Source organism: Streptococcus vicugnae (assembly GCF_016461705.1).
In the GTDB taxonomy this organism is placed as follows: Bacteria; Bacillota; Bacilli; order Lactobacillales; family Streptococcaceae; genus Streptococcus; species Streptococcus vicugnae.
In genome coordinates, this window is sequence record NZ_JAEMHW010000001.1 from 461,372 (window position 1) to 519,042 (window position 57,671).

The following is a 57,671-nucleotide window of genomic DNA, read 5'->3' on the forward strand; positions in this document are numbered from 1 at the left end:
TTCTTGCGATTTCAAGCATATCCTCGCTCAAATCAAGCCCTGTCACGTCGAAGCCAGCTTTAGAAAAGCGTACTGACTGAATCCCAGTTCCACAGGCTAATTCCAAGAGCTTTTTCTTATCTTTTGGAAAATGGCGGAGCGAAAAGTCTGTCCATTTATCATAAAGGCTGTCGTCCATGATGGCATCATAAACCGCTGCAAATTTTTCGTAGTTTTTGTTCATTGTTTTGTCCTATCAAACTTCTATCATTCTTAGAATGAAATAATCTGAGACAAGTGCCCCAGATTATAAGAATAATGCTGCAAAATTAAGCAAGGTATTCTGACACGTCAACCATTGGTGCTTCATGCCACAATTTTTCGATGTTGTAGTGTTCACGTTCGTCTTCTGAGAAGATGTGAACAACAACGTCGTTAAGGTCAAGAAGTACCCAACCTGTACGACTATCACCTTCAGCATGACTGGCATCACCACCAGCTTCTTTAACTTTTTCACGAATATTTTCTGCAATAGCGTCCAGTTGACGTGTGTTCATAGCGCTAACCACTACAAAATAATCTGTCACACTAGTCAAACCATAAAGGTCCAAAACAACCATGTCTTCTGCACGTTTTTCATCAGCTGCTTTAACAACCAATTCTAGTAATTCTTTTTTATCCATTTAATCCTCTTTTAAAATTTCTTCTAAATCAGCCACTTGGGCAAAACGTCCATTCCAAGTGCTTTCATAATGCTGTATTAATTGTTCTGCTGTAATTTCTCTTTCAGCAAAGGTAGTCGTGCCATTTTTAATAACTGCCAAATCATAGCCAAACTCAAACGCCACCTTAACAGTCGTATCAATGCAATAATTCGTTGCCATGCCAATGATAATCAGCCGCTCAATAGATTGGCTATCCAGATAAGTCTGTAAATGAGTTTCTTTAAAAGCACTATTATATTGCTTATCAAAGATTTTTTCTCCTGCTTTCGGAGCAACACCGTCGTAAATTTTCCAGCCATGACTTCCTGTTAGTAGTTCATCGTCATTGTGGCGGACGTAAATCACCTCAATGTTTTTCTCACGACAAGTGGCGATTGCTTTTTGCCAGACAGACAAGCAGTTATCAACTACATACGGTTTAGCCTCTATCAAGGCTGTTTGAATATCAATCACTAACAGAGCTGTTTTCATTTGTCATCTTTCATAAACCCAACATACGCATTATAAGTTTCAATGGTTTGTGGGAAGATTGGAAAAGCTTGGTGTGCAAGGTGCTCAACGGTATGAACCGTTTCATAAGCCACTGCCTTATCAAGCGATTCTTTAGCAATCACACGCGCTTTTTCCACCAAAGGAAAGCGACGCCCTGGCTCGATGTAATCAGCTACATAGATAATTTTATCAAGCAGTGACATGTCACCTGAACCAACGGTATGTGTTTCAATACTACGCAAGATTTCCTTATCAGTGACACCCAAATCTTCTTGAATCTTATAAATGCCGACCATGCCATGCCAGACATTATTTCCCCATTTTTTGAGTTCTGGATCAAGCTGATGCTTATCAATCAAATCCAAAAATTCTTGATCAGAGAGTTCTTTGGCGTAATCATGAATCAAGCCAGCAAGTCCAGCTTTTTCAGTATCACAACCAAAACGCTCAGCTAGTTCAATAGCAGCTTTTTCAACACCAAGAACATGTTTGAAACGCTTCTCGCTCATAACAGCTGATACTTTATCTAAAAGCTCAGCACGTTCAATTCCCGCAGTGTATGTCTCATAGGTCACGGTAAAGCCCTTCTTTCTCAATGTAGTCGATAACAGCAGGTGGCGTCAAGAAGTTTGGACGACAACCCATTTCAAAATGATGACGAACTAAACTTGATGAGATGTCCATCATTGGCACATCTACCCAGATGACAGGATATGATGTTCCAGCCTTATATTTAGGACGTTGAACACCAACAAACTGCACCATTTTAATCAATTCATCAATTTTGTACCATTTTGGAAGGTAATCAACCATATCAGCACCAATAATGAAATAGTAATCCACGTCCGGATTTTTTTCAATCAAAAGCTTCATGGTATCGTAAGTGTAACTGACACCTTTACGTTCTAGCTCAATAGTTTCAATGTCCAAGCCTTCAACACCCTCAATAGCTAATTCAAGCATTTTCAAGCGGTGTTTTTCATCAATCGTTTCTTTTTTATCAAGATGTGGTGGCTCATATTCGGGCATAAGAAGAACTTTGTCCAAACTTAATTGTTGGCGGACTTGGTCAGCAACCACGAGATGAGCATTGTGGACAGGGTTAAAATTTCCGCCCAAAATACCAATTTGCTTACGATTTTTATCTTTTTCTTTTTTCTCCAGTTCCACTTTGGTAAATGGAGTAACTAATTCTAATGCCATACGACTACCTCCGAGATAGGCATTACGCCCAGCTCTTTTAACTACACTGTCTATATTAGAAACAGACTATTTATTAAGTTCTTTTACTTTTGGTGAGATTTTACGGTTTTGTTTTTTAGATGATTCTTTGTAAAGAATAATGATACGACCGATTTTTAGTACTGTATCACAACCAATCTCATCTTCTAAGATTTCAGCAACTTCATGAATATCTTCATCAGTATTTTGAAGAAGTGTTACTTTAATCAATTCTCGTGCATCTAATGCATTACGAATACTTGTTTTAATTTGGTCGTTAAGACCATTTTTACCAATTTGAACAATTGGTTTCATTGAATGTGCTTGTGATTTCAAAAAAGCACGTTGTTTTGATGTTAACATATCTATAACTCTAAGGGCATTCTCAAAAGCAGATGTCACTTAAGCGCCCTCTGCTTGCCCACGCTCAAACCAAGCAAGCTTGATTTGAACTTCCTTTCTTTTTATTTTCCTTAAATCAACGCTTTACGAAGAATAACAGCCACACCTTCTGGCGCCCAAGCTGCAATCTTCACAGGTTTATCTTGTGAGGCTTTAATACGAATCCAACCAAGACCAGAATATACAACATCCATTTTATCTTTGATGGTAAATTCGTGACGGACTAGTTTTGGAAACTCAGCTAATTCTTTATCACTTGGTGGTGTCAAAAGACTACCAACGTGTTTATCATAGAAAGCATCAGCACCAGCTAATTTTGTTCGATGTAATTTCAAATTATTATCAAAATAAGCTGTGAAACCTTGTTTGTCACCAGCCACAAAATCAAAGCGACCCAAACCAGCTAAGAACAAAGTTTGTTCAGGATTGAGTTGGTAAGTTTTTGGTTTGATTTCTTTCTTAGGACTAATGTATTTTAAGTTTTTATCGCTAAGGTAATGCGCCATTTGGTGACGGTGAATGATACCTGGTGTATCGAAAATATGGCTACCGTCATCCAATGGGATTTCAATCTTATCAAGAGTTGTTCCTGGGAATCGAGAAGTTGTAATAATATCTTTTTCACCAGTAATTTCTTTGATGATAGCATTGATAAGTGTTGATTTACCAACGTTAGTCACACCTACCACATAAACATCACGTCCACGACGTAATTTTTCAATCTTATCAATCAAGTCCTTGATAGCTTGGTGATTTTGTGCACTTGTCAAGATAACGTCAACTGGTCGAAGTCCTTCTTCGTGAGCACGCTCAGTCAACCATTGTGTCACTTTACCTGTTTTTACAGATTTTGGCAAAATATCTTTTTTGTTTCCGACAAGAAGAACATCATTGCCAGAGACAAAGCGTGACAATCCTGGGATAACTGATCCATTAAAATCAAAGATATCCACAACATTAACCACAAGTGCATCACTATCCCCAACTTCGTGAAGAAGTTTCAAGAATTCGTCATCAGTAATGTGCACGTCAGTGATTTCATTGTAGTGACGTAATCTAAAACATCTTTGACAATACAATTCACCTGTTTCTAAGCCTTTTTCAAGAGCTGCTTTCGGTGTGTATCCTGCTTGTTCTTTATCTTCTGTTTGAATTTTGGCTCCGCAGCCAATACATAATAATTCTTCCATTAAATTCCTTTTTGATATTGGATTTTTCCGTATTTTTCTTCAAGTTTAGCCCAAACACGACGTTCACGCCAACGATTAATTCTAGTATTCCAAGCATCAGATTTAACCAAAGGTTTAACCAAAACAGATTGAATATCTGCACGGTGTGCCGCACGAATATCTGTCATCAACTGGTCACCAACCATGATAACTTCGTCACGGTCAAATCCATAACGCTTAATGGCTTTATTAATACCACGTGTGAAAGGCTTCATGGCACGGCTAACAAAATCCACACCAAAGCGTGATACCGCACGATCAACACGTGAATGACTATTATTTGATACAACAACAACTGAAATGTCAGCCATGGTCATTTCATCCAACCACGCGCGTACTTCAGGTGTCCCATCTGGGTTATTCCATGCAATTAAGGTATTATCTAAATCTACTAAAACGGCATGAATTCCATGTCGCAACAAATCGTCTGCTTTTAAATCATAAACTGCCTCAACCACGAAGGTCGGCCTATAATCGTCTATACTCAAATTACTCTCCAAAAAAATATATTTTACTATTTATTTTAACATATTTAGACCAATATGGCGAATTGGATAATACCTTAATTTAATAAAAAAGAGTGGAAAACCACTCTTTAATGAAATTGTTATTGCAATTGTTTTTTGACGACTACTAAATCTCGTAAAGAAATTAATAGAACCGCACCGATAATAAAAATCATTCCTAGAAAATCCATCGGATAAAAGACTTCGTGCATAATAGTCAAAGAAAAGAAAACTGAAGAAATTGGTTCAACACAGGCAAGCAAACTTCCCTTAACCGCGCCAACAATAGCTGTTCCCTTTAAAAATAAGCTATAGGCAAAAACCGTTCCAACAATGATGATTCCAAACAAACCAATCCAATTGCCAACATTTAGCACTAGAGTGTATTGCCATGGATGTACCAAAATCGGAAAAACAATTCCACCCATAATCATGCCAAGACCAATCACTGTGAAGCTACCATACTCACGAATTAATTTCGCCGGTAAAATAATATAAAACGAATAAGTTACCGCTGAAAATAGTCCCCAAGCAAAGCCACATGGTGTGATTGCTAGACCATCTAGACGTCCATGCGTTGCGATGATAAAAGTCCCTAAAATCGCTAAGATAATCGCCAAAATTTCACTTCCTCTTGGCAGTTGTTTCTTTCTCAAAGAGACATAGGCCAAAACAAGAATTGGCGCCATATACTGTATAACCGTTGCTGTCCCTGCATTTGTGCTTTCAATTGCTCTTAGATAAGCATACTGATTCATCACAAGCCCAATCAGTGAAAAAATGGCAATACCACCAAGCGCTTTTAATGACGTCACAGCCTTCAAAAACGTCTCACGCTGATTGAGTGCTGCAATAGTCGTCATTATCACACCAGCTGTAATTAAACGCACGCAAGACAATAAATCGACATTAATTCCATGGGCCATCAAATATTGCCCAGAAACCCCAGAAATCCCCCAGAATATCCCTGCAACAAGAACCATAATAGTTCCCTTAAACATCTTATTCATCTTAACTCCATCTACCTTACCAAATAAAATTCAGCTCCAAGTATAACACATTTAGCAGCTAGAAAACACACCATTTATGACACTTTTTGTAAAGTAATCTTTCTAAAAATTCTATTATTTTTGGAGATTATAAAAGCAAGTAAAATAGATTAAAAATAAGTCTAATACTTCTCCGACTAGCCCACTCAATCCACACTGTTTGGAATAAAAAAATCACCCCTTAGGGTGATTTTCACTAATATTAGTCTTCTTTTAGTTTTGCCAATTCTTGTGCCAACAATTTAAGAGCAACTTGTGGGTTAGCTTTACCTTTTGTGGCTTTCATCAAGAATCCAGTGAAGGCTTTATCAGCATTACGTTTACCAGATTTGAAGTCAGCAACGGCAGCTTCATTATCTTCAAAGACTTGGTGGATAATTGGAATAAGCACAGCAGGGTCAGAAATTTGAACCAAACCAGCTTTTTCAACGTATTCACGCGCAGAACCACCGTTTTTAGCCAAGTGAACAAAGACTTTCTTGGCAATTTTTGATGAAATTGTACCATCAGCGATGATTGCAAGCATTTCAACAAGGTTTTCTGGTGTCAACAAAATTTCTGAAAGTGTTTTGTTTTCGCTGTTAAGGAATTGAGCCACTTCACCTTGCAACCAGTTAGAAACGTGTTTAGCATCACCACCAAGAGCTACTGCACTTTCAAAGAAATCAGAAGTTTCTTTTGTTGCTGTCAATTGCGCAGCATCGTAAGCTGTCAAGCCAAATTCATTAATGTATTTAGCACGACGTTCTTTTGGAAACTCTGGAAGAGTTTGACGCATTTCTTCAATCCATTCGTCAGACACTTCGTAAAGTGGTAGATCTGGTTCTGGGAAGTAACGGTAATCTGATGAACCTTCTTTGACACGCATCAAGATTGTTTCACCAGTTGATTCATCATAACGACGAGTTTCTTGTTGAATTTGACCACCTGAACGAAGTACTTGTGCTTGACGTTTTTGTTCATAGATAAGACCTTTACGCACGTTGTTAAATGAGTTCAAGTTTTTCAACTCAGCTTTTGTACCAAATTCTTCTTGACCATAAGGGCGAAGAGAAATATTGGCATCCACACGCATAGAACCTTCTTCCATCTTAACATCAGAAATACCAGTGTATTGGATAACTTCTTTAAGAGCAGTTAGATAAGCGTAAGCTTCTTCTGGTGAACGCATATCAGCTTCAGATACGATTTCGATAAGTGGCACACCTTGACGATTAAGGTCAACATATGAGTAACCATCAGTACCGTGAGTGTTTTTACCAGCATCTTCTTCCAAATGAGCACGTTCGATACGAATTTTCTTAGTTGAACCATCTTCAAGTTCAATTTCAATCCAACCATTGTATCCAATTGGTTCATCAAATTGTGAAATTTGATAAGCTTTTGGATTATCTGGGTAGAAATAGTTTTTACGGTCAAAGTGCATGTTTTGGTGAATGTCCATGTTAAGGGCTAAAGCTGCTTTAATACCAGCGTCGATAACACCTTTGTTCATTACAGGAAGAACACCTGGGAATGACCAGTCGATAACGTTTGTATTTGTATTTTGGTCGTTACCAAAATGTGTTGATGTCGGTGAAAAAATCTTTGAATTAGTGTTTAACTCAACGTGGACTTCAAGCCCGATGACTGTTTCAAAGTTCATTATTTGTCACCTCCAAAAATAACGGGTTGTTGTTTATGATAATCAGTTGTTGCTTCAAAAGCTGCTGCTGCTTGATAGATTGTTTCTTCGCTGTATTTAGGACCAATCAATTGCATACCAACTGGAAGACCTTGAGCAAATCCTGCAGGAATTGAAATACCTGGAAGACCAGCCAAGTTAACAGGAATTGTCAAAATATCAGCCAAGTACATCGCAACTGGATCGTGGTTAAGTGTATCCAAACCAAATGCTACACTTGGTGCTGTTGGACCTAAGATAAGGTCATAGTCAGCAAAGATTTTTTCGAAGTCACGAATAATCAATGTACGAACTTGACCAGCTTTTTTGAAGTAAGCATCGTAGTAACCTGATGACAAGCTAAATGTACCAAGCATGATACGACGTTTCACTTCATCACCAAATCCTTCACTACGAGTGTTCACGTAGATGTCTTCAAGGTTGTTGTAGTTTTCAGTGCGGTAACCATAACGAATACCATCGAAACGTTGCAAGTTTGAAGAAGCTTCTGATGATGCGATGATATAGTAAACTGCTACACCGTATTTACTGTGTGGAAGGCTAACTTCTTCAACAGTAGCACCAAGTTTTTCAAAGTGTTTTGCAGCATTAAGAATTGTTTCTTTAACTTCTGGGTCAATACCTTCACCAAGATATTCTTTTGGAAGGGCAATCTTCATCCCTTTAATATCTTGACCGATTTTACCAGTAAAGTCAGGAACTTTGCGGTCAGATGATGTTGCATCTTTTGCATCATGACCAGCAATAACGTTCAACAATTGCGCATTTTCTTTAACCGTTTGAGCAAATGGACCGATTTGGTCAAGTGAGCTACCAAAGGCAATCAAACCAAAACGAGACACACGTCCGTATGTTGGTTTCAAACCAACAACACCATTGAAGGCTGCTGGTTGGCGGATAGAACCACCAGTATCTGAACCAAGTGACAAACGAACTTGACCTGATGCTACTGCAGTTGCAGAACCACCAGATGATCCACCAGGAACTTTAGTTTGGTCCCAAGCATTTTTAGTTTTCTTGAAGTATGATGTTTCAGTTGAACCACCCATGGCAAATTCGTCCATGTTTGTTTTACCGATAACCACCATATCTTTGCCGTAAACTTTTTCAACAGCAGTCGCATCAAAAATTGGTTCGTAGTTATAAAGCATTTTAGATGCTGCAGTTGTCAAGATACCACGTGTTGAAATGTTATCTTTAACAGCCAAAGGAATACCAGACATCACATTATCAGCATCGATACCTTTTTCATCGATAGCTTTTGCTTGTGCAAGCGCAGCTTCTTCAGAAACAGTGATGAATGAATCTACGGCTGCTTCGCGTTCTTTAATATCTTCAAGTGTTGCTTTTGTTAATTCAACTGCTGAGATTTCTTTATTGACAAGAAGATTGTGCAACTCATCAATTGATTTTGTATTAAATGACATTATGCATCTCCTCCGTCTTCTAGGATAGCAGGAACTTTAATATAGTAATTTTCAGATTGAGGCACGTTTTTAAAGAGCTCATCGCGATCGTCACCAGCTACTGCAACGTCTTCGCGCATAACAGTCTTACGATCTGCCATTGTCGTTGTTACAGGGACACCCTCTGTATCAACTTCGTTCAAGAGTTCTACCATATCGACAATCTTAGACAAAGTTGTCGCAAATTCTGTTGTTTCTTCTTCAGAAAATGACAATTTTGACAGATTTGCTACATGACGAACTTCTTCTTCAGAAATTTTCATCTCTATCTCTCCTTGATTAAATTAAATCGTAAACCAAATTTACAACATAGTCCCTAAAATTATACCATATTTTACTTTTCTTTAACATGTAAAAGAAATGGAGAAAGCTCTTTCCAGAGAATTTTTCACACTTTTCTTCTAAAGTAAAAAAAGAAGTGGTCACCCACTTCTTTCAACTTAAATAATCTTTGCTCCTAAAACATTTTTGAAATGATTTAAAGCAAACTGATGATTTTCTTGTGTTAAGCTCGCTACTGCCGCGGCAGGAATCTCAATATCATACCCAAGATTATAGGCATCGATAGCTGTGTGTAAAACACAAATATCCGTTAGAACACCTGTCAAAACAACTGTTGTGACACGACGTTCACGTAGTCGAATATCTAAATCAGTCCCTGAAAAAGCTGAATAATGACGCTTATCCATCCAAAAGACACGTTGATCTGACTGGATTGTTTCATACAAGTCGGCTAGTTTACCATACAAATCACGTCCACTTGTCCCCTTGATATTATGTGGCGGGAACAATTTTGCTTCTGGATGAAAATCATCACCTTCATCATGAGCATCAATGGCAAAGAAGATATAGTCTCCAGCTTCATACGCTTCTTTAGTTACTCGGACAATATCATCTTCAATAGCTTGCGCTGGTTTTCCAGCAGTCAATTTACCATCGTCAGCTACAAAATCGTAGGTATAATCAATTGAAATAAGAGCTTTTGTCATTAATTATATTCCTTTAATTTATCAAAGATACCTTCATTGATGACTTTAAGGTAAGTACCTTTCATACCCAATGAACGGCTTTCGATAATTCCTGCTGATTCCAATTTACGTAGGGCATTAACAATAACTGAACGTGTGATACCAATGCGGTCAGCAATAACTGATGCAGTTAAGCGACCTTCTGTACCGTCTAATTCACCCAAAATAGCTGATACAGCTTTCATTTCTGAGTAAGAAAGAGTGTTGATGGCCATGTTAACAGCTGTTTGTTTACGAATAGTTTCTTCAAGATTTTCAGTTTGAAGGTTAAGTAATTGGATACCAACTACTGTAGAGGCAATTTCAACAAGAATCAAATCATCTTCTAAAAACTCTTTATCATTACGCCAAATGATAAGAGAACCTAGACGCATACCACCACCATAAATTGGTGCAATAGTTGTCAAGCCATCAGGGTAGATATCTTTTGATTCTACTGGGAAAATAGTCAATTCATTATCCACAGACAAGTTTGCCTCTGTGTCGTAAACACGACTAGCCGCTTTAACATAGCTTTCTGGGAATTGTTTAGCGTCAAAGAATTCCTCTACGCGGTCAGTATTTGTTTTATACTTCATTGCATAACCAAGAAGGTTACCTCCTCCGTTGATGATGCAAGCGTTACAATCAATGATATCAGCTAATTGAGCAGCCATTGTATTATATGGCAATTCAGTGTCTAAGCTGTCAACAGAGCGTTGCAAAATTGATGTAATCTTTCGTGTTTTTTCTAATAAATTCGGCATTTTCTACTTCCTTTGCGTTATTTGCGTTACAATTATATCAAAGGAACCCTTATTTTGCAAACAATTATCAGAAAATTTCTGTATCTTCTGATAACTTTGTAAGCGGATACTTTTCAACCTGAATTTAATCAAAAAAATCATTAGAACGTTCGTTTTTTTAAGCCTTACCAAGCTAAAAAAGCGATAACATTCTAATGATTAGTTCCTATCGTCTATATTGACTTAGAACACGTGTTAATTTCTCTTGGACCTCTGCCAATTCTTCAACACGTGGCAAATATACAATTCGGAAGTGATCTGGTTCTTTCCAGTTAAATCCTTTACCAGGAACCAACATCACTTTTTCTTGTTTCAATAACTCTAAACAGAATTGTTCATCGTCATCGATTTGATACATATCACGATCAATTTTAGGGAAAATGTAAAGCCCTGCTTCTGGTTTCACTGCTGACAAACCTGGAACTTCATTAACTGCTTTATAAATGAAGTTACGTTGTTCGTAGATACGACCTCCAGGAATCAAAAGTTCATCAACTGATTGGTAACCACCTAGAGAAGTTTGCACAACATTTTGCCCCAGTACATTGGCACAAAGTCGCATATTAGCTAGCATATTAAGCCCTTCAATATAGCCCTTAACGTTATGCTTAGGACCTGATAGAACCATCCAACCAACACGGAAACCACAAATGCGATGTGATTTTGATAAACCATTCATTGACACGCAGAAAACATCTGGTGCTAAGCTAGCAATTGCTGTATGTTTTTTACCGTCCATTACCAAGCGATCGTAGATTTCATCTGCGAAAATGATTAAGTCATTTTGACGAGCAATTTCTACAATCTCTTTTAACAAATCATCTGGGTACAAAGCACCCGTTGGGTTATTAGGATTTATGATAACAATCGCTTTAGTATTTGATGTAATTTTTGACTTGATGTCATCAATATCAGGATACCAATTAGCTTGTTCATCACAGAGATAATGCACCGCATTTCCTCCTGCTAGGCTAACGCAAGCTGTCCACAATGGATAGTCTGGCATAGGAACCAAAACTTCATCACCGTCATCAAGAAGAGCTTGCAACGACATTGAAATCAACTCAGAAACACCGTTTCCTAGGTAAATATCATCAATATCCACATGTGGGAAACCTTTTAATTGACAGTATTGCATAATAGCCTTACGGGCAGAAAAAATTCCTTTACTATCAGAATACCCTTCACTGTTTCGTGCATGAGCAATCAAGTCACGAATAACTTCGTCTGGTGCTTGAAAACCAAAAGCTGCTGGGTTCCCAGTATTGAGGCGAAGAATTTTTTCACCATTAGCAATCATGCGGTTTGCTTCATCAAGAATTGGGCCACGAATATCATATGCAACGTGTTCTAGCTTTGAAGATTTATCAAATATTTTCATAGATTTTACCTCGTTTCAAATATTATAAACTTTCCTTTATAATTTTTCAATCCAAGAAAGGTCCGTTAATCGTAAAAAATAATCAAGATAGTTATCATCAGAGGATAGTTCTTTTTCAATTTTCCGAACGGTAACTGTGTAGTCTGTGATAATCCCATCGGTACTAGTTTCTAGGTACCTTTGAATATCATCTCTAGAATTAACTGTCCAAACATAGATTTTCTTACCATTTTGATGCGCCCTACGAGCTAAAAATTCATTATAAGAAAAGTCCTCAATTGCATAAAAATCCACTTTTTGACTTGTGAAATCACCAAGTTGAAATGAAATCGTATAACCAGACTGAATAGTAGGATCAAGCTGTTTGACTTTCTCAATAGTCTTTAAATCAGCGGACATAACCAGATAAGAAGAATCGATATTTAGCTCTTTCATTTTATCCACAAAAAGTTGTTCATAATTATCAGGCTCATTTCCAGCTGGTTTTAGTTCAACTAACAACTTAACTCCTAACTGTTTAGCCTTAGCGACGTACTCTTCAAATGAAACTATTTTTGATTGGTGTCCAGATTGTTTTATTTTTAAACCAAGGACATCTTTAGCCTGAGATTTGGAAATACTAATATTTTTTCCAGTTAGACGTTTAAGGTTATCATCATGGCTAACAATAAAGTGACCATCCTTTGATAAAATAATATCCATTTCTGAATAAGTCGCTCCTGCATTAGCAGCCGCTTCTAAAGACTCTAAAGAATTTTCAACACCTTGAGAAACCATACCTCTGTGAGCGATAATCGATAAATTTTTCGACGGTTCCCCAGAAGCTTTCAAAGCGTTGTATGTAAAATTAATACCACCAACAACTATCAAAAGTCCAGTCAAAGCTAACAAGCGATGTTGCTTTTTCCTTTCATCAGTAAACTGATTTTGAATTTTCTCATGTTCAAATCCCTTTAACAGATATGAGAGGGAGGTTAGCTTAAATGCCAAACGTCCTGCAAAAAGGACACCCCAGACATATGATAAAAATAAGGTTTCAACCCAAAAAGTTTTATCACTGCCATCGACAAGAGCAGCTAAAGTAATTCCAAATCCACTTAACAGCCCAACAATTGCTATAACCGCTAGAGCTATGATACCAATTCCAAATAATCTAAAGAATTTCTTTCCCTGAGTCAACTGCCAAGATTTCTTCATATAATGAGTGAAGCGTTGTTTATTTTGAGTGACTGCCAGAGGAAGAGCATAGATAAAGCGCAAATTAAGATAAGCCAAAATAATATATAAGCCATAATAAATCACTTTGCCATTTGTGGATTTCACCAGCTCTCCTGAAATAAAATTAGGAATATAAAGATTTTCTAGCAAAGCTGATGACACCAAAAATTCAACAAAGGGAATAGTCAGAATCAAATATAATAAGTAGGCAAGGAAATGCCAACCAGAAATCAATTTAAAGAAATTACGGCTTCTCTCCTTGAAATAAGAGAATCCCACTCCAAGCTTAGATTCCTTGAACTCAATAATTCCTACTAATAGAGAAAACTCTAGGTAAACTAAAAAGGCTAGCAGTAAAAGATATAAAAAAAGTACAAGCAAAGTCAAAGGATTGGTTAAAAAACTCAATAAATTATCTGTAGTAATTCCTGGGATATTTGAATTAACCAAAATAACTCTTAAAAGTAAAGACAACATATAAGCTCCAACTGTCGTCATCAACAACTGGAGAATACTTGTCCTTAAGATATAAGTATACTTGTGTCTGTTTAAGTCCTTTAAAACATTTTTGATATCTTTAATCATACTTTTCCTCACTTTTACCATTATAGCAAAAATATTCAGAAAAATTCCTTAAACGCTTTCATTTTTTACCCAAATAGAGTATAATAATTTTAGGGATATTTCTCATGATAATTGTAAGCGGTTAACGTTTGATTATCTTATCCCGACTAGCTTATTAAAATTATTGATATGGGCAGGAAGTTTGGAATGCGGAATGCTGTTATCTTATTAACAGCTGACAGATAACTAACCTTAGTTCTCGATAAACCAAGATTTCTTACCAGTCCTACATTTTCGCTCACTTTTACGCTCTTGCTAGCATAATTAAGGAGGCAGCTTATGTCACATCATTATGAAAAAATCCTAATTGCTATTGATGGTTCTTATGAATCAGAATTGGCTTTTGAAAAAGGGGTAAATGTTGCACTACGCAACAACGCAGAGTTACTACTTACACACGTCATTGATACACGCGCTTTGCAAAGCGTAGCTACTTTCGATACTTACGTCTATGAAAAACTCGAACAAGAAGCTAAAGAAGTATTGGATGACTACGAAAAACAAGCTCGCGATAAAGGATTGACAAAAATCAAACAAATCATTGAATTTGGCAATCCAAAAACACTCCTAGCTCGTGATATTCCTGATAAAGAAAAAGCTGATTTGATTATGGTTGGGGCTACTGGTCTTAACACATTTGAACGACTTCTTATTGGTTCTTCATCAGAATACATTATGCGCCATGCAAAAGTCGATTTGCTAGTTGTTCGTGATAGCGAAAAGACATTCTAAGTCTTGAGTAATATCAATTCTCTTTAATAATAATTTTTAATCAACTATTCTATAATTACGAAAAAAGCCAAGTTAGTCTAATGACTAGCTTGGTTTCTTTTTTTACGATTTAACGATTTTTGAATTTGTCGGTCCAGCTCACGTTTAATTGCAGGTTCTGGTGCAAATTTTTCTTCCCAATCATCTGGTTTTAAAATCTTATGTGTAACTGGATCAAAGTGCGCTTGACCATCAGGGAATATTTTACCCATATTTGACTCATGAACAATATCAAAAAATGGTTTTGGGTCAACCCCCATCAAAACAAAGGAACCATAAGTCAAATACAACAAATCCGTCAAAGCATCCACCTGACCAACAAGTGGTGTCTCAGGATGTTCTTTACTTTTAATTTTATGAACAGCTTTATCCACAGCTTCATGCAAATTAGCTACAGATTGTTGGAAAGCTTCTGGATTTCCTTTACTTGTCGCATACAAGAATTCGACAATCTCTTCAACTTTGAAATCAGAGCGATGGTCAGCTTCCTCAACCCCATATAATCTAGGAGTCTCATAAGTTTCACCGTCCATTTGATGGTGGAAATCTTTGACTTTATTGAAGTTGTCATCTTGACTATCAAAGCGTTCACCAACTTCAACGTGAATCAAACCATAGTGAGCTAAGGCTTTTGAAATACCATCATTGTTGTTAGTATCTGTTGTATAAGTTGCTACGGACTTGACAGACTCGATAGCATTTCCCATAGCAACACTAATACCGACACCAGATAACATTTCAATATCATTATCAGAATCACCAAAGGCCATGACCTCATCTAGGCTAAAGCCAAACATCTCACCGACTCGCTCAATTCCTTTGACTTTGGATTGTCCCTTTGAAATCAAGTCAGCTGAATAAGGGCTACTACGTGTGACTTTAATATAAGGAAAAGCATTTTGAATATTAGCTGTTTCACCTTCAGTTGCCACAAACACCACTTGATAAATCGGTTGACGCATAATCGCCAATAACCCATTTAAATTTTGTGGTTTGAAACGTCGGATAAAGTGTTTAAAACTGCGCTCCACCGCTTTTGCCCAACGTTTCGGAACAAGGGTGCTGACAACTTGACCAAAGCGACTTGTCCCCATGTTGATAATACGAGAGCCTAGCAAACCTGAAGCTGTTCCCAGAGAGATTTCACGGCGATGATCATTGGCATAACGAATCAAACGATAAACCGTCGACACAGCCATTTGATTATGATAAAGCACCTGATCTCGTGTAAAAATATATTGACCATTATAAGAAATAGCAAAATCCAAACCAAGATTTTCTAGATATGGTTGCACAAAACCTGGACCACGTCCCGTTGCCACTCCCACAAAAATTCCTTGTTTTTTCAAACTATTTATAGCTTTCAAGGTCGATTGTTGCACATTCTTACGATCATTCAAAAGTGTCCCATCAATATCAAAAAATACTGCTTTTATTGCCAAACCGTTTCTCGCCCTCCCTCTTTATGTTAAAATAGATTATATCACATTTTTAAAAGGAAGTTTTATTGTCATGAAAAAAATCCTTGTCTTGCACACGGGTGGCACCATTTCAATGCAGGCTGATGAAGCTGGTCATGTCCGCCCAGAAAATGATAATCCGATGAACCATGTCGGTGTCAATCTTGAGAACATTCAAGTGACAGCACTTGATTTTTTTAATGTTCCAAGTCCCCATATTACACCAAGACACATGTTAAAGCTTTATCAAAAAATAAAAGAAGAAGCTGAAAACTATGATGGTGTTGTCATCACTCATGGTACTGATACCCTTGAAGAAACAGCCTATTTTCTCGATACAATGGAAGTTCCTAACATTCCAATCGTCCTTACTGGTGCCATGCGCTCATCAAATGAGTTAGGTAGTGATGGTGTTTATAACTATCTTAGCGCCCTTCGCGTTGCTAGCCATGAAAAAGCCATCGGCAAAGGTGTCTTGGTCGTTATGAATGATGAAATTCATGCTGCAAAATACGTCACAAAAACACACACTACTAACGTTTCAACCTTCAGAACACCCATTCATGGGCCACTTGGCATCATCATGAAACACGATATTCTCTTTTTCCGTACCGCAGAACCTCGTGTTCGCTTTGATTTGCAAGATATCTCAGGTACAGTTCCTATCATCAAAGCTTACGCTGGTATGGGAGGCGATGGTATCATTAGTTTCCTTAATCCAAGCAACGTTCAAGGTGTGGTCATCGAAGCACTTGGTGCTGGAAACATGCCACCACGCGCTGCTGAAGAAATCTATGACCTCATCAAGCAAGGAGTTCCTGTTGTCCTTGTCTCACGTTGCTTTAACGGTATTACTGAACCTGTTTATGCCTACGAAGGAGGCGGCGTTCAACTCGCTAATGCTGGGGTTATGTTCGTCAAAGAACTCAATGCCCAAAAAGCCCGCTTAAAACTCCTTATCGCCTTAAACGCAGGCTTAAAAGGACAAGAACTAAAAGAATATATCGAAGGATAAAAAATCCACACAAAAAAGCTGAAATCCGAATCTGGACTTCAGCTTTTTTACTCTTCATCAGGAATGTATTCTAAAATATCACCAGGTTGGCAGCCTAACTCACGACAAATCGCATCTAGTGTCGTTAAACGAACCGCTTTTGCTTTACCTGTTTTTAGGATAGAGAGATTAGCATTTGTAATACCGATACGTTCAGCTAATTCACCTGATTTCATTTTTCGTTTTGCTAATTCAACATCAAGATTAATTTGAATCATATGACTACCTCTAAATTGTAAATTCATTTTCTTCAGCAATGATATTAGCTTCTTTTAAAATCATTGAAAATACCCAAACAACAAATGCAGCTACCAGATAAGCCCAGTTAACAAAAGTCAAAACTCCTGAACCAGAACACAAACTTTGGAACCAACTATCTAAAAATGCAAGGGCAATAAAATTGTACTCAACATAACGAGCTAGTTTTACATTTTCTGGTGTAAAAATATTATTATCGATGATATTTTTGAAAAATAATTTCACAAAAATAAGGAGCGCAATCCAAAGGCATGAATTAACAGCAAACAAACTAAGAAATGATGGCGAATGCAAGAGCTTTTCCGGAATATCAACGTTAAGTGAAAAACCATTTCCAGCTTGATTAGTCAAATCTATATGAGGTTGTGTTAAAGAAAGAGTAATTCCGACTATTGTAGATAAGATGATTAAAGCAATCGTAACATTAATAATAACATTAGCAACTTTCAAAGCTTTATAGTTTGTTTTTTTCATGATTGTCTCCTTAAAAATATTTTCCCATTAAGCTAAGTGACGAGCACGAAGCCATTTACTAATCACAACAGCAAGGACCAAAAAGCCGCAAACTGAAAAGTCAACTGTCATATTACTTGTATTAGAAGCATTTGTCAAGATGTTTTGGAAAACTGATACCACAAATGTGTAAAGAGTTGCTTTTTTCAAAAAGCTATAAGTACGGTCTGAAAGAATATCAGCAACTGTCAAATCAGAAAGGAAAGCTTTTAATTTAGTAAGTCCGTAAATAATGGCACCATTTACCAGACAAGTCAAAAATGTAATGCCCCAAGTATGTTGGCTCTTACTAATTGCCCACTCAATCATACCGTATTGACCTAGAGCCATTTTATCGTAACCGTAAAAATGTGAAGCAAAGTCAGCAAGAATGATTAAAACAAGACTCACAACAGTGATGTTGATAGCAATTTTAGCAACAGTTTTGACAGCAGTTTCGATAGTTTTTGTATTCATAATAAATCTCCTTTTTATATTAATAAATGGTGGGTATAACGAAAATGATCTTTGGTTTAAGCCGTGCGACGTGCACGTAGGTATTTAACAAGTAGATAAACAAGAACGAAATAAGCGCAAATTGAAAAATCAAAAATAAGATGTGCTTGATGCATTGATGTTGATAGCATATTTTGAAGAAATGATACAAAGAATGTATAAAGGCTAGCTTGTTTTAAGAAACGGTAGGTTTTATCAGCCAAAATATCTTTTACTGTAAAGTTGGCAATAAAGTGTTTGAGTTGTGTCAATCCATAAATCATAGCGCTATTTGTTACAATTGTCAGAGCTGTTACTAACCATGTATTCGTTTCTTTTCCAATTGTCCAATCAATCACTCCGTAATGACCAACATTGACTGTATCATAGCCATAAATATGTGAAATTAAATCTGCCAAAATAGTTAAGACTAAAACAACACTAGTAAGATTAATAGCAAGTTTAGCGGCTGTTTTGACGATGTTTTCGATAGTTTTTGTGTTCATGATAAATCTCCTAAAAATGTTTGTTATGGATTTGGAATTGAGCTCATTTTAAAATCCGTTTCACGATATTAAATTATTCTTTTTCGAAAATCTTTTATCGTTTTTCGATATATTTAGTATACCACAAGTTTTTCGTTTTGCAACACTTTTTTATCGAAAATCGATATTTTTTTATTTTTTCGTGAATTTTTCACTGTTTTTACCAGAATTTAAACATAAAAAAGCCCAGTCATTTCGACTGAGCCAGTTTTTTACTATGGTCTTACGTCTTTATCATGGGTGTTATTTATTACTGCCATAGAATACTATCAAAAAAGAGTACTCTTATCAGCCTACTTGCCGTAAGCTGGTTTTTCATCAATCTTTTTAGTAAAGGTCAATTTATAAGTCACGTGTATTGTCATAAGAGTTACCTCATCTTTCATTTTGTAACTTCATTATAAAAAGGAAAGCTTAAGCTTTCCTTGTAGAAGACTTACAAAAACCTTAATCAAAATTTCCTTTATCTTTGAGATTTTGACTGATAATCTGCCACTGTGGTTTATTCTTCCAATTTTTATCCGATACAATCTGACTGGCTACGCGTCTAGCTTCTTCAAGAATATTATAATCCTCAACAATATCAGCCACTTGAAATTCTGGAATTCCTGACTGACGTGTTCCAAAGATTTCTCCAGACCCACGCATCTTAAGATCAGCTTCTGCCAATACAAAACCATCTGTTGTCTCTGTCATGATTTTCATGCGTTCTTTCCCAGTTTGCATCTTAGGATTAGCTACTAAGATAGCATAAGATTGTTTTTCGCCACGTCCAACACGACCGCGAAGCTGATGCAATTGACTAAGTCCAAAACGATCAGCATCCATGATAATCATGATTGTGGCGTTTGGCACATTGACACCAACTTCAATAACTGTTGTTGAAACCAAGACCTGACTTTTTTGAGCTTTAAAATCTTGCATGATGGCTTCTTTTTCATCATTTTTCATGCGTCCATGCATTAAAGCTACCTGAGCCGTGTCTGCAAAGTAATCCGATAGCTCTTCATGCAAAGCAATGGCATTCTTCAAATCAAGCGACTCTGATTCTTCAATCAGCGGTGAAATGACATAAGCTTGCGCACCTTTTTGCAATTCTTTTTTGACCCAATCAAGCACCACATCTAATTGCTCGTGCTTCACCCAGCGAGTAATGATAGGCTTTCTTCCTGCAGGTAACTCATCAATAATAGAAACATCCATTTCACCAAAAGCGGTAATGGCAAGTGTTCGTGGAATAGGTGTAGCCGTCATCATGAGGACATCTGGATTTTCCCCTTTTTCACGGAAAATACGACGTTGATTAACCCCAAAACGATGCTGCTCATCAGTAATGACAAGACCTAAGCGGTGATAAGTCACTGCATCTTGAATAAGAGCATGAGTCCCCACAATCATATCTACTGAACCATCAGCAATCGCCGATAACGCTGCTTTTTTTGCCGCTGTTTTCATTCCTGATGTCAAAATGGCAATCGATAAATCTGGGAAAAGTTGCGTCAAACTGTCGAAATGTTGCTCAGCCAAGATTTCAGTCGGCACCATCAAAGCTGACTGAAAGCCTGCTGTATAGGCAGCGTACATAGCAAGACTAGCTACAACCGTCTTACCTGAACCAACATCTCCTTGTAAAAGGCGATTCATATGACCACCTGAGCGCATATCAGCTAAAATGTCACTCAAGCTTCGCTTTTGCCCACCTGTCAGTTTAAAAGGCAATCCTGCTATTTTATCAGCAAGTTTTTCTTCGTCATAAGCAATCGATAAACCGTTTGATTCTGATTTGTTATCTGCTTTTAAGGCTTGTAAATTCATTTGAAAATAGAAAAGTTCTTCAAATTTGATACGACGAAGGGCTTGTTTGTATTCTGCTAAATCCTTTGGAAAATGCATGGCTTCTGTTGCTCTTGCTCGACCTAATAATCGGTACTTATCCAAGAAAACTTGGGGTAGATTCTCAGGCAACCAATTTTGAGCACCTAGTTCAAAAGCTGCTTTTATGGCTTTGATAAGAGCATTTTGTGAAATGCCCTGCGCTACACGGTAAACAGGCTGCATATCATCTTCAACCTGAGCTAAAATTTTCATCCCTGTCACAGCAGATTTGATGGCATCCCATTTCCCAAAAATCGCCACATCACTACCTAGCTCGACTTTATCCGCTAAATAGGGTTGATTGAAAAATGACACCGCAATAACAGCTTCACCTTGTTTGATTTTAAAAGAAAGGCGATTTCGCTTATAACCATAGTACTGAACGTTTGCCGGTGTTACCACTGTTCCAACGATAACAGCTTTTTCCCCGTCAACTAGATCTAAGACGCTTTTACTCTTAAAATCTTCATAACGAAAAGGATAGTACAACAATAAATCCTCAATCGTATAAATGTCTAATTTATGGAATTTCTCTGCGGATTTAGCACCAATTCCTTTTAATACCTCAATTGATGATTGTAAATTCATAAAACCTCACTTTTCTATTATTATAACAAAAATAGATTCTAAATCGTCGTAAGTCTCCTCACAACGATTATAGAATCTGCTTTTTAATCACTTATTTTGAATAGAAACGTGGGATACGGTCACTCAAAAGACAAAGAACTTCATAATTAATTGTACCGCGTTTTTGAGCTAAATCAGTTGCTGAAATAACATTATCGCCTTCTTGACCAATCAAGGTTACTTTTGTTCCAATTGGGAATTTTTTAGGCAAACGAATTGTAATTTGGTCCATTGAGACACGACCAACAATTTCACAAAACTGACCATTAACAAGGACTGAGAAGCCTTGCAAATCACGTGTCCAACCATCAGCATAACCGATTGGCACTGTCGCAATGTATTCTTCTTTTTGTGCTGTATAAGTTGCACCATAACCAACTGTTGCACCAGCAGGAATTGTTTTCACGTGAACTAGTGCTGATTCCAAACCAAGAGCTGGTTTAATAGGATAAGGCAATTCAATATCTGTTCCACTTGGATTCAAACCATACATAACAATACCAAGACGAACAATATTAAAGATGGTTTCACTGTGCCAAATACTTGTTGCTGAGTTACTAGCATGAACAAGAGCTGGTTTATCACTCAAGTTATTCACCAAATTCGTAAAGAATTCCAATTGCTCATTAAATTTAGTATCGTCAGCTTCATCAGCCGTCGCAAAGTGAGTAAAGATTCCTTCAACATTAGCACCGGCTTTTTTCAAGTTAGCAATCAAGCTATCAGCTTCTTCAAGACTACGTACACCGATACGTCCCATACCTGAATCAACTTTCAAATGAACATTTACCCCTTTAAGGCTAATATCTTGCTCATTTGCCAAATCAAGCCATTCTTGACTAGCTACAGTCAATGTAATGTCATAATCACGCGCCAAAGCAACCTCATTAGGCATGATAACACCTAAAATCAAGATTGTTTCTTCAATACCCGCTTCACGAAGTTCAAGAGCTTCGTCAACATTTGATACACAAAATCCATCAACTAAATGATGTACAGCTTGCGCTACCTTTTTAGCACCATGTCCATAGGCATTAGCTTTAACAACCGCAAAAGCTTTTTTCCCTTCTGGAATATTAGCTTTAACCGCCTCGATATTTTGACAAATAGCACCCAAATCAATTAAGGCTCTTGTTGGTCGGTGTAAACTTGAAATCATTTTTTCTCCTCCAAAGCTAGTAAAAAATTTCTCGATTAATCCTACTTTTCATTTTTCAAAAAAACTTATTACTTATCATCTTCTAAGATAACACTGGCTTGCACAAGATTTCCCGTATGAGAAAGTGAGATAAAAGCTCTCCCAGAAAATGGGGACTGAGTAATCTCAGGAGCACCAAGTTGGTTATTCAGAATTTCAATATCTTTAAAACCAACAGGACCAATACCTGTTCCCATTGCCTTAGCAAAAGCTTCCTTTGCTGCCCAACGTCCTGCTAAAAATTCCATTTGTCTTTTTTCAGCTTTAAAGCTTGAAAAAACTTGAAATTCTTTTTCTGTCAGTACGCGCTTTGCAAATCTATTATTCTTCTCATACGCTCGCTTGATTGCATCTATTTCTTGCAAGTCAATGCCGTGACCAATAATCATACGTCTCCTTTGTGAAAAACGATTTTAAACCAAATCAAAATTCTTATTAGCCAAATCGCCAATGATTTCCAAAACTAAGGAGCTGAGAAAAATCCCCAGCCCCATAGGTTATTCAATTAATTAGAATAGCAATTCTTCATAAGAATCATGACTTAAGGTTGCATGGATTTCACGAATCAATTTTTCAGTTTTATCCCATCCTAGACATGGGTCTGTGATCGATTTTCCAAATACCTCTGGTGTATCTTGGCGACCATCTTCCAAGTAAGATTCAATCATGAATCCACGTACATACTTGTTAATTTTATCACTCCAGTCGCGATTAATCAATGTTTGACGTACAATACGGATTTGTTCAAGATATTTTTTACCAGAATTATCATGATTTGTATCAACAACGATAAATGGATTCTTAAGCCCCATCTTTTCGTAATGAGCAATTGCTTTCAACAAGTCATCATAATAGTAATTTGGCACATTTTCACCGTGCTCATTAAGTGAGCCACGAAGAATGGCATGCGCCAATGGATTACCATCTGTTTCAACTTCTGCACTATGATAAATAAAGTTTTGTTTGTTTTGTGCGGCATAAATACCGTTAAACATAACATTCAAATTACCAGACGTTGGATTTTTCATCCCTGTTGGGGCATCAATTCCTGAAGCAACAAAGCGATGCTCTTGGTCTTCGACTGAACGAGCTCCAATAGCGTGATATGACACCAAATCATCTACCAATGGAAGATTGTCTGGATATAGCATTTCATCAGCTGTTGTCAAGCCTGTTTCAGTAATGACGCGATAATGCAAATGACGAACAGCAGCAACACCATTAATCAAATCTGGAAGTTTTGAGGTATCAGGCTGATGCATTAAGCCTTTATAACCATCACCGTTTGTGCGTGGTTTTGCTGTGTAGACACGCATAACAATAAAGATTTTATCTTTAACTTCTTCTTGAAGTTTTGCTAAACGGCGAGCATATTCCAGAACAGCTTCTTCGTTATCAGATGAACAAGGTCCGATGACCAAAAGAATACGATCATCTTCACCTTTGATGATTTTTGCTAGCTCAGCATCACGTGCTTTCTTCTTAGCAAGAAAATCACCTTCTAATTTTGATAGTTCTTTGACTTGTGCAATATCAATTGTTGCACTTTTTTGATGTATTCCCATAAATTATTTACCTAGTGTATCGTAAATTTCGTGAACAAGTTTTGCTGTATTGTCCCATCCAAGACATGGGTCTGTGATTGATTTACCAAATACCTCAGGTTTGTCTTGACGACCATCTTCTAAGTAAGATTCAATCATAAATCCACGAACGTATTTGTTAATTTTTTCATTCCAATCACGGTTAATCAATGTTTGACGGACAATACGAACTTGTTCTAAATATTGTTTTCCTGAGTTGTCATGGTTAGTATCGATAACGATAAATGGATTTTCAAGTCCCATTTTTTCGTATTGTTCAATAGTATCGATGACATTATCATAGTAATAGTTTGGCACATTCTTACCATATTCGTTAAGTGCACCACGAAGGATGGCATGTGCAAATGGGTTACCAGATGTTTCCACTTCTTCACCGTTAAACAAGAATGATTGTTTGTTTTGTGCGGCATAAATACCGTTAAACATAACATTCAAGTTACCTGAAGTAGGATTTTTCATACCTGTCGGAACACTGATACCTGAAGCAACAAAGCGGTGTTGTTGGTCTTCGACTGAACGAGCACCAACAGCGATATAAGATACCAAGTCATCTACCAATGGAAGATTTTCTGGGTAAAGCATTTCGTCCGCCGTTGTCAATCCTGTTTCTGAAATCACACGATAATGAAGGTGACGAACGGCTTTAATACCGTTAATCAAGCTTGGTGCCTCTGACGTATCAGGTTGGTGCATCAAACCTTTATAACCATCACCATTCGTACGTGGTTTTGCTGTATAGACACGCATCACCATAAAGACTCGATCTTTAACTTCTTCTTGAAGTTTTGCCAAACGATGAGCGTATTCAAGTACAGCATCTTCATTATCAGATGAGCAAGGACCGATAACCAAAAGAACTCGATCATCTTCACCTTTAATAATAGCTTCCAGTTCGCGATCACGAGCTTCTTTTTTAGCTAGAGCGTCACCAGTTAATTTTGATTCTTCTTTGAGAGCATCGAAATTAATCTTTTTACTTGTTGCTTTAAATGACATATATTTTCCCTCTCCTGAAATTAGTTAAGATTTTATATATTATACCATTTTCAAGAGGTTTTTCAATAAATTGTCAGAATTTTCTGTTGTCTTTTTTAAAAATGTTTGCGACCGTGGCAATTTTTGAATTTTTTGCCTGATCCACATGGGCACAAATCATTACGTTTAACATTAGAATAATCAATGTCAGATTGTGCTTGAACATTTTGGGCTGAGATATTCTTTTCAGCCATTGTTGTTGCACGTTCAGTTGAGCGTTCACGTTCTTGTTGGTGAATTTGTGCTTTCATCATTGTACGTGTTACGTCAAATTCAATTGCTCCAATCATTGCTTGGAACATACGGAAACCTTCTGATTGATATTCAACAACTGGGTTATTTTGAGCATAACCACGCAAACCAACTGATTGACGTAATTGATCAAGAGCATCAATATGATCTGTCCACTTATTATCAACAACCATCAAAATCAAAACTTTTTGGAATTCTTTAACAGCTTCTTCATTTTGAAGTTTGGCAATTTGAGCATCATAAACTTTCAATGCACGGTTGTAAAGATCTTCTTTGATTTCTTCAAAGTCTAATTCTTCAAGATCAGCTAATTTAATTGAATCTTCAGGAACTAAGTTTGATTTGGCAAAGTTAAGAATTGCTTTGACTCCTTCTTCACGGTCAGCACGACTGTGAGCATCAACAGCGCGATTAATCGTACGTTTAATCATAGCTTTGATTTCAGGTGCCAAATCACGGTCAGCTGTAATAACGTCGTGACGTTCAGCATAAATGATTTCACGTTGTTCACGCATAACATCATCATATTGAAGGACTTGTTTACGAGTATCGTAGTTGTTACCTTCAACACGTTTTTGTGCTGATTCCACTTGACGAGTCAACATCTTAGATTTGATGACAGCTTCTTCTTCATCAAGATTCATACGATCAAGGAATGCCTTGATACGATCTGAACCAAAACGACGCATCAAATCATCTTCAAGTGAAAGGTAAAACTGTGATTCACCTGGATCACCTTGACGACCAGCACGACCACGAAGCTGATTATCAATACGACGGCTTTCGTGACGTTCTGTACCGATGACGCAAAGTCCACCAAGTTCACGAACTCCTTCACCAAGTTTGATATCTGTACCACGACCAGCCATGTTAGTTGCAATTGTAACAGCACCACGTTGACCGGCGTTCATAATGATTTGTGCTTCTTTGAAGTGGTTTTTAGCATTCAAAACTTCGTGTGGAATACCAGCTTCAACCAATTTCTTAGAAATAAGGTCAGAAGTTTCAACAGCTACAGTACCGACCAAAACTGGTTGACCTTTCGCATGACGACGTTTAACATCTTCGACCACTGCTCTAAATTTAGAAGCAAGTGTTGGGTATAACAAATCTGGATGGTCAATACGTGCGACCGGTCTATTCGTTGGAATTGGAATAATGCGCATATTGTAAACTTCGCGGAATTCCTCTTCTTCAGTTTTAGCTGTACCAGTCATACCTGCCAATTTTTTATACATACGGAACATGTTTTGGTAAGTAATTGAGGCACTTGTCTTAGATTCTTCCTGAATGCGCACGCCTTCTTTAGCTTCAATAGCTTGGTGTAAACCGTCAGAAAAGCGACGACCTTCCATTGTACGTCCTGTAAATTGATCGACAATTAGGATTTCGCCATTTTCACTAACCACATAGTCAATATCCAAAATCATGATGTAGTTGGCACGAAGAGCATTGTCAATGTAGTGTGTTAAGGCAACGTTTTCCAAATCGTAAAGATTTTCCAAATGGAAGTATTCTTCTGCTTTATCGATACCACTGTCAGTCAAGCCAATTGTTTTAGTTGGTACATCAATGACATAATCAACACTTTCAAGAGTCTTAACAAATCTATCAGCGCGAATGTAAAGTTGGCTTGTTTCAGAAGTCACTTGTCCAGAAACAATCAAAGGTGTTCTAGCTTCATCAATCAATACAGAGTCAACTTCATCGACCAAAGCAAAGTTCAATGGACGTTGTACCATATCTTCTTGTCGAACAACCATGTTATCACGAAGGTAGTCAAAACCAATTTCTGAGTTAGTTGAGTAAGTGATATCACAGTTATAAGCTTCACGTTTTTCAAAAGCTGATTTAGCAGACAAGTTGATACCGACAGAAAGTCCCAACCAGCTATATACTTCACCCATCTCAGTAGCATCACGTGTTGCAAGGTATTCATTAACAGTGATAACGTGGACACCTTCACCAGCAAGGGCATTAAGGTATACAGGCATTGTCGCAGTCAATGTTTTACCTTCACCAGTACGCATTTCGGGCACGTCACCATTGTGCATTACAATACCACCCATGATTTGAACACGATATGGGTAAAGTCCAAGAACACGTTTTGCAGCTTCACGAACAACCGCAAAAGCTTCTGGCAATAACTGATCCAGAGTTTCACCATTTTGATATCGTTGTTGAAATTCTGGTGTTTTTGCTTTTAATTCTTCGTCAGACAAAGCAGCCATCGCATCTGCGTATGACTCAACTTTCTTCGCAATTTTTTCTAATTTTCTTAATTCGCCTTTATCGTTTTCGATAACAGTTCGTAGAATATTTGCCATCCCAATTCCTTTCGATAAACTTATCATCACATTTTATCATAAAAAGCGCTCTATTACAAGAATCCGCTAACATTGTAGCTCTGTTCGACAAGCGCTAGAAATGCCTTGATATTTTAGTTTTTTATTAATATCATTCTTAGTATTTTCTGAGTATTTCACCTGCTACGATTATACTCTTTTTTCACCTTAACAACAAGAAAGCACTGTAATTCACAAGGAATCGTCAGCGTAAAAAAAGATTGAAGAATTATCCAATTGGACTTTTCCTCAATCTCGCTAACATTTTTAATCAAGTAATTAACGTTCTGAAACTTTCTTAGCCAAAGCAAAGTTACCAAGAGTTGCAGAACCATTTTCAGCAACACCTGGTGTCACGATATATTCTGTAACATCTGGAACTGGTACATAATCGTTCATCAAAGCTTTAAATTTATCACGAACACGTTTTAGCATGTGTTCTTGAGCCATTACACCACCACCAAAGACAATCACTTCTGGACGGTAAAGTAATGTTGCTTGAACAGCAGCTTGCGCAATGTAATAAGCTTGAACATCCCAAACATCAGAATTAAGCTCAATCAATTCCCCACGAATACCTGTACGAGCTTCAAGCGATGGACCAGCTGCCATACCTTCCAAACAGCCTTTGTGGAATGGACAAACACCGTTAAAGTTTTTAGCTACATCTTGTGGGTGTGGAGCTACATAAACGTGACCTGCTTCTGTGTGACCAAGTCCACCAATGAACTCACCATTTTGAATAGCACCGGCACCAATACCAGTACCAATTGTGTAGTAAACAAGACTTTTAACACCTTTGCGAACGATTGTTTCCCCGTAAGCAGAGCTGTTAACATCAGTTGTAAAGTAGAATGGTACTTTAAAATGTTTTGAAATCAAGCCAACTAGGTCAACATTAGCCCAGTGGGGTTTTGGAGTTGTTGTGATATAGCCATATGTTTCTGAATTTTCATCAATATCAATTGGCCCAAAAGAACCGATAGCAATACCTGCTAAGTCTTCTTCAAAACGTTTGAAGAAAGCTACTGTTTTATCAATTGTTTCGTAAGGTGTAGTTGTAGGAAATTGAACTTTTTCAACAATTTGAAAATTCTCATCACCAACAGCACAAACAAACTTTGTTCCACCTGCTTCGACACTACCATATAATTTAGTCATGTTATCTCCCTTTTAATTGCTAGTTTTCTATCAAATATTATACAAAAAAGCAAAAGATATATCAAGTGCAAAAAGAGTAAAAACCCTATTATATCAATATTTATCTCCATATAAAAAGAGGTTCTTTCGAACCTCTTGAATTATAGATATATACTTATTTAAGATCTAGCAATGCAGCACCTTCAGCAAGTTCACCTTGAGCAACTGGTGTTACTTCTTGGTAGTCAGCTGTGTTTGTCACGATAATCATTGTTGTATCATCAAGACCTGCTTCTGCAATAGCTGCGCGGTCAAATGTTCCAAGAACATCACCTTTTTTAACTTTTTGGTTAGCAGCAACTTTTTGGTTAAATCCTTTACCAGCCATTGAGACAGTATCAATACCGATGTGGATAAGGATTTCAGCACCATTGTCAGATTTCAAACCATAAGCATGACCTGTTTCAAAAGCAAGTTGAACAGTACCATCAACTGGTGAATAAACTGTGTCACCGTTTGGTTTAATAGCGATACCTTTACCCATAGCACCTGATGAGAAGACTGGGTCATTAACTGCAGAAAGTTCAACAGCTTGGCCTGAAAGTGGGCTTACAACTGTTTCTTCAGAAACACCAGCTTGAGAAAGTGCAGTAACTTCTTCAGCTACTTCTTTTGCTTCTTTAGCAGCGTGTTCATCTAATTCCACTTGAACTTTAGCAGCGTCTGTTGCCTCTGCCACAAAAACTCCTGCTGCTTTTGTTTTTCCGTAGAAGTATGTAAGAGCAAACGCAATAGCAAAGCTGATTAATTCACAGACGAAGTAAAATGGGATTGAAGATGCATTGATTGAAAGGAATCCTAAGAAACCTGCTGAACCAAGTGAAACAGCAACCACTTTAACCAAACCAGCTACAGCAGCAGCAACACCTGAACCAACCAAAGCACAGAAGAATGGGAAACGATATTTCAAGTTAACCCCAAACAAAGCAGGTTCTGTAATACCAAGAAGTGCTGAAACACCCGCAGATGAAGCAAGACCCTTTGTCTTAGAATTTTTAGTCAAGAACCAAATCGCAAATGTTGCCGCACCTTGTGCAACGTTAGCCATTGAAGCAACCACAAAGATGAAGTCACCATAACCCACACCTTTTGTCCATGCTGAAAGCAATTGAGTTTCAATAGCCGGGAATGATTGGTGAAGACCAGTCATAACGATTAATGAATATGTACCACCAAAGATACCCATTCCTATAAAGCCTGTTGTGTTATACAACCAAACAATTACATCAGTGATGGCATTAGAAACAACCATCATTACTGGACCAATGACAGTGAACGTCAAGAATCCTGTAATCATAACTGACAATAATGGAGTAAATGTGAAGTCAACTGATGATGGAAGTTTTTTGTGGAAGAATTTTTCTAAAACTGATAGCAACCAAACAGCAGCTAAAACTGGGATAACTTGGTAAGCATAGTTTGTTTGTGTTACATGATAACCAAAGATATTCCAAAATTCAGAAGCACCACCAAGATCTGGCGTTGTCATAATCATACCAATTGCAGCCCCCAAGAATTGGTTAGCGCCGAAACGTTTAGCAGCAGAGATACCTACTAAAATTGGTAAGAACATAAATGGTGCAGCTGACATCAATTGAATCATTGCAGAAATACCATCAATAGCCGGATACATTTCCTCAATTGATTTTGGACCGAATAATCCTTCAGCTGTCAAGAAGTTACGCAATGCCATCAAAAGACCACCTGCGACAAGTGCAGGAATAATCGGTACAAAGATGTCTGATAGCAATTTAATCAATGCCATGATTGGATTGAATTTCTTACCACTACTTGCAATTTGTTTCAAATCATCTGTTGAAACTTCCGAAAGGCCAGTTTCTTTAATTAATTCGTCATAAACAAAATTAACATCACCTGCACCAATGATAACTTGATATTGACCATCAATTTTGAATGTTCCTTTAACATCAGGATTTTCATCCAAAGCTTTTTGATCAACTTTCGTATCATCTTTAAGAACAAGACGAAGACGTGTCGCACAATGTGCAGCTGCAACTAGATTGTCTTTTCCGACTGCTTTAATGACGTCGGAAGCTACCTTACCATAATCCATTACAGTACTCCTTTTTTATATAAAATTTTCTTTTTTGTGAACATTTTTTGTAAGCGTTTCACTTGATTACATTTACATTCTATCATAATCAGAATATATGTCAAGCGTTTATCATATTTTTTTCTTTTTGCGGGAAAATAATTGATTTTTAAGGAGTAAACGTTTACTATATTATTATAGATAGTTTTTTTACAAAGGAGAAAAAATATGGATTTACCAAAAGAAGTGCGTTACCGTCCTTATGAAGATTGGAGCACCGAAGAATTGGCAAAAATTAACAACAATGTCAAACAATCGCCTTGGCGCACCAGCTATCACATTGAGCCTAAAACTGGATTACTAAATGACCCTAACGGTTTTTCATACTTTAATGGCAAATATACATTGTTCTATCAAAATTGGCCTTTTGGCGCTGCTCACGGCCTAAAACAATGGGTTCACACTGAATCTGAAGACTTGGTTCATTTCCATGAAACTAATGTAGAACTTCGCCCTGACACTAAAAACGATAGCCACGGTGCTTATTCTGGTTCTGCCTATGAAATCGACGATAAACTTTTCCTATTCTATACAGGAAATGTACGTGACGAAAACTGGGTACGTGACCCACTTCAAATCGGTGCTTGGATGGATAAAGACCACAAGATCACTAAAATGGATGACGTTCTTATCCGCCAACCTGAAGATGCCACAGAGCACTTCCGTGACCCTCAAATTTTCAATTACAAAGGGCAATTCTACGCTATCGTAGGTGCTCAAAGCCCTGAAAAATCAGGCTTTATTAAACTTTATAAAGCAGTTGATAACAATGTTGAAAACTGGGAAGAAGTTGGCAACCTCGACTTCGGCGGTACTGGTTCAGAGTACATGATTGAATGTCCAAACCTTGTTTTTGTTGATGATAAACCAGTTCTTCTTTACTGCCCACAAGGACTTGATAAAGCTGAACTTGATTACCGTAATATTTATCCAAATACCTACAAAGTATGTCAAGCGTTTGACACAGATGGTGCAAAACTTATTGGAGCTTCAGAAATCCAAAACCTTGATTATGGTTTTGAAGCTTATGCTACTCAAGGATTCAACGCACCTGACGGGCGTACTTTAGCAGTAAGCTGGATTGGACTCCCAGATGTTGATTACCCAACTGATAAATACGATTACCAAGGCGCTCTTAGTCTTGTAAAAGAACTTTCTATTAAAGATGGTAAACTTTACCAATACCCAGTTGAAGCAATCACTTCACTTCGTGCTGACTCTGAAGCATTTGCTAATAAATCTGAGACAACTAATACTTATGAATTAGAATTAAATTTCCCTGCAAATCAAAAATCCGAAGTTCTTCTCTTTGCTGATGACAAAGGCAATGGACTCAGCTTGACGGTCGATACCAAAGACGGTAAAATTATTCTTGACCGCAGTAAAGCAGGTGTTCAATATGCTACAGAATTTGGCACAAGCCGTGAATGCTCAATTGATACTAAAGAAACAAGTGCTAATATTTTTGTAGACAATTCAATCGTTGAAATCTTTATCAATAAAGGAGAAAAAGTATTTACTAGCCGTGTCTTCCCTGAAGCTGGCCAAAATGGCATTGTAATTAAATCTGGAGACGTTACTGGTACATACTTTGATTTGAAGTACTAATATGGTAGCAAAATTAACTGACGTCGCTGAACTTGCTGGTGTAAGCCCGACAACCGTTTCACGCGTTATCAACAATAAAGGTTATTTGTCTGAAAAGACAAAACAAAAAGTCCAGGAAGCCATGAGAACTTTAGGCTATAAACCTAATAATCTCGCCCGTGGACTTCAGGGAAAATCTGCCCAACTTATTGGACTCATCTTTCCTAATATTAGCAATATCTTTTATTCTGAACTGATTGAATATCTTGAAATCGAGCTATTCAAACATGGGTATAAAACGATTATCTGCAACAGTCAAAATGACCCTGCCAAGGAACGTGAATATATTGAAATGCTTGAAGCTAACCAAGTAGACGGCATTATTTCATCAAGTCACAACCTTGGTATCGATGATTACGAACGCGTCAGTGCCCCCATTATTGCCTTTGATAGAAATCTGGCGCCAAATGTTCCTATCATTGCTTCAGATAACTTTGAAGGTGGAAAACTAGCTGCTCGTACCCTTCAGAAAAATGGTTGTGAAAACATCATTATGATTACCGGACACGATAACACCGATTCTCCAACCGAATTACGTGCTCTTGGTTTCTCATTCCAAATTCCACACGGTGAAGTTTTCAAAGTTCCTAACAACTTATCCACAATTCGCCGCGAGATGGAAATCAAATCAATTATCGCAAGAAACAGACCTGACGGAATCTTTGTTTCTGATGACTTAACAGCCATTTTAACAATGAAAATTGCTAAACAATTAGATTTAAAAATCCCAGAAGATCTGAAAATCATTGGTTACGATGGAACATCATTTATCGAAAACTTCTTCCCTCAATTGACAACTATCCGTCAACCAATCGATGAAATCGCAAGTCTACTTGTTGACATCCTCCTAAAACGTATCAAAGGAGAAAAAACAAGCAAAGATTACATCTTGCCGATTTCTCTACTTCCTGGTGGTAGTATTTAATAACAAAAAGCACAGAGATGCATAAGGTCTGTGCTTTTTGTTGTATTCTTACCTTTTTAATCAGAAAAAGAGAGATGCTACTGCATCTCTCTTTATGTATTATTCAGTAACAAACTGACTCAATAATCCATTAACGAATTTTGCTGATGTTTCGTCAGAATATTTTTTAGCAATTTCAATGATTTCATTGACCGCAACACGTCCAGGTGTTTCCTCGAAGTATTTAACTTCGTAAAGACCTAAACGAAGCAAAGCTTTGTCAGTCAGTGTTAAACGTTCTAGTGACCAGCCTGATTTTAGGTGTGCTTCGATTTGTTGATCAATTTCTGATTGCAAATCACATGCACCTTTGACAAGGTTTAAAAGAAATACTGGAACTTGAACTTCTTCGTCTTCTTCAATTTTCTTGTCGTAAGTGTAGGCAAATTCAGCAGCTGCCAAATAGTCTCCACCAAATTCGAGGCTAAACAGTGCCTGGAAGGCACGTTCACGAAGGTCACGTCTTGAATTTGTAAAGTTATTAGTCATCCAAGAAATCCTCGTCGAACAATGCTTTCAAATCAGGTTTTGGTGTTTTTTCAGGAACGATTCCTTCAACGTGAATATTTACAGATGAAATAGTCACTTCTGCCATTTCGTAAACCGCAGCTTTAACAGCTTGTTGAATAGCCATTGAAACAGCAGGAACATTGACACCATATTGAAGATATACGTAGATATCAGCATTAACTGTGCCATCTTCTTCTGTTTGAAGGTAAACACCTTTACCTAAAACTGTTTTGCTGAAACTATCAGTCATGGCTTTGTTACGAAGTGAGTGAACGCCATCAACTTTTGTTGCAGCAATACCTGTGATAACTTCTAGAACTCGTGGTGAAATAACAATATCACCGATATTTTCAGTTGTCATAAGCATTTCCTTTCTAATTAAGTTTAAGGATTAAAAAGTAAAGAGAGCGGTGCCCTCTCTACCCGCTCTACTGGCAAGCTTAGGCACGTGATACGTAAGTACCTTCTTGCGTATTGATTACCAATTTTTGACCGATTTCGATGAAGTCTGGTACGTTAACAACAAGACCTGTTTCAAGAGTTGCAGGTTTACCAGAACCAGTAACTGTAGCACCTTTGATTGATGGTTGAGTGTCAGTAACTGTCAATTCAACTGTTGTAGGAACAGTAACACCGATAACTTCAGTACCGAAGAATTGGATTTTAACTTCTGAGTTTTCAAGGATGTAAAGCAATTCTTGTTCTACGTTTACAACTGGAATTTCGTATTGTTCGTAGCTTTCAGTATCCATGAAGTATGCTGTATCATCCATTTTGTAAAGGTATTGTGCAGCACGTGTTTCGATGATTGCTTGTTCGAATTTTTCTTCTGGACGGTAAGTTGTATCGAATGTTGAACCAGTACGTACGTCACGAAGTTTCATACGCATAACTGTGTTACCTTTACCTGGTTTGTGATGGCTTGCTTCGAGAACTTTGATGAGTTTTCCATCAGATGTTACGAAAGTCATACCTGCTCTAAGCTTACTTGCTTCAATCATTTATTAATTACCTCTTATAAATTATTTATCACTTCATTTTACCATAAAATACGTTATGGCTCAAATCTTTTTAGTCTCTTCGACTAATATCCCTCTTAACTATTTTAAGCTTCATTGTTAAAAAAATCCAATTTTAATACAATAAATATCTAAAAGTTTATTCAATGGAGATTTATTGGATATGAAGGTGAAACTTGAAAATCTTGGCGGAGAAATTAAGGAAGTTAAAGTTAGCTTTAGTTGGACAATCTTTTTTTGTGCCACTTTTTCGTAAAGATTGGAAATGGTTTAGGATTATGATTGGCTCAATCATTGCAGGCATTTTATTAACGCTCTTCTAAAAAATGGTTGGAGAGCAACCTCAGAAGTCGACGAAAAAATTTTAAAAGATAAATTGAATTAATACTAAAAGCACTCTATCGAGTGCTTTTTAATACTTAATCATCAAAATCATCCATGCCAAGTCTCACTTCTGGGACATCGTGCTGAACGCATTCGACACCTTTTTGTTTCATCAATTCGATAGCAAATGGATGCATGCGGTAAGCTGTTTTGTAAGTAATCTTCTTAATCCCTGCCTGAAGAAGCGCTTTGGTACAGTTGATACACGGAAAATGTGTCACGTAAATTTCTGTGCCTTTGGTTGAGATACCTTCCTTAGCACACTGGATAAGGGCATTCATTTCTGCGTGAACGGTACGGATACAATGACCGTCTTCCATTTTATGTCCTGCTTCGCTACAGTTATCAGTTTCAGAAACACCACCATTGTAACCAGTGGCGATGATACGATTATCTTTAACCAAAACAGCTCCGACAAAGGCACGATCACAAGTTGAGCGTTTTGAAATCAACTCCGCATTTGCCATAAAATAATCTTCCCAAGAAAGTCTTTCAGTCATTGTTTTCCTCCTTTTCTACACGATTTTTAAGATAAATTATAATCAGCCCAAGCACAGCAATTGCCATGCAGAAATACGAAGCAATTTTGTATATGCCACCTGTTGCTTCAATAAAAAATGTTAACCCAACAAGTCCAAGCGCAACATAATGAACAATGCCATTAATGCCAAACTGACGTGATTGACTTAAGGCTGACAAGAAAAGAACAAGAATGAATTCCAAAATGAAATAATTCTTACTGCTTCCCTGCATTAAATCAATAACAAGCGTAAAAGAGAGCATCGCAGATAAAATCATCGCAAGGATAACTTGTAATTTATCTTTAATAGTCAGTGGTTTCATAACATTTCTCCTACAAAACAATCAATTCTTTGGGTGCTAAGGTTAAGACTTCACAACCATTTTCAGTGACGACAAGATCGTCTTCAATACGAACACCGTATTTGTTATCAAGGTAAATTCCTGGTTCATCCGTAATAGTCATGCCAACTTCAACCAACTCATCTGAATTGCCAAAGAATGGAATTTCATGAATATCAAGCCCAATGCCGTGTCCAATACCATGTGTAAAGTGCTCGCCATAACCAGCTTTTTCAATGACATCACGCGCCAACTTATCATAATCACGGCGTGTCATTCCTGCTTCAACCGAATCAATCACCGCTTGATTAGCACGCAAAACCACGTCATAAATTTCACGCTCTTCGTCAGTTGTTTCACCGATATGGATTGTACGCGTCATATCGCTAACATAGTGGTTGTAGTAACAACCAAAATCAAGCGTCAAGGTTTCGCCAGATTGGATAACTTTCTCACTGGCTACGCCGTGAGGCATAGCAGAGCGGTAGCCTGATGCCGCAATGGTTTCAAAAGACACACCAGAAGCTCCATACTCACGCATACGAAAATCAAGAAAATTCGCCACTTGTAGCTCAGTAGTCTGACCTGGCTTGATAAAATCAAGCATGTCTGTAAAGGCACGATCAGAAATCGAACAAGCCTTACGAATGGTCTCAATTTCAGAAGCATCTTTGATCATGCGCAATTCTTCCATGAAATTCGTCATAGGCACCAAATCATAAGCTGCAAAAAATCCCTGCAAAACTTGATAATAAGCAAAGGATACTTGACTATCAAAACCAATTTTCTTCAAATTATCTGCTTGAATGACCTTGGCAATTTCAGAAAGAGCATCTCGGCTTTCAATGATATCAAAACCTTGAACAGATTGCTTAGCAATCAAGGTGTAACGAGCATCCGTCACAAACAAGCGACGCGTTTTTGAAATAAAAACAGTCGCTGACGTCCCCCAGAATCCTGTTAAATAATAAATATTATTTTGACCAGTCACCAAAAACGCATCAACATCTGATTGTTTTAACTTAGCATCAAATCTTTCAAGTCTTGCTAGCATGTCTCTCTCCTTTGACAGTATTTTACAGCTATTATACCAAAAAATTCCCGAAACCATAGCCTTTTCAGCAAAATACTTAGCTGGTAAATTAATTTCATAACTAAAAAGGATTTTGTGTCTTTTTTTTGATACTTTTCTTAGGTGGTGCCGTCGGCAGGTTCGACAATCCAGTGGACTGTTGAAGGAATCCAAGGAATTCCTAAAGGTCGCAGTGGTTGACTGGCAGTTCTCATTTTGCTTCGCAAAAATTGCGACCAACCTAGTCAACTGTGCGGGGGTGGTACAACGAACTACAAATTTTGGAGTTCTGTACCACTCCCTCAAAACTCCCGGGTGGCTGATGTAATTAGTCTTCAGCCACTTTCACCACGACAAAAAATGTCGCTTTCTTGCTCGCAAATGAATCCTAAAATTGAAGTATTGCAATGATAAGTTAGAATTCATTTTAGGTTAAAAACAGGTTTGTCTACATTCTGAAAAGACACAAGGTCCTTTCAATTTATTACTCTTGCTTTCTTGATAAATAAAACACTTAGAATAACAAGGCTTAATCCATAAACAAAGTAAAGTGATTGATAGGTTTGAACTCCCAGAACTTGAAGCACAAGCAAAATGGCAATACAAACTATATTAACCAAGCTGGTCATACTGACCACCCATTTTTCAGCATGACTGCTTTGTAAAAGCATTTTTGAACTTTCATAAAGTGGCGTTGCAATCATGACAAGCATCGTGAAGGCAGTCATCGGGATGATATTAGTATTGATTTGACTTGATAAGAAACCAGCAAAGATATTGGCACAAAGTGTCACAAGCACAGCAAAAATTATACTTACCAAATAACTATTACGATAAATTACCCATATGAATCGCTTGCTTTCGTGCTTTTGATTAGCCTGTGGCAAGAAGATAGAAACTGCTCCTGCATACATAAAAGCTGGCAAACGAACTATTGAAAACAACTGACTAATCACCGCATAGATAGAGAGGATTTTCAAGCCTTGTCGTCCCATCAAAGCATCAAATACCATGATAAAAAGGACACTTTCTAAAATTTCTTGAATGGTTAAAGGAATCCCAAAAAGAATTAACTCTTTTTTACAAGTTGACTGAGATTTCAAAGCCTCAAAAATCACACCAGAAACCAAGCTAAAACCACTAAAAGCAATGACGTTATAGCAGAAATAGCTGCACCCTTCACACCCAAAATCGGAACTAGATAATAATTCATTACCACATCAAGCAGTGAACTAACAAGTCCAATCCAAAAAATCGGTTTAGTTTTCTTTTCAACTTTTAATACATTTGTCAATAAAAACGTCAACAAGGTCAAAAGAATATAAGACGACATGATAGTCAGATAAGCTGTTGATAAGTCAAGCAAATCACCTGTGAAGCCATAGAATAATTGGAGAAAAAGCTTTCCAAAAACTAGACACAAGATCATAAATAAAAGACCAATTAGCATATCCAAAAGCAATGATGATTTCAGTAAGTCTTTAAATCGGCTCTTGTTACTTTCTGCAAAAGCACGCGCCCCTTTAATATTAAAGGATAGACTAAAGGCGCCTAAAATCCCACCAAAGGCAAACAAGAAATTTTGAATCACAGATATTCCAGAAAGTGCCACACTTGAATCATTAACCGCAAAATGCAGTGACAATTGATTAATCAAAAGCTGTGCAATATTAGTCGCAATCAACGGAAAAACATAGCGATTAACTTCTCTCGAATAAGACATAAATCCTCCAATAAATCTCGATAGCAACAAAGTACTATTTCCCATAAATTGGCTTCATTATAACACAAATCCCAGGTAAGATAACTCACCTGGGAATATTTTATTTCAATTTATCCTTCAAATACTGTCCTGTGTAAGACTCTTTAACTTTAGCGACTTCTTCTGGTATGCCTGTGGCAACGATTTGTCCACCACCGACACCGCCTTCTGGTCCAAGGTCAATAATGTGGTCAGCTGTTTTAATCACATCAAGATTGTGTTCAATGACAAGCACAGTATTTCCGTCATCTACAAAACGTTGAAGAACTTTAAGCAGACGAGCAATGTCATCTGTGTGAAGCCCTGTCGTTGGTTCATCAAGGATATAAAGGCTCTTACCAGTTGAGCGTTTGTGAAGTTCACTTGCCAATTTCATACGCTGTGCTTCACCACCAGACAGTGTTGTGGCTGGTTGTCCAAGAGTAACATAACCAAGTCCAACGTCTTTGATAGTTTGCAATTTGCGTGCGATTTTAGGGATTGGTGCAAAGAATTCAACCGCATCATTAACTGTCATATTGAGAATTTCAGCGATATTTTTATCTTTATAATGAACCTCAAGCGTTTCACTGTTATAGCGTGTGCCATGACAAACTTCACAAGGCACATACACATCTGGCAAGAAGTGCATTTCAATCTTGATAATACCATCACCAGAACAAGCCTCACAACGTCCGCCTTTGACGTTAAATGAGAAACGTCCTTTTTTGTAACCACGAATCTTAGCTTCATTGGTCTTAGCAAATAATTCACGAATATCATCAAAGACACCTGTGTAAGTTGCTGGGTTTGAACGCGGAGTACGACCGATTGGACTTTGGTCAATATCAATCAAGCGTTCAATGTTTTCAATGCCTTCAAGTGCTTTGTGCTTACCAGGTTTAGCAGAATTGCGATTTAATTTTTGAGCAACAGCTTTTTTCAAAATACTGTTAACCAAAGTTGATTTACCAGAACCAGAAACACCTGTGACTGCAATGAATTTACCAAGCGGGAAAGTCGCGTCGATATTTTGCAGGTTATTTTCTGAAGCTCCTAGTACGCGAAGAAAACGTCCATTACCTTTACGACGTTCTAGTGGCACAGGAATTTCTTTTGCACCTGACAAATATTGCCCTGTGATTGATTTCTTGTTCTTAGCAACTTCTTCTGGTGTTCCTGAAGCGACGATTTGCCCACCAAATTCACCAGCTCCTGGTCCGACATCAATCAACCAATCAGCTTGACGCATAGTATCTTCGTCGTGTTCAACGACAATTAAGGTATTTCCGAGATCACGCATTTTCTTCAAACTATCAATCAAACGGTCATTGTCGCGTTGATGAAGCCCAATTGACGGTTCATCAAGGATATAAAGCACGCCCGACAAGTTTGAACCAATTTGCGTTGCCAAACGAATACGTTGACTTTCACCACCTGACAAAGTCCCCGCAGAACGTGATAAGGTCAAGTAATTCAAGCCAACATTGTTAAGGAAAGTCAAACGGTCTTTGATTTCCTTAACGATTGGTGTGGCAATCGTTTTTTCATTTTCAGAGAGTTCTAGATGATTCAAGAGTTCCAAATGGTCAGCAACTGACAAATCAGACACCTGACCAATATTCAAACCATTTTCACCACCAACACGAACGCAGAGTGCTTGATTATTCAAACGATAGCCGTGACATGTTGGACATGGCAATTCGTTCATGTAACCACGCATAACATTGCGGGTAAAATCACTATTTGTCTCATGGTAACGACGATTGATATTGTTAACAACACCCTCAAAAGGAAGATCAATATTGCGTTCACCACCGAAATCATTGACATAGTGGAAATGGAATTCACGCTCACCTGAACCGTAAAGCACAAGATTTTGCTCGTCTTCACTCAAATCCTCAAAAGGCGTATCCATATCAACTCCAAAAGCTTCCATGGCCTGTTCAAGCATAGCAGGATAATAATTTGATGAAATAGGATTCCATGGTGCTAAAGCCCCCTCACGAAGCGTTTTACTGCGGTCAGGAATCACCAAATCCAAGTCAACTTCCAATTTATTTCCCAAGCCATCACAAGTTGGGCATGAGCCAAACGGCGCATTAAACGAGAACAAGCGTGGTTCCAATTCGGGAACAGTAAAGCCACATACTGGACATGAATAATGTTCAGAAAAAAGCAATTCATTGCCATCCATGGTATCGATAATGACATAACCATCTGCCAAACGAAGGGCTGCTTCCACAGAATCAAAAAGACGTGAACGAATGCCCTCTTTATTAATCAAACGGTCCACAACAATCTCGATGTTGTGCATTTTACTCTTAGACAACTCAGGAACTTCTGAAATATCAAAAATGTCACCATCCACGCGTACACGTACATAACCATCTTTTTGAATGCGATCAAAAATCGTCTTGTGTTGACCTTTTTTGCGACGCACAACAGGCGCTAAAATTTGCATTCTTGTGCGCTCAGGCAATTCCAATACCTTATCAACAATCTGTTCAACAGATGATGCCGTGATTGGACCATGCCCGTTGATACAGTATGGTGTTCCCACACGCGCATACAAAAGACGCAGATAATCATTGATTTCTGTCGTTGTCCCTACTGTTGAACGAGGGTTTTTACTCGTCGTTTTTTGGTCAATGGAAATGGCAGGGCTGAGACCTTCAATCGAATCAACATCTGGTTTTTCCATATTACCAAGAAACATACGTGCGTAAGCTGAAAGACTTTCCACATAGCGACGTTGCCCTTCAGCATAAATCGTATCAAATGCCAAACTAGATTTTCCTGATCCTGACAAACCTGTTACAACCACCAATTTGTCACGCGGAATTTCAACATTGACATTCTTTAAATTATGGGCCCTAGCCCCTCGAATAATTAATTTATCTTGCATAATCTATGAGATAAGCTAAGCTTGACACTAGGCCACGCTTAGCTTTCCATCCTTTCTTTGCGAGTACATTTTCTTCTTATTTCATTATAACAAATTTTCTACTTTTCTCTGTCCCCAAAAACTGCTAATTGTAGTATAATAGACTAGTATGTAGAATTTTATTCACCGAACCATTGGTGGCTTCAATTTTACAAATAAAAAAATTGAACAGGAGCTTGACATGGCACTGTCGCTGGTGGGCCTAACTTTCTACAGTTTAAAAGTTCTTGTATCTCATCGTAAAAGGAGGGGTTGTTTTTATGGAACAAATGTTTCTATCAACAGCGTTAGAGTTTAAAGAAATCAATACATTCGAGCCAGGAGCTTGGATTAATTTGGTCAACCCCTCCCAGGAAGAATCTGTTCAACTATCCGAACAATTTAATATTGATATTACAGACCTTCGTGCGCCACTCGACCTTGAAGAAACATCACGTATCTCTGTTGAAGATGATTATACATTGATTATCGTGGACGTTCCAACCTACGAAGAACGTAATAATAAAAGCTATTATGTGACCATTCCGCTCGGTATCATTGTCACTGACAATGCTGTTATCACAACGTGTTTACAAGAACTAACATTATTTGATAACTTTTTCAATCATCGCGTCAAAAACTTCTACACATTTATGAAGACACGCTTTGTTTTCCAATTGCTTTATCGCAATGCTGAGCTATTCCTAACAGCCCTTCGTTCTATCGACCGTCAAAGCGACCGAATCGAAGCTGAATTGGAAAATGCTACACGTAATGAGCAATTAATCGACATGATGGAGTTGGAAAAATCTATCGTCTACTTGAAAGCCTCATTGAAATTCAACGAGCGTATCGTTAAAAAACTTTCGAGTAGTACCAGCTCTTTGAAAAAATATATCGAAGATGAAGATTTGCTTGAAGATACACTGATTGAAACGCAACAGGCGATTGAGATGGCTGGCATTTATGAAAATGTCTTGAATGCCATGACTGAAACAACTGCTTCAATCATCAACAACAACCAGAATACCATCATGAAAACACTAGCTTTAATGACAATGGCACTTGATATCCCAACAGTTATCTTTTCAGCCTATGGGATGAACTTCCAAAACAACTGGTTGCCACTAAACGGTCTACCACATGCCTTTTGGTACATTGTCTTTATCGCAGCCGCCATGAGCTTATCAGTAGTATTCTACTTCTTCAGAAAGAAATGGTTTTAATTGGTTAATTTTTACTGTAACCATGGGTTACTAGTAAAAATACGGTTGTCTCTATTTTGAGACAACCTAAACCACTTACTAGCTCGAAAAGTGATTAATATCGAATCACTTTTCTCTCGTCGTAACATTAGTGCAGATACCTCAGACTACTTTACTCATGTCGTAACATTTTTCAATATTGAAAGTACAATAACTAGTAAATCTCACAGGACTTTCCTAACTCTTTTACTAGTTCGAAAAGTGATTAGTATCAAATCACTTTTCTCTCGTCATAACTTTTCAATCATTGTTGCGGCTAAACTTATTAATTTGCATAGTATTTACTTTCTAAAGGCACTTACTAGTTAGAAAAAGCAAGTGATTTTGTTTTCTCTAACTAATAACTGGCTTTATCTTACAAGACCTTACATATAGGAGAATATATTATGGATTTATCTAACCTTACTAAAAAAAATCAGGAATTCGTTCATATTGCTACTAATCAATTGATTGAAGATGGCAAATCAGATGAAGAAATCAAAGCAATTTTGGAAGAAGTTTTGCCTACAATCATCGAAAATCAAAAAAAAGGATTGACTGCTCGTGCCCTTCTTGGTGCACCAACAGTTTGGGCTGCTTCTTTCACTGAAAAAACTTCTGATACCAAAGCAAAACAAGAAAAGAAAAATGATAACCCATGGTTAATGTGGTTAGATACTTCACTTCTATTCGTCGGTGTTGTTGCCCTTCTTAACGCTCTTATGGGATTCTTCAATTCAGCAACAACAAGCTCTGGACTCTTCTCATTGCTTGCCCTTGGTTTTGGTGGTGGTGCTGCTATGTACGCAACTTACCACTTCATCTACCGCCACGCTGGTAAACCTAAGAGCGAACGTCCAGGACTTGGTAAAACTATCTTGGTACTTGGTTTGGCTATGCTAGGATGGATTCTCCTATACACAGCTACCGCCTTCCTACCAGCAGTTCTTAACCCACAATTGCCACCTATCGTAATGCTTATCATCGGTCTTGCATCACTTGTCGGGCGTTACTTCCTTCAAAAGAAATTTAACATCCTTAATGCAATGACACCACAACAATAAATGTAACAAATACCTCACTAAACATAGTGTTTAGTGAGGCTTTTGTTATTTAGAACGTAAACTCAAAACAATATCATCTGGCCAATTTGACACAACTTTGATATTATCAAGATCATTCACTTTTAATTTCTTAGCTGAAAAATAAGTTTTATGATGATATCGAATATTAAAATCATCTTGACTTTCTTCTTGGACATCTTCTAATTGATTATCATTTAAATAAAAATTAGTCTTCTGTCCTTTTTTCAAATCATCTTTTGTAAACATAAGATACACTGTTCCTGTAAAATCCTCAGGCAATTCTCGTTTCTCATTAACACTCACCGTCAGGACATCTTTTAAATTCAGCTGCTTTTCTTCTTTTTTCACTGCTGTTTGAACAGCGTCTGTGGTATCATAAGCAACATCTGAGATAATACCACAACCTGACAACATACCACACAAAAACAGCACTCCCAAAACTTTAATCACTTTCATCACAATCTCTCCTATACTCTAAAATATCTCCCGGCTGGCAATCTAATTCCCTACAAATACTCATTAGAGTATTAAACCTAATTCCTTTTGCTTTGCCAGTTTTTAAAATCGATAAATTAGCTTCCGTAATTCCAATTTTTTCAGCAAATTCTTTAGACTTTACATTTCTTGACTTCAGAAGTCTATCTAAATTTACTTTTATTTCTTCCATATCAAATAATTTCATCATGGTCTTTTTGTAACTGATAACCACGCTTCAATACAACAATAGCAACATCATTAATAATAATCAACAAGATATTCACAAGATAGTCCTTAAATGACAAGTCAAAAATACTGCTAACATTTTCCATTTGAAAATATTTAAACGACATGTTAATAAGTAATTGAACACCTGTGAATAACACTTGATAAAGCAAGACTTTAGAAAGAAAATCGATATTCTCAGAGCAAAAATATGCTTCTTTTTGAAAATTTGTCAACAACTTATCCAAAGAAAGCATCATCCTAAAAAGAAGATAGAAAAGAATTATTGTCATTATCAAAACAAGAATCGGAAACCAGACAGAAACCTGGACACTTCGATAACCGTAGTCTAAAGTAAAATGACCGTCATGATTTTGTCCATCAAAAAAGACTACAAAAATCCCAAGTAGCATCGCAAAGATACCTGCGATTGACAAATAACGTACAATCTTAACTACTTCTCTCCCAACCTTTAAAATAATATCTTTCATACCTCACCTTAAATTATTGTTTTACAATAATCTTCTTTTAAAAATTATTTTAAAACAATAATTACCACTTGTAAAGTTCAAAATTTTAGCAACAAAAAAACGACCTCTTTCGAAGTCGTTTTTTCTATTCATCGCAACGAATTAGTCTTCGTTTACGAATGGCATAAGAGCCATAACGCGAGCGCGTTTGATAGCTGTTGTTACTTTACGTTGGTTTTTAGCTGAAGTTCCAGTTACGCGACGTGGAAGAATTTTACCACGTTCTGAAACGAAACGGCTAAGAAGCTCAGTATCTTTGTAATCAACATATTCAATTTTGTTAGCTGCGATGTAATCAACTTTTTTACGGCGTTTGAATCCGCCACGACGTTGTTGAGCCATGTTTTATTCTCCTTTATATTATTGTTGTTTCAAGTTTTTAGACAAACCTGATGTGTCCATATCCATTAGAATGGAAGATCGTCATCTGAAATGTCCATTGGGTTAGAATTACCAAATGGGCTTTCGTCACGACCGAAGTTAGGTGTTTGTTGCTGTGAAGGTTGTGATGAGAAACCACCGTTTGAAGCTCCACCAAATGATGAATTGTTATTAAATCCACCGTTGAATGAGCCATTTGATTGACCTTCACGTGTAGCACGACTTTCCAAGATTTGGAAATTATCTGCAATCACTTCTGTTACATAAACACGTTGACCTTGTTGGTTTTCATAATTACGAGTCTGAATACGACCTGTGATACCAACCAATGTGCCTTTTTTAGCCCAGTTAGCCAAGTTTTCAGCTTGCTGACGCCAAATCACACAGTTAATGAAATCAGCTTCACGTTCACCATTTTGATTCTTGAAGTTGCGGTTTACAGCAAGTGTAAAAGTAGCAACTGCTTGATTAGATGGTGTGTAACGAAGTTCTGCATCGCGGGTCATGCGACCGACAAGTACTACATTATTAATCATAAAATACCTTCTTACGCGTCAAGTTTAACGATCATGTGACGAAGAATGTCACCGTTGATTTTTGAAAGACGGTCAAACTCGTTAAGAGCTACTGCATCTTCTGCTTCAACGTTAACAACGTGGTAAAGTCCTTCGCGGAAATCTTGGATTTCGTATGCAAGACGACGTTTTTCCCAGTCTTTTGATTCAACAACAGTTGCACCGTTGTCAGTCAAGATAGAGTCAAAGCGTGCTACCAAAGCGTTTTTAGCTTCTTCTTCAATGTTTGGACGAATAATGTAAAGAATTTCGTATTTAGCCATTGATATTTTTCCTCCTTTTGGTCTAATGACCCGTGAACATTATCACGAGTAAGTGAGGCGTACTCACAATAAACTATTATACTATACCTTGTTTTAATGTGCAAGAGATTTGTGTGTTACAAAATGATGTTATTTTATTGTTCAAAAACAAAAAAGCAGTTCGTATCTGCTCCTTTGTTTAGAAATCACCTTTATTAGAAACCACTAGATTCGTTTCATAAAGTTCTGTCGCAAAATCTAATCCTTTTCTAAAGGCATTAGCTTCTTCACGACTTTCAAAAATCTTTTGTGCTTGAACATATTGTTGTCCACTGCGCCAATACATCTTTCTAACAACCCACATATCCTTTACCTCGCTTTTTTAGCTAGTATAAGGTTAATTATAGCACAAATTGTTGAACAATTCATAAAATTAAGTTTTGTCTTTAAGTTTTAATATAATATTCAAATTTACTTAACAGATTTTTTGTGAAAGCGAAACAGAAACAACAATAAAAAGGCGAGAAACTGAACTGCACCCCAAAAGTTAGGCAAAAAATCTAACGAATGGGGTGCAGTTCATTTCGCTAGTAGTTGAAAGTTCAACTTTATTTATCCATTTTCATTGATTACTTCTCCATTCATTTTCTTGACATTTTTAAGGTATAAGTCTGCTGCTTTTTGACTTTCTTCAAAGACCTTCGTCAAGCTGAGAGAAGCTTCTGCAATGGAACCGGCTTGGGTTAGTTTTATTTCTTGATCTGTTAGCTTTTCATTAGCTTTAGATAGTTCATCTCTTAGCCGATCAATCTCCTTACTCTGGGCTAACATAATTTCATATAATTCGATGCGTTTTAATTTCCGAATTTTTTTCGTTAATTTTGCGATGATGGCAATTCTATCATTTTAAAGCCATAAAAAAGAAGCTGGGTACTCTTGCCCAGCCTCTCTAAAAAATATTTTTTTCGTATGTCATCTAACATACCATTCTCATAAGGAGTTAGGCTGTTAGACTATTATCTCCGTTTTTATAGCGACTTAAATTCATTTTCAGCATTGTACAATTACCTCCATGAGTTTTTTATCAACTATTTTTTACATTGGTATCACCGTTTTTATATCTTGCTACGTTCATAAGATACCTCCATTAATTGAAAATACTCACATAACAACGATAATAATCAGTTCATTTTTTCTGTTTCTTTGATAGGGCGATTTACTCGTCGCCATATCTTTTTTGAGTCTCCATTTTTGTAACGGCCTACATTGATTGCTTTCATATCTATCACAACTTTCGTTAAAAGCATTTGAACATGGAAGCAATATGATTAGAAGCCCTTTCGATTACTACTGTTACTAGCAACAAGATCAACCGGTAATATTTCTTGCACTAGCTATTTCTAACCGTTCACTTCCAATTTAATATTTTCATATAAAATGTGACATCACTCCTTCATTGACTTTTATTCAACTAGTTGTTAGTCTCCATTTTTGTAACGACCTACATTAACTATCAACATAAGGCGTTCCTCCGATGTACTTTGTTACAAGTTTTGAAAACGAGGTAATTTTTATGGCTATCAAAGTGCCTAATCACCATTTTTATAGCGTCCTAAGTTAAATTTCAACATAAGCGCCACCTCCGTAAAGTTAACTGTGCCTACTTAACTCCGACTAGAGACTTTATCACCATTTTTATACCGGGCGACATGTGGTTTCATCATAAGAACTGTTACCTCCTTACTTCGTTTCTTTTGTCATCCTTCTTTACACTTATATTATAATGTAACCGCTTACCTTTTGTCAAGAGATATGAGTTTTTTTTAAGCATTTTTTTCAAGAAGTTTTATTACCCTAAAAAAATGATCTTTGCTACAATGGTAACATGATTAATTTAAAAGACTATGGCATTGATATGTGGGATACCGAAAAGATTGCTTCTTTTCGCCGTACCCTGCTCAATTGGTATGATAATGAAAAGCGTGATCTTCCTTGGCGAAGAACTAAAAATCCTTATCACATTTGGGTTTCTGAAATCATGCTGCAGCAGACACAGGTGGTTACAGTCATTCCTTACTATGAACGCTTTTTAGAATGGTTCCCAACAGTTGAAGACTTAGCTAATGCACCTGAAGAAAAATTGCTCAAAGCATGGGAAGGACTTGGCTATTACTCTCGCGTGCGCAATATGCAAAAAGCTGCGCAAGAAATCATGGAAAAATTTGACGGTATTTTTCCCAACAATCACAAAGATATTCTTTCTCTAAAAGGCATCGGTCCTTATACGGCTGGTGCGATTTCAAGCATTGCTTTCGGGCTTGCTGAACCTGCTGTCGATGGTAATGTTATGCGAGTCATGGCACGCCTTTTTGAAGTCAATTATGATATTGGTGACCCTAAGAATAGGAAAATTTTCCAAGCAATTATGGAAATTTTAATTGACCCTGAACGTCCTGGGGATTTCAATCAAGCTCTCATGGACTTGGGAACCGATATCGAATCCGCCAAAAATCCTCGTCCTGATGAATCTCCTATTCGCTTTTTCAGCGCAGCTTATTTACATGGCACTTATGACAAATACCCAATTAAACTGCCTAAGAAAAAGCCAAAAACGTTGCAAATTCAAGCGTTTGTCATTCGAAACAGTGATGGAGACTTCCTCTTAGAAAAGAATCTGGATGGACGTCTACTTGGTGGCTTCTGGTCATTTCCAATCATTCAAACAGACTTCATCGCACAGCAACTGGATTTGTTTGAAAAAAATGATACTAACCTTCAAACCATCTCCCAAAAAGATTTATTTGAAAAAGATTATCAGTTAACTCCTACTTGGACCAATCAACACTTTGCTCAAGTCAAGCATACCTTTAGCCACCAAAAATGGACTATCGAACTGACAGAAGGTTTGGTTAAAAATGATAAGTTCACGTCAGAAAAAGAACTCCGCTGGGTGCCAGAAAACCAACTCTCACAATACCCCATGGCAACACCTCAGAAAAAGATGCTAAAAGAGTATTTAGGAAAATAACATTAAGCTCACTTTAAGTAAAACTTCCTATAATATAATCATTCCTAATGATAATATCTCAAATTAACTCGGTAATAGGTATTAAAAAACGTTTCCTCAATGAAAGTCCTGATTTTTCAGGACTTTTTTTGCACGACTGCTATAGTTTTTAATATTACTTCCCCTCCCCTTCATTAAAAACGTTTTCAATTATTTAAAAAAAGGAGTATGATAAAGGTAATCATTTGTGTAAAAGAGGTAGACTATATGAAATTAGTTGCTATTGTTGGAACAAATTCAGATCGTTCAACCAACCGTAAATTGTTAAAATTTATGGCCAAACATTTTGCCGACTTAGCTGAGATTGAAGTTCTTGAAATCAAGGATTTACCAGCTTTTAATGAACCTGAAGATAAGGTAGCTCCTGCTCCTGTCGCTGATTTTTCTAAAAAAATCGCTAGCGCAGACGGGGTTATCATCGCTACACCTGAGTACGACCACACTATTCCTGCTCCTCTGGCTTCCGCTCTAGAATGGATTGCCTACACTAGTCGCGTGCTCATCAATAAACCAACCATGATTGTCGGGGCTTCACTTGGTGCTCTAGGAACGTCACGCGCACAAGCTCATCTCCGACAAATCTTAGATGCTCCCGAATTAAAAGCCAGAATCATACCAGGTACAGAATTCTTCCTCGGACATTCTGAACAAGTTTTAGATGACGACAACAATCTCCATAATCCTGAAAAAGTTGCTGAACTTGAAGACAATTTCAAAGAATTTCTCTCATTTGTTGAAATCACGAATCAAATTGTTAGCCAGTCAGATACTGACCGTAAAAAAGCTTTTGCTTGGGAAATGAATTAGGAGGAGACTTTTATGAAATTAGTTGCTATCGTCGGAACCAATGCTAAAAAATCATATAATCGACTTTTGCTACAATATATGGCTAAATATTTTGCCAAAGAAGCAGACATCGAAGTACTTGAAATCACTGATGTCCCAATGTTCAATGAAACTGATGACCAAACAGAGTCAGCTATCATTCAAAAATTTAATACCAAGATTACTGAAGCTGACGGTGTTATTATTGGTACACCCGAACACAACCATACTATCCCATCAAGTCTTAATAGCTTGATTGAATGGCTTTCATTTAACATTCACCCATTGACAGGTAAACCCGTTATGATTGTCGGGGCTTCTTATGACATCCAAGGTTCTTCACGTGCACAATTACACTTACGCCAAATCTTAGATGCACCTGGTGTCAATGCAACGGTTATGCCTGGTAGTGAATTTTTACTTGGTCGCGCTCAAGATGCTTTTGATGAAAATGGTGACCTTAAAGACCAAGGAACGATTGATTTCTTAGAATCATGCTTCTTCCGATTTATTCGTTTTGCTACCATTGCCAATCAACTCAATGAACCAGAAGATGTTCGTTTTGAACCAGGAACTTACAAAGTTACAACTGTCGGGCACAATGGTGACCTTCCAATGTCAGTAACATTGTCAGAAGAACGTATCGAAGCTATCGATATTGATTCATCTGGCGAAACTGGTGGCATTGCCGATGTTGTTTTCACACGAATTCCAAATGAAATCATCGAAGGACAAACCTTAAATGTCGATGCCATTTCTGGTGCCTCTGTCACTTCAAAAGGTGTTCTTAACGGTGTAGCTAAAGCTGTTCGTAAAGCCGGTGCTAATCCAGAAGCCCTTCGTTCACGTCCAAAAGCGCCTTCTGCACTTGATAAAGAAGATAAAACATACGAAACTGAACTAATTGTCGTAGGCGGTGGCGGTGCAGGACTTTCTGCTGCTGCTCGTGCCCTACAAGCTGGCAAAAAGGTTATCGTAGTTGAAAAATTCCCAGCCGTTGGAGGAAATACCGTTCGTGCAGGTGGACCAATGAATGCTCCTGACCCTGCTTGGCAAAATACTTTTGCAGCTAATCCAGGTGAAGCTAATAACCTTAAAGAATTGCATGATATTGACGAAGCAACTATCGATCCTGAATTTCTACCAGATTTCCGTGCCTTAAAGGCGGAAATTGAAGAGTACCTCAAAGATCCAACTTATCTTTTTGACTCAAAACTTCTTTATCGTATCCAAACCTATCTCGGTGGGAAACGTAAAGACCTCAAAGGTAATGAAATCCACGGTAATTACGAACTCATTCGAGTCTTGACAGAACGTGCTTTAGAGTCTGTTCGTTGGTTGGAAAATATCGGAGTTGAATTCGTCCGTGACGAGGTAACCATGCCAGTTGGTGCTCTCTGGAGACGTGGTCACAAACCTAAAATGCCAATGGGAGTTGCCTACATCGCAGTACTGAAAGATTTTATCCTAAAAAATGGTGGAACCATTTTAACAGATACTCAAGTTAAAGAGCTTATCGTAACAGATGGTGTCATTACTGGAGTCAAAGGTAGTGGACGTAACGGACAAGCCATTACTGTTAATGGTAAAGCAGTTATTTTAACCACAGGTGGTTTTGCAGCTAACACTAAAATGCTCCAAAAATACAACACTTACTGGTCAGAAATTGCTGATGATATTGCCACATCAAATACACCAGCCGCAACTGGAGATGGTATTTTACTTGGTCAATCTGTCGGTGCCGACCTTGTTGGTATGGGCTTTAGCCAAATGATGCCAGTATCTGACCCAGTTACTGGTGCACTCTTTACAGGACTTCAAGTGCCACCAGCAAACTTTATTATGGTTAACACCAAAGGTAAACGTTTCGTCGATGAATACGGTAGCCGTGACCAATTATCACAAGCTGCTATCGATAATGGTGGGCTCTTCTATTTAATCGCTGATGAAAACATCAAAGAAACAGCTTATAACACTAGCCAAGAAAAAATTGATGCCCAAGTTAAAGCTGGAACACTTTTCAGAGCTGATACTTTGGAAGAATTGGCAGAGCAAATCAACATTGATCCTGCTGTTCTAGTAGAAACAATTACCAATTACAATTCTTACGTCGATGCTGGTCATGATCCAGAATTTGATAAAGGTGCCTTTGACCTCAAGGTTGAAAAAGCACCATTTTACGCAACTCCTCGTAAACCAGCTACCCACCACACCATGGGTGGTTTGAAGATTGATACTCACGCGCATGTCATCAACGAAGACGAAAAGATTATCAAAGGACTCTTTGCTGCTGGTGAAGTTGCTGGTGGACTCCACGCTGGAAACCGTCTAGGCGGGAACTCATTGACTGATATCTTCACTTTCAGCCGTATCGCAACCGACACCGCTATCGCGGAATATCTTGACTAAAATTAAATTACCAAAAACAAGGTGAGAATTTCTCATCTTGTTTTTTTATTTTCAGATAACAAAAAGAAAACCCCAGCTACAAAAGCTGGAGTTCTCTAGGAGATTTTTGCAACAACTGAAACAATCATAAGCGCTATAAGCATGAAAAGTTTAGTAGTTATTGCTATGAAAAAGAAAGTTTATTTAGGATTGACTATAGTATAGCCAGACTAGCTTAAGTAAAGCTGAATTTTTTCTTATAGAAAGCTTAAACTTTTTTCTTTTCAATGTCCCCGCTTTTTCTGATGACGCTTTTCTTGCCTAAGCAAGTATTTTCGTTCCTTTTCTAGCTCACGTTTCACCTTTTGCTTAGACTTTTGAGCTTTCTTGACTTCCTCACGCATTTCCTGCATAGCAAGCTGAGCTTTCGTTGATACCACAGGCTTAAACTTTGCCTTATTGATATCACGTTGCACTCGTTTTGGATTTCGTTTTTTCTGTGAAATAGCTGGCGCTGAAAACTCAGAGCTTACTTCGACCTTATCATACCTGCGCAGCCATTTTCCCAAAGAAACATCAATAAAGTTTAGAATATCATCATCCTTTGGTTCTTTGCCAAACACGTAACGAAAAGCCTTGTAACATTTCTTCGAATCCGTAAATTCAATCAAAGCCGACCAAAATGCCCCATCAAAATATACTGTCATTTTCATAACAGCCCCTCCTTAAAAAAATTGACAATGGACGACCTCGGAAGGGGAAGGTTACTGATACATGTTGTACTCACAGACTACCAACTGCGATGTGTTTTTATGTCAGCTTTAGTATAACAAATTTTAAAGAAGTTAACAGATTTTAACTTAAACCGCGAAAAATCCTGCTAGGTCAGCTGTTAGGACATTAGCTACTGCAAACTGATACTTTCCACGAAAATGTCCCAAATGTGTCATGGTTCTGATATTGTATTTCTTGGCAAATTTCTTATAAGCAACATAATCAATTTCCTTAGTATCAAGAAAATAAATCGTTTGTTCCACAGCTTCAAGCCGCTCCAAACCTCTCTGCGTATCCACATTATCCAAACGACCAACAAAAAGGAAAAATTCCTCTTTAGCCGCCATTTTTTCTTTCACCGCATCAAACGTAACAAAACAAATATTATCAGCCGTTTCAGCCTTAACATCACCACAATAAAATAAAAAAGATAGGAGTAACAACCCCAACACACTCACTACTCTCATTTTTCCCTCCTACCTATTTATTCGAAAAAAGAAAGAAAAAACACCAGAATTCTCTGGTGATAAAAGATTATTTATTAGTAATGCAAACTTATCAAATACCTTGGTAAGTTTCAACAAGGCTTTGGAGAACATTTAAAACTTCTTGTTTTTTGCGCTCTCTAGCTCCGTGACGTCGTGAAGTTGGAGGTAAAATCTCATTGATTTCAGTTCCCTTGCTAAAGACATAACCATTTGAGATAGAACGTTCAATAAACTCCTGATAACCCTCCTTAAGTTTTTGAGATACACCAATTTCCTTAATAGCTTTTCCCTTTTCCTGTCTTGCATAAGCATAGAAAGCTTCCAAAATTGTCTTATCATCAGTTAACACATCTAGATTACTTTCATTAATAAAAGATAAGACTAATTTTTCCTTTGAACGCATATCAATACTTGAGCGAATAACACGTCTAATTTCTTCTTTCAATTCCTCCTTAGAAGCTGAATCTTTAGATTTTTTAGAAATTAGATTAATGATATAATCTAACGAAATTTCATCTGTCTTAAGTAATTCAATTTCAAATTCAATATCTGAAAAATCAATACCCGTTTCTGTGGTTCCAACTCTACCACCACCGTAAGCTTCTTCCCTAATATCAACATAGATACTGCGCATATCTTGCATTAAGCCAGGAGAGAAAAAACTTCCATCTTCAATAAATTCGTCATAATTTCGAAGAATATTTTCCATCTTCAAGACTTCACTAAATAACTGAACAAACTCTTTTTTGTCAGCTTCCAAAGTAATTTCTGTAGGGTCGGAATATTTATCTAAAAGTTCTTGGCATATCTCAGAATAACCTCTAACTTTTTTGCCAGTTTCCTCATCAACAAAGCCATTCATATAGTCTTGATAACTTTTTTCTAAAATAATCTGGATACTATTACTGTTTCCAGTACCATCGGGATCCCCAAAACGCTTAATAGCATCAACAGTGGCTTTTTCTAAATCACGAAAACAAACAATGTTTCCAAATGGCTTTTCTTTACTCAAAATTCTGTTTGTTCTAGAAAAAGCTTGAATTAATCCATGATAACGTAAGTTTTTATCTACAAATAAAGTATTCATGGCTGGCGCATCGAATCCTGTTAAAAACATTCCCACAACAATTAACAGATCAATTTCCTTATTCTTCATTCGTTGTGATAAATCTTTATAATAGTTTTGAAAAAGCTTAGACTCCGTTGAAAAACTTGTTTGGAACATGTGGTTATAGTCTGAGATAGCCTTATCTAAAAATTCTTTTGAAGACAATTCCATTGCTGAAGGTTCGAAATCTTCCTCTATAATACTACCGTAGGCTAGCTGCTCTTCATTTGGCGTATAGCTAAAAATTGTTGCTATTTTTAATTTTTTATCATCAGGAAGTTTGGCTTGTTGTGAATTTAATTCCTCATAATAGGCTTTTGCTGCCTTTACACTCTGTACTGCAAACATAGCATTGAATCCATTAAGCCTTTTCTTTTTGTATGAATATTGAGTTCTACGATGTGTTTTATCATCAAAAACTCGTAAAAGATATTCCGAAACCCTTGAAATTCTCTCTGGATGTAAAAGTAAATTGTTTTCAATCTTTTTAAGGCGTGATTCATCTAATTTCTCTTCGCCAACTTCTCTTTCAGCTGTACTAAATTTATTTAGTTCTGGTTTTACATAGTTATAATCTACCTTAAATTTCAATACTTTTTGATCTCGAATAGCATCCGTTATAATGTAGGAATGAAGTTGACGCCCAAAAATATCAGCTGTAGTCTGACCAGTCAAAGTATTCTCATCAAAAATTGGAGTCCCGGTAAACCCAAACTGATAGTAGTTTTTAAAACCAGTCCTTATTTTCTTTTGGCTACCACCAAATTGTGAACGGTGACATTCATCGTAAATAAGAACGCATTGTTGTTCTAAAACAGGATGGGTAGGGTTATTCTTTACAAATTCATTTAACTTTTGTATAGTTGTCACAATAATCTTATTATCATCTTTTTCAACGGAACGTTTAAGTTCTTTAGTATCTTTACTACCATTGACAGACTCTCTTTGAAATTTCTGATACTCTTTCATTGTCTGATAATCTAAATCTTTGCGGTCAACTACAAAAAAGACTTTATCGATATAATCTAATTCTGTTGCTAAGCGTGCAGCCTTAAAACTTGTTAATGTTTTACCAGAACCAGTTGTATGCCAAATATAACCACCACTATCGATTGTTCCATATAACTTATTCTCGTGTGCAACATGAATTTGTCGCATAATGCTCTCTACCGCAGCAATTTGATAAGGACGCATGACTAATAAGGTATCACTAGTATCAAAAATACAGTATTTAGTTAGAATTGGTAAAAGAACAGACTTGTTAAGAAAGGTTTGACTAAAATCTTCTAAATCATGTATCGCATGATTTTTTCTATCTGCCCATTCACAGGTAAACTCAAAATGATTTTTATTTTTTGCTGTTGTATTAGCAAAATATCGTGTATTAGTACCGTTTGAAATAACAAATATTTGAACGTATTGAAAAAGAGAATGCTGACTATTAAAAGACTCTTTACTATAGCGATGTATCTGCTCAAAAGCTTCCTTCATTGACACACCACGTTTTTTTAGTTCAATCTGTACTAGTGGCAAACCATTAACTAAAATAGTTACATCATAACGATTTTTGTGTTTTCCTATTTGTGTAATTTGATTAGCAACTTGAAGTTGATTACGATGGATATTCTTTTTATCAATAATCATAATATTCTTAATACGTCCATTATCAAAAATAAAATCATATACATGGTCTTCTTGAAATTTTCGTGTCTTTTCAATCATACCATCACTTGCCTTATCAAGATATTCATCTAAAAAGCGTTGCCACTCGCTGTCTGAAAATAACACATTATTTAATTCTTGAATTTTCTGACGTAGATTTAATAGTAGTGATTCTGTCGTCTTACCATCGAAGAAAGTATATTGTTGAGCAGATACTAAATCTGAAATTAATTTTTCTTCCATCTCTGACTCAGTCTGATAAACGTCACAATTGTAACGATCCGTTTTAATATATTCTTCAATGATAATACCATTATTCAACTCCGCAATGGGTTGTGTTATATTGTAATCCATCATTTTTCC

The 57,671-nt window shown here is 37.2% G+C and carries 56 protein-coding genes and 1 pseudogene (1 of these 57 cut by a window edge); 9 read left to right on the forward strand and 48 right to left on the reverse strand.

The window, feature by feature from the left end:
• The 16 genes from JG537_RS02275 to JG537_RS02350 form a co-directional block, all read right to left on the reverse strand.
• A protein-coding gene (locus tag JG537_RS02275; protein ID WP_199543077.1) for a class I SAM-dependent DNA methyltransferase crosses the window boundary here: on the reverse strand, positions 1-223 show its beginning. 515 nt of this gene lie to the left of the window's left edge; 223 of the gene's 738 nt are visible here — the first part of the coding sequence; the start codon lies at positions 221-223; its stop codon lies off the left edge, out of view.
• 85 nt (positions 224-308) lie between these two features.
• Positions 309-662, reverse strand: coding sequence for a ribosome silencing factor (gene rsfS, locus JG537_RS02280; protein WP_003066240.1), 354 nt, complete (start codon positions 660-662; stop codon positions 309-311).
• The gene (locus JG537_RS02285) at positions 663-1,175 is read right to left on the reverse strand and encodes a cysteine hydrolase family protein (RefSeq protein WP_199543079.1); all 513 of its coding nucleotides are present in this window, start codon (positions 1,173-1,175) and stop codon (positions 663-665) included.
• Positions 1,172-1,771, reverse strand: coding sequence for a bis(5'-nucleosyl)-tetraphosphatase (symmetrical) YqeK (gene yqeK, locus JG537_RS02290; protein ID WP_199543096.1), 600 nt, complete (start codon positions 1,769-1,771; stop codon positions 1,172-1,174). Before yqeK ends, JG537_RS02285 begins: the two co-directional genes overlap by 4 nt.
• Complete coding sequence (locus tag JG537_RS02295) at positions 1,761-2,399, reverse strand: nicotinate-nucleotide adenylyltransferase (protein WP_199543098.1); 639 nt, start codon at positions 2,397-2,399, stop codon at positions 1,761-1,763. Before JG537_RS02295 ends, yqeK begins: the two co-directional genes overlap by 11 nt.
• A 66-nt stretch (positions 2,400-2,465) precedes the next feature.
• Positions 2,466-2,780, reverse strand: coding sequence for a ribosome assembly RNA-binding protein YhbY (gene yhbY, locus JG537_RS02300; RefSeq protein WP_074482503.1), 315 nt, complete (start codon positions 2,778-2,780; stop codon positions 2,466-2,468).
• A gap of 110 nt (positions 2,781-2,890) precedes the next feature.
• Positions 2,891-4,009: a ribosome biogenesis GTPase YqeH gene (yqeH, locus tag JG537_RS02305; protein WP_199543112.1), complete on the reverse strand. Its 1,119-nt coding sequence runs from the start codon at positions 4,007-4,009 to the stop codon at positions 2,891-2,893.
• Positions 4,009-4,536, reverse strand: coding sequence for a YqeG family HAD IIIA-type phosphatase (locus JG537_RS02310; RefSeq protein ID WP_199543116.1), 528 nt, complete (start codon positions 4,534-4,536; stop codon positions 4,009-4,011). The genes yqeH and JG537_RS02310 overlap by 1 nt, the downstream gene beginning before the upstream one ends.
• Before the next feature lie 119 nt (positions 4,537-4,655).
• The gene (locus tag JG537_RS02315; RefSeq protein WP_199543119.1) at positions 4,656-5,564 is read right to left on the reverse strand and encodes a DMT family transporter; all 909 of its coding nucleotides are present in this window, start codon (positions 5,562-5,564) and stop codon (positions 4,656-4,658) included.
• 241 nt (positions 5,565-5,805) lie between these two features.
• Positions 5,806-7,248, reverse strand: a complete 1,443-nt coding sequence (gatB, locus tag JG537_RS02320; RefSeq protein ID WP_199543121.1) for an Asp-tRNA(Asn)/Glu-tRNA(Gln) amidotransferase subunit GatB — start codon at positions 7,246-7,248, stop codon at positions 5,806-5,808.
• Positions 7,248-8,714, reverse strand: a complete 1,467-nt coding sequence (gene gatA / locus JG537_RS02325) for an Asp-tRNA(Asn)/Glu-tRNA(Gln) amidotransferase subunit GatA (protein ID WP_199543125.1) — start codon at positions 8,712-8,714, stop codon at positions 7,248-7,250. Before gatA ends, gatB begins: the two co-directional genes overlap by 1 nt.
• Positions 8,714-9,016, reverse strand: a complete 303-nt coding sequence (gene gatC / locus JG537_RS02330; RefSeq protein ID WP_006532958.1) for an Asp-tRNA(Asn)/Glu-tRNA(Gln) amidotransferase subunit GatC — start codon at positions 9,014-9,016, stop codon at positions 8,714-8,716. Before gatC ends, gatA begins: the two co-directional genes overlap by 1 nt.
• 177 nt (positions 9,017-9,193) lie before the next feature.
• Positions 9,194-9,742: a cysteine hydrolase family protein gene (locus tag JG537_RS02335; protein ID WP_199543128.1), complete on the reverse strand. Its 549-nt coding sequence runs from the start codon at positions 9,740-9,742 to the stop codon at positions 9,194-9,196.
• A complete protein-coding gene (gene codY, locus JG537_RS02340) occupies positions 9,742-10,527 on the reverse strand; it encodes a GTP-sensing pleiotropic transcriptional regulator CodY (protein WP_003066268.1) in 786 nt (261 codons plus the stop codon). The genes JG537_RS02335 and codY overlap by 1 nt, the downstream gene beginning before the upstream one ends.
• A 205-nt stretch (positions 10,528-10,732) precedes the next feature.
• Positions 10,733-11,947 carry a pyridoxal phosphate-dependent aminotransferase gene (locus JG537_RS02345; protein WP_132869385.1) on the reverse strand — a complete coding sequence of 405 codons (1,215 nt, stop codon included), beginning with the start codon at positions 11,945-11,947 and terminating at the stop codon, positions 10,733-10,735.
• Positions 11,948-11,983: 36 nt separating this feature from the next.
• Positions 11,984-13,750, reverse strand: a complete 1,767-nt coding sequence (locus JG537_RS02350; protein ID WP_199543131.1) for a glycerophosphodiester phosphodiesterase — start codon at positions 13,748-13,750, stop codon at positions 11,984-11,986.
• Between the two features lie 318 nt (positions 13,751-14,068).
• Between JG537_RS02350 and JG537_RS02355 the strand changes: the two genes are divergently transcribed.
• Entirely contained in the window at positions 14,069-14,521 is a 453-nt protein-coding gene (locus JG537_RS02355; protein ID WP_074482515.1) for a universal stress protein, read from the forward strand.
• A gap of 77 nt (positions 14,522-14,598) precedes the next feature.
• Here the strand turns inward: JG537_RS02355 and JG537_RS02360 are convergent, their stop codons facing one another.
• Positions 14,599-16,002, reverse strand: coding sequence for a Cof-type HAD-IIB family hydrolase (locus tag JG537_RS02360; RefSeq protein WP_199543134.1), 1,404 nt, complete (start codon positions 16,000-16,002; stop codon positions 14,599-14,601).
• Between the two features lie 70 nt (positions 16,003-16,072).
• Here JG537_RS02360 and JG537_RS02365 point away from each other — a divergent pair, with 70 nt between their 5' ends.
• Positions 16,073-17,035, forward strand: a complete 963-nt coding sequence (locus tag JG537_RS02365) for an asparaginase (RefSeq protein WP_199543137.1) — start codon at positions 16,073-16,075, stop codon at positions 17,033-17,035.
• Positions 17,036-17,082: 47 nt separating this feature from the next.
• On the opposite strand, the gene JG537_RS02370 is transcribed toward JG537_RS02365, so the two are convergent.
• From JG537_RS02370 to JG537_RS02425, 12 genes are all read right to left on the reverse strand, one after another.
• Positions 17,083-17,292 carry a helix-turn-helix domain-containing protein gene (locus tag JG537_RS02370; protein ID WP_014335241.1) on the reverse strand — a complete coding sequence of 70 codons (210 nt, stop codon included), beginning with the start codon at positions 17,290-17,292 and terminating at the stop codon, positions 17,083-17,085.
• Between the two features lie 10 nt (positions 17,293-17,302).
• Positions 17,303-17,806, reverse strand: a complete 504-nt coding sequence (locus tag JG537_RS02375; RefSeq protein WP_199543139.1) for a DUF2975 domain-containing protein — start codon at positions 17,804-17,806, stop codon at positions 17,303-17,305.
• Between the two features lie 27 nt (positions 17,807-17,833).
• Positions 17,834-18,301: a hypothetical protein gene (locus JG537_RS02380; RefSeq protein ID WP_132869095.1), complete on the reverse strand. Its 468-nt coding sequence runs from the start codon at positions 18,299-18,301 to the stop codon at positions 17,834-17,836.
• Positions 18,302-18,357: 56 nt separating this feature from the next.
• On the reverse strand, positions 18,358-18,825 hold the full coding sequence (locus JG537_RS02385; protein ID WP_199543142.1) for a hypothetical protein: 468 nt from the start codon (positions 18,823-18,825) through the stop codon (positions 18,358-18,360).
• Positions 18,826-19,311: 486 nt separating this feature from the next.
• Positions 19,312-21,327 carry an ATP-dependent DNA helicase RecG gene (gene recG / locus JG537_RS02390; RefSeq protein WP_199543155.1) on the reverse strand — a complete coding sequence of 672 codons (2,016 nt, stop codon included), beginning with the start codon at positions 21,325-21,327 and terminating at the stop codon, positions 19,312-19,314.
• A 91-nt stretch (positions 21,328-21,418) separates the two neighbouring features.
• Positions 21,419-22,525, reverse strand: a complete 1,107-nt coding sequence (gene alr, locus JG537_RS02395) for an alanine racemase (protein WP_199543158.1) — start codon at positions 22,523-22,525, stop codon at positions 21,419-21,421.
• Positions 22,526-22,593: 68 nt separating this feature from the next.
• Positions 22,594-22,953 carry a holo-ACP synthase gene (gene acpS, locus JG537_RS02400; RefSeq protein ID WP_132869099.1) on the reverse strand — a complete coding sequence of 120 codons (360 nt, stop codon included), beginning with the start codon at positions 22,951-22,953 and terminating at the stop codon, positions 22,594-22,596.
• 120 nt (positions 22,954-23,073) lie between these two features.
• A complete protein-coding gene (locus JG537_RS02405; RefSeq protein ID WP_132869100.1) occupies positions 23,074-24,129 on the reverse strand; it encodes a 3-deoxy-7-phosphoheptulonate synthase in 1,056 nt (351 codons plus the stop codon).
• 3 nt (positions 24,130-24,132) lie between these two features.
• On the reverse strand, positions 24,133-25,164 hold the full coding sequence (locus JG537_RS02410; RefSeq protein WP_132869101.1) for a 3-deoxy-7-phosphoheptulonate synthase: 1,032 nt from the start codon (positions 25,162-25,164) through the stop codon (positions 24,133-24,135).
• 95 nt (positions 25,165-25,259) lie between these two features.
• Complete coding sequence (secA, locus tag JG537_RS02415; RefSeq protein ID WP_132869102.1) at positions 25,260-27,782, reverse strand: preprotein translocase subunit SecA; 2,523 nt, start codon at positions 27,780-27,782, stop codon at positions 25,260-25,262.
• A gap of 297 nt (positions 27,783-28,079) precedes the next feature.
• On the reverse strand, positions 28,080-28,961 hold the full coding sequence (gene scrK / locus JG537_RS02420; protein ID WP_132869103.1) for a fructokinase ScrK: 882 nt from the start codon (positions 28,959-28,961) through the stop codon (positions 28,080-28,082).
• 154 nt (positions 28,962-29,115) lie between these two features.
• Positions 29,116-31,074, reverse strand: a complete 1,959-nt coding sequence (locus JG537_RS02425) for a sucrose-specific PTS transporter subunit IIBC (RefSeq protein WP_132869522.1) — start codon at positions 31,072-31,074, stop codon at positions 29,116-29,118.
• A gap of 207 nt (positions 31,075-31,281) precedes the next feature.
• Between JG537_RS02425 and JG537_RS02430 the strand changes: the two genes are divergently transcribed.
• Both JG537_RS02430 and JG537_RS02435 read left to right on the forward strand, forming a co-directional pair.
• Positions 31,282-32,721: a sucrose-6-phosphate hydrolase gene (locus JG537_RS02430; protein WP_199543161.1), complete on the forward strand. Its 1,440-nt coding sequence runs from the start codon at positions 31,282-31,284 to the stop codon at positions 32,719-32,721.
• Position 32,722: 1 nt separating this feature from the next.
• Complete coding sequence (locus tag JG537_RS02435) at positions 32,723-33,685, forward strand: LacI family DNA-binding transcriptional regulator (protein ID WP_132869520.1); 963 nt, start codon at positions 32,723-32,725, stop codon at positions 33,683-33,685.
• Between the two features lie 99 nt (positions 33,686-33,784).
• On the opposite strand, the gene nusB is transcribed toward JG537_RS02435, so the two are convergent.
• The 8 genes and pseudogenes from nusB to uvrA all read right to left on the reverse strand — a co-directional run bounded on the left by nusB (position 33,785) and on the right by uvrA (position 42,219).
• Positions 33,785-34,213: a transcription antitermination factor NusB gene (nusB, locus tag JG537_RS02440; protein ID WP_132869519.1), complete on the reverse strand. Its 429-nt coding sequence runs from the start codon at positions 34,211-34,213 to the stop codon at positions 33,785-33,787.
• Positions 34,206-34,595 carry an Asp23/Gls24 family envelope stress response protein gene (locus JG537_RS02445; protein ID WP_132869518.1) on the reverse strand — a complete coding sequence of 130 codons (390 nt, stop codon included), beginning with the start codon at positions 34,593-34,595 and terminating at the stop codon, positions 34,206-34,208. Before JG537_RS02445 ends, nusB begins: the two co-directional genes overlap by 8 nt.
• A gap of 79 nt (positions 34,596-34,674) precedes the next feature.
• Positions 34,675-35,235 (reverse strand): elongation factor P, encoded by a 561-nt coding sequence (efp, locus tag JG537_RS02450; RefSeq protein WP_132869517.1) that lies wholly within the window; start codon positions 35,233-35,235, stop codon positions 34,675-34,677.
• A 437-nt stretch (positions 35,236-35,672) separates the two neighbouring features.
• Entirely contained in the window at positions 35,673-36,137 is a 465-nt protein-coding gene (locus tag JG537_RS02455; RefSeq protein ID WP_006531991.1) for a deoxycytidylate deaminase, read from the reverse strand.
• Complete coding sequence (locus JG537_RS02460; protein ID WP_199543163.1) at positions 36,130-36,480, reverse strand: hypothetical protein; 351 nt, start codon at positions 36,478-36,480, stop codon at positions 36,130-36,132. Before JG537_RS02460 ends, JG537_RS02455 begins: the two co-directional genes overlap by 8 nt.
• Positions 36,481-36,490: 10 nt before the next feature.
• On the reverse strand, positions 36,491-37,552 hold the full coding sequence (locus JG537_RS02465; RefSeq protein ID WP_199543165.1) for a M24 family metallopeptidase: 1,062 nt from the start codon (positions 37,550-37,552) through the stop codon (positions 36,491-36,493).
• Positions 37,553-38,046: 494 nt separating this feature from the next.
• Positions 38,047-39,293: pseudogene (locus tag JG537_RS02470) on the reverse strand (MATE family efflux transporter).
• Between the two features lie 100 nt (positions 39,294-39,393).
• The gene (gene uvrA, locus JG537_RS02475) at positions 39,394-42,219 is read right to left on the reverse strand and encodes an excinuclease ABC subunit UvrA (RefSeq protein WP_199543174.1); all 2,826 of its coding nucleotides are present in this window, start codon (positions 42,217-42,219) and stop codon (positions 39,394-39,396) included.
• Between the two features lie 299 nt (positions 42,220-42,518).
• Here uvrA and JG537_RS02480 point away from each other — a divergent pair, with 299 nt between their 5' ends.
• Together JG537_RS02480 and JG537_RS02485 are read left to right on the forward strand one after the other, a co-directional pair.
• On the forward strand, positions 42,519-43,463 hold the full coding sequence (locus JG537_RS02480) for a magnesium transporter CorA family protein (RefSeq protein ID WP_132869269.1): 945 nt from the start codon (positions 42,519-42,521) through the stop codon (positions 43,461-43,463).
• Positions 43,464-43,888: 425 nt separating this feature from the next.
• Positions 43,889-44,545, forward strand: coding sequence for a DUF1129 domain-containing protein (locus JG537_RS02485; protein ID WP_199543176.1), 657 nt, complete (start codon positions 43,889-43,891; stop codon positions 44,543-44,545).
• A gap of 45 nt (positions 44,546-44,590) precedes the next feature.
• Here JG537_RS02485 and JG537_RS02490 read toward each other — a convergent pair whose 3' ends face one another.
• The 8 genes from JG537_RS02490 to JG537_RS02525 all read right to left on the reverse strand — a co-directional run bounded on the left by JG537_RS02490 (position 44,591) and on the right by JG537_RS02525 (position 47,827).
• Positions 44,591-45,022, reverse strand: a complete 432-nt coding sequence (locus JG537_RS02490; RefSeq protein WP_199543178.1) for a hypothetical protein — start codon at positions 45,020-45,022, stop codon at positions 44,591-44,593.
• A complete protein-coding gene (locus tag JG537_RS02495; protein WP_199543603.1) occupies positions 45,009-45,233 on the reverse strand; it encodes a helix-turn-helix domain-containing protein in 225 nt (74 codons plus the stop codon). Before JG537_RS02495 ends, JG537_RS02490 begins: the two co-directional genes overlap by 14 nt.
• Position 45,234: 1 nt before the next feature.
• Entirely contained in the window at positions 45,235-45,759 is a 525-nt protein-coding gene (locus tag JG537_RS02500) for a DUF2975 domain-containing protein (protein ID WP_199543181.1), read from the reverse strand.
• Between the two features lie 141 nt (positions 45,760-45,900).
• Positions 45,901-46,140, reverse strand: coding sequence for a 30S ribosomal protein S18 (rpsR, locus tag JG537_RS02505; protein ID WP_000068664.1), 240 nt, complete (start codon positions 46,138-46,140; stop codon positions 45,901-45,903).
• Positions 46,141-46,205: 65 nt separating this feature from the next.
• Complete coding sequence (locus JG537_RS02510) at positions 46,206-46,715, reverse strand: single-stranded DNA-binding protein (RefSeq protein ID WP_074482547.1); 510 nt, start codon at positions 46,713-46,715, stop codon at positions 46,206-46,208.
• Between the two features lie 11 nt (positions 46,716-46,726).
• Positions 46,727-47,017 carry a 30S ribosomal protein S6 gene (gene rpsF / locus JG537_RS02515; RefSeq protein ID WP_074482548.1) on the reverse strand — a complete coding sequence of 97 codons (291 nt, stop codon included), beginning with the start codon at positions 47,015-47,017 and terminating at the stop codon, positions 46,727-46,729.
• Between the two features lie 178 nt (positions 47,018-47,195).
• A complete protein-coding gene (locus JG537_RS02520; RefSeq protein ID WP_074482549.1) occupies positions 47,196-47,360 on the reverse strand; it encodes an ATP-dependent protease in 165 nt (54 codons plus the stop codon).
• A gap of 248 nt (positions 47,361-47,608) precedes the next feature.
• Positions 47,609-47,827: a DNA repair protein gene (locus JG537_RS02525; protein ID WP_074482602.1), complete on the reverse strand. Its 219-nt coding sequence runs from the start codon at positions 47,825-47,827 to the stop codon at positions 47,609-47,611.
• A gap of 1,054 nt (positions 47,828-48,881) precedes the next feature.
• Here JG537_RS02525 and mutY point away from each other — a divergent pair.
• From mutY to JG537_RS02540, 3 genes are all read left to right on the forward strand, one after another.
• Positions 48,882-50,024: an A/G-specific adenine glycosylase gene (mutY, locus tag JG537_RS02530; RefSeq protein ID WP_199543184.1), complete on the forward strand. Its 1,143-nt coding sequence runs from the start codon at positions 48,882-48,884 to the stop codon at positions 50,022-50,024.
• Between the two features lie 246 nt (positions 50,025-50,270).
• On the forward strand, positions 50,271-50,870 hold the full coding sequence (locus tag JG537_RS02535; RefSeq protein ID WP_199543186.1) for an NADPH-dependent FMN reductase: 600 nt from the start codon (positions 50,271-50,273) through the stop codon (positions 50,868-50,870).
• A 12-nt stretch (positions 50,871-50,882) separates the two neighbouring features.
• Positions 50,883-53,297: a flavocytochrome c gene (locus JG537_RS02540; RefSeq protein WP_199543196.1), complete on the forward strand. Its 2,415-nt coding sequence runs from the start codon at positions 50,883-50,885 to the stop codon at positions 53,295-53,297.
• A gap of 263 nt (positions 53,298-53,560) precedes the next feature.
• On the opposite strand, the gene JG537_RS02545 is transcribed toward JG537_RS02540, so the two are convergent.
• The 3 genes from JG537_RS02545 to JG537_RS02555 all read right to left on the reverse strand — a co-directional run bounded on the left by JG537_RS02545 (position 53,561) and on the right by JG537_RS02555 (position 57,665).
• A complete protein-coding gene (locus tag JG537_RS02545; protein ID WP_199543199.1) occupies positions 53,561-53,989 on the reverse strand; it encodes a YjdF family protein in 429 nt (142 codons plus the stop codon).
• 147 nt (positions 53,990-54,136) lie between these two features.
• On the reverse strand, positions 54,137-54,517 hold the full coding sequence (locus tag JG537_RS02550) for a hypothetical protein (protein ID WP_199543202.1): 381 nt from the start codon (positions 54,515-54,517) through the stop codon (positions 54,137-54,139).
• A gap of 91 nt (positions 54,518-54,608) precedes the next feature.
• Complete coding sequence (locus JG537_RS02555) at positions 54,609-57,665, reverse strand: type I restriction endonuclease subunit R (protein ID WP_199543211.1); 3,057 nt, start codon at positions 57,663-57,665, stop codon at positions 54,609-54,611.
• Positions 57,666-57,671 lie beyond the last annotated feature (6 nt).

Coding starts and splice junctions, on each gene's coding strand:
- JG537_RS02380 (WP_132869095.1), bottom strand. CDS start 18,301: ATGAATACAAAAACTATCGAAACTGCTGTCAAAACTGTTGCTAAAATT.
- JG537_RS02460 (WP_199543163.1), bottom strand. CDS start 36,480: ATGAAACCACTGACTATTAAAGATAAATTACAAGTTATCCTTGCGATG.
- JG537_RS02550 (WP_199543202.1), bottom strand. CDS start 54,517: ATGAGAGTAGTGAGTGTGTTGGGGTTGTTACTCCTATCTTTTTTATTT.
- JG537_RS02370 (WP_014335241.1), bottom strand. CDS start 17,292: ATGATTCAAATTAATCTTGATGTTGAATTAGCAAAACGAAAAATGAAA.
- JG537_RS02525 (WP_074482602.1), bottom strand. CDS start 47,827: ATGTTAGCCCAGAGTAAGGAGATTGATCGGCTAAGAGATGAACTATCT.
- JG537_RS02285 (WP_199543079.1), bottom strand. CDS start 1,175: ATGAAAACAGCTCTGTTAGTGATTGATATTCAAACAGCCTTGATAGAG.
- codY (WP_003066268.1), bottom strand. CDS start 10,527: ATGCCGAATTTATTAGAAAAAACACGAAAGATTACATCAATTTTGCAA.
- scrK (WP_132869103.1), bottom strand. CDS start 28,961: ATGACTAAATTATATGGTAGTGTCGAAGCAGGTGGAACAAAGTTTGTT.
- JG537_RS02385 (WP_199543142.1), bottom strand. CDS start 18,825: ATGAACACAAAAACTATCGAAAACATCGTCAAAACAGCCGCTAAACTT.
- JG537_RS02555 (WP_199543211.1), bottom strand. CDS start 57,665: ATGATGGATTACAATATAACACAACCCATTGCGGAGTTGAATAATGGT.
- JG537_RS02350 (WP_199543131.1), bottom strand. CDS start 13,750: ATGATTAAAGATATCAAAAATGTTTTAAAGGACTTAAACAGACACAAG.
- JG537_RS02510 (WP_074482547.1), bottom strand. CDS start 46,715: ATGATTAATAATGTAGTACTTGTCGGTCGCATGACCCGCGATGCAGAA.
- JG537_RS02535 (WP_199543186.1), top strand. CDS start 50,271: ATGAAATTAGTTGCTATTGTTGGAACAAATTCAGATCGTTCAACCAAC.
- JG537_RS02495 (WP_199543603.1), bottom strand. CDS start 45,233: ATGGAAGAAATAAAAGTAAATTTAGATAGACTTCTGAAGTCAAGAAAT.
- JG537_RS02490 (WP_199543178.1), bottom strand. CDS start 45,022: ATGAAAGTGATTAAAGTTTTGGGAGTGCTGTTTTTGTGTGGTATGTTG.
- JG537_RS02295 (WP_199543098.1), bottom strand. CDS start 2,399: ATGGCATTAGAATTAGTTACTCCATTTACCAAAGTGGAACTGGAGAAA.
- rpsF (WP_074482548.1), bottom strand. CDS start 47,017: ATGGCTAAATACGAAATTCTTTACATTATTCGTCCAAACATTGAAGAA.
- JG537_RS02465 (WP_199543165.1), bottom strand. CDS start 37,552: ATGCTAGCAAGACTTGAAAGATTTGATGCTAAGTTAAAACAATCAGAT.
- JG537_RS02520 (WP_074482549.1), bottom strand. CDS start 47,360: ATGTGGGTTGTTAGAAAGATGTATTGGCGCAGTGGACAACAATATGTT.
- JG537_RS02365 (WP_199543137.1), top strand. CDS start 16,073: ATGAAAAAAATCCTTGTCTTGCACACGGGTGGCACCATTTCAATGCAG.
- nusB (WP_132869519.1), bottom strand. CDS start 34,213: ATGACTAATAACTTTACAAATTCAAGACGTGACCTTCGTGAACGTGCC.
- efp (WP_132869517.1), bottom strand. CDS start 35,235: ATGATTGAAGCAAGTAAGCTTAGAGCAGGTATGACTTTCGTAACATCT.
- alr (WP_199543158.1), bottom strand. CDS start 22,525: ATGATTTCAAGTTTACACCGACCAACAAGAGCCTTAATTGATTTGGGT.
- uvrA (WP_199543174.1), bottom strand. CDS start 42,219: ATGCAAGATAAATTAATTATTCGAGGGGCTAGGGCCCATAATTTAAAG.
- JG537_RS02500 (WP_199543181.1), bottom strand. CDS start 45,759: ATGAAAGATATTATTTTAAAGGTTGGGAGAGAAGTAGTTAAGATTGTA.
- JG537_RS02540 (WP_199543196.1), top strand. CDS start 50,883: ATGAAATTAGTTGCTATCGTCGGAACCAATGCTAAAAAATCATATAAT.
- gatA (WP_199543125.1), bottom strand. CDS start 8,714: ATGTCATTTAATACAAAATCAATTGATGAGTTGCACAATCTTCTTGTC.
- JG537_RS02455 (WP_006531991.1), bottom strand. CDS start 36,137: ATGACTGAAAGACTTTCTTGGGAAGATTATTTTATGGCAAATGCGGAG.
- JG537_RS02480 (WP_132869269.1), top strand. CDS start 42,519: ATGGAACAAATGTTTCTATCAACAGCGTTAGAGTTTAAAGAAATCAAT.
- JG537_RS02445 (WP_132869518.1), bottom strand. CDS start 34,595: ATGACAACTGAAAATATCGGTGATATTGTTATTTCACCACGAGTTCTA.
- gatB (WP_199543121.1), bottom strand. CDS start 7,248: ATGAACTTTGAAACAGTCATCGGGCTTGAAGTCCACGTTGAGTTAAAC.
- JG537_RS02425 (WP_132869522.1), bottom strand. CDS start 31,074: ATGGATTATGGTAAGGTAGCTTCCGACGTCATTAAAGCAGTCGGAAAA.
- mutY (WP_199543184.1), top strand. CDS start 48,882: ATGATTAATTTAAAAGACTATGGCATTGATATGTGGGATACCGAAAAG.
- JG537_RS02345 (WP_132869385.1), bottom strand. CDS start 11,947: ATGAAAATATTTGATAAATCTTCAAAGCTAGAACACGTTGCATATGAT.
- JG537_RS02430 (WP_199543161.1), top strand. CDS start 31,282: ATGGATTTACCAAAAGAAGTGCGTTACCGTCCTTATGAAGATTGGAGC.
- JG537_RS02405 (WP_132869100.1), bottom strand. CDS start 24,129: ATGGGAATACATCAAAAAAGTGCAACAATTGATATTGCACAAGTCAAA.
- rpsR (WP_000068664.1), bottom strand. CDS start 46,140: ATGGCTCAACAACGTCGTGGCGGATTCAAACGCCGTAAAAAAGTTGAT.
- rsfS (WP_003066240.1), bottom strand. CDS start 662: ATGGATAAAAAAGAATTACTAGAATTGGTTGTTAAAGCAGCTGATGAA.
- gatC (WP_006532958.1), bottom strand. CDS start 9,016: ATGAAAATTTCTGAAGAAGAAGTTCGTCATGTAGCAAATCTGTCAAAA.
- recG (WP_199543155.1), bottom strand. CDS start 21,327: ATGAATTTACAATCATCAATTGAGGTATTAAAAGGAATTGGTGCTAAA.
- JG537_RS02410 (WP_132869101.1), bottom strand. CDS start 25,164: ATGTCATTTAAAGCAACAAGTAAAAAGATTAATTTCGATGCTCTCAAA.
- JG537_RS02485 (WP_199543176.1), top strand. CDS start 43,889: ATGGATTTATCTAACCTTACTAAAAAAAATCAGGAATTCGTTCATATT.
- yhbY (WP_074482503.1), bottom strand. CDS start 2,780: ATGTTAACATCAAAACAACGTGCTTTTTTGAAATCACAAGCACATTCA.
- JG537_RS02355 (WP_074482515.1), top strand. CDS start 14,069: ATGTCACATCATTATGAAAAAATCCTAATTGCTATTGATGGTTCTTAT.
- JG537_RS02375 (WP_199543139.1), bottom strand. CDS start 17,806: ATGAAAAAAACAAACTATAAAGCTTTGAAAGTTGCTAATGTTATTATT.
- yqeH (WP_199543112.1), bottom strand. CDS start 4,009: ATGGAAGAATTATTATGTATTGGCTGCGGAGCCAAAATTCAAACAGAA.
- JG537_RS02335 (WP_199543128.1), bottom strand. CDS start 9,742: ATGACAAAAGCTCTTATTTCAATTGATTATACCTACGATTTTGTAGCT.
- secA (WP_132869102.1), bottom strand. CDS start 27,782: ATGGCAAATATTCTACGAACTGTTATCGAAAACGATAAAGGCGAATTA.
- JG537_RS02545 (WP_199543199.1), bottom strand. CDS start 53,989: ATGAAAATGACAGTATATTTTGATGGGGCATTTTGGTCGGCTTTGATT.
- acpS (WP_132869099.1), bottom strand. CDS start 22,953: ATGATTATTGGTCACGGCATTGACTTGCAAGAAATAGATGCAATCAAG.
- JG537_RS02435 (WP_132869520.1), top strand. CDS start 32,723: ATGGTAGCAAAATTAACTGACGTCGCTGAACTTGCTGGTGTAAGCCCG.
- JG537_RS02315 (WP_199543119.1), bottom strand. CDS start 5,564: ATGAATAAGATGTTTAAGGGAACTATTATGGTTCTTGTTGCAGGGATA.